The 57671-nt window shown below is 40.5% G+C and carries 50 protein-coding genes and 2 pseudogenes (1 of these 52 only partly in view); 3 read left to right on the top strand and 49 right to left on the bottom strand.

Features of this window, described 5'->3' with window-relative positions; all coding sequences use genetic code 11:
* Nucleotides 1-299: 299 nt before the first annotated feature.
* The 6 genes from tnpA to spoVS all read right to left on the bottom strand — a co-directional run bounded on the left by tnpA (nt 300) and on the right by spoVS (nt 6592).
* Nucleotides 300-785, bottom strand: a complete 486-nt coding sequence (tnpA, locus tag MLE14_RS01530) for an IS200/IS605 family transposase (protein ID WP_243296496.1) — start codon at nt 783-785, stop codon at nt 300-302.
* Nucleotides 786-961: 176 nt separating this feature from the next.
* The gene (locus MLE14_RS01525) at nt 962-1375 is read right to left on the bottom strand and encodes a RicAFT regulatory complex protein RicA family protein (RefSeq protein ID WP_243296495.1); all 414 of its coding nucleotides are present in this window, start codon (nt 1373-1375) and stop codon (nt 962-964) included.
* A 1-nt stretch (nt 1376) separates the two neighbouring features.
* On the bottom strand, nt 1377-2921 hold the full coding sequence (miaB, locus tag MLE14_RS01520; RefSeq protein WP_243296494.1) for a tRNA (N6-isopentenyl adenosine(37)-C2)-methylthiotransferase MiaB: 1545 nt from the start codon (nt 2919-2921) through the stop codon (nt 1377-1379).
* 541 nt (nt 2922-3462) lie between these two features.
* On the bottom strand, nt 3463-4329 hold the full coding sequence (locus MLE14_RS01515; RefSeq protein WP_243296493.1) for a 2-oxoacid:ferredoxin oxidoreductase subunit beta: 867 nt from the start codon (nt 4327-4329) through the stop codon (nt 3463-3465).
* Nucleotides 4329-6065, bottom strand: coding sequence for a 2-oxoacid:acceptor oxidoreductase subunit alpha (locus MLE14_RS01510; RefSeq protein WP_243296492.1), 1737 nt, complete (start codon nt 6063-6065; stop codon nt 4329-4331). The genes MLE14_RS01515 and MLE14_RS01510 overlap by 1 nt, the downstream gene beginning before the upstream one ends.
* Nucleotides 6066-6331: 266 nt before the next feature.
* A complete protein-coding gene (spoVS, locus tag MLE14_RS01505; protein WP_097160453.1) occupies nt 6332-6592 on the bottom strand; it encodes a stage V sporulation protein SpoVS in 261 nt (86 codons plus the stop codon).
* A gap of 228 nt (nt 6593-6820) precedes the next feature.
* On the opposite strand from spoVS, the gene MLE14_RS01500 reads away from it, so the two are divergent.
* Nucleotides 6821-7600: an alpha/beta fold hydrolase gene (locus MLE14_RS01500; protein WP_243296491.1), complete on the top strand. Its 780-nt coding sequence runs from the start codon at nt 6821-6823 to the stop codon at nt 7598-7600.
* 25 nt (nt 7601-7625) lie between these two features.
* Nucleotides 7626-7805: a PspC domain-containing protein gene (locus MLE14_RS01495; RefSeq protein ID WP_243296490.1), complete on the top strand. Its 180-nt coding sequence runs from the start codon at nt 7626-7628 to the stop codon at nt 7803-7805.
* Between the two features lie 101 nt (nt 7806-7906).
* Here MLE14_RS01495 and MLE14_RS01490 read toward each other — a convergent pair whose 3' ends face one another.
* The 26 genes and pseudogenes from MLE14_RS01490 to dpaA form a co-directional block, all read right to left on the bottom strand.
* Nucleotides 7907-8704: a TIGR00282 family metallophosphoesterase gene (locus MLE14_RS01490; protein WP_243296489.1), complete on the bottom strand. Its 798-nt coding sequence runs from the start codon at nt 8702-8704 to the stop codon at nt 7907-7909.
* Nucleotides 8705-8814: 110 nt separating this feature from the next.
* Nucleotides 8815-10374 (bottom strand): ribonuclease Y, encoded by a 1560-nt coding sequence (gene rny, locus MLE14_RS01485; protein ID WP_243296488.1) that lies wholly within the window; start codon nt 10372-10374, stop codon nt 8815-8817.
* Between the two features lie 337 nt (nt 10375-10711).
* Nucleotides 10712-11134, bottom strand: a pseudogene (locus MLE14_RS01480) (recombinase RecA); the annotation flags it as partial.
* 298 nt (nt 11135-11432) lie between these two features.
* Nucleotides 11433-12050, bottom strand: a pseudogene (gene recA, locus MLE14_RS01475) (recombinase RecA); the annotation flags it as partial.
* A gap of 509 nt (nt 12051-12559) precedes the next feature.
* Nucleotides 12560-13810 (bottom strand): competence/damage-inducible protein A, encoded by a 1251-nt coding sequence (locus MLE14_RS01470; protein WP_243296487.1) that lies wholly within the window; start codon nt 13808-13810, stop codon nt 12560-12562.
* Nucleotides 13811-13822: 12 nt separating this feature from the next.
* Nucleotides 13823-14401 (bottom strand): CDP-diacylglycerol--glycerol-3-phosphate 3-phosphatidyltransferase, encoded by a 579-nt coding sequence (gene pgsA, locus MLE14_RS01465; RefSeq protein ID WP_243296486.1) that lies wholly within the window; start codon nt 14399-14401, stop codon nt 13823-13825.
* Between the two features lie 120 nt (nt 14402-14521).
* Nucleotides 14522-15418 carry a helix-turn-helix domain-containing protein gene (locus tag MLE14_RS22845; protein WP_243296485.1) on the bottom strand — a complete coding sequence of 299 codons (897 nt, stop codon included), beginning with the start codon at nt 15416-15418 and terminating at the stop codon, nt 14522-14524.
* Nucleotides 15419-15438: 20 nt separating this feature from the next.
* Nucleotides 15439-16230, bottom strand: a complete 792-nt coding sequence (locus tag MLE14_RS01455; protein WP_243296484.1) for a DUF3388 domain-containing protein — start codon at nt 16228-16230, stop codon at nt 15439-15441.
* Nucleotides 16231-16404: 174 nt separating this feature from the next.
* Nucleotides 16405-16665: a DUF3243 domain-containing protein gene (locus MLE14_RS01450; RefSeq protein ID WP_243296483.1), complete on the bottom strand. Its 261-nt coding sequence runs from the start codon at nt 16663-16665 to the stop codon at nt 16405-16407.
* Between the two features lie 79 nt (nt 16666-16744).
* On the bottom strand, nt 16745-17467 hold the full coding sequence (gene ymfI, locus MLE14_RS01445; protein WP_243296482.1) for an elongation factor P 5-aminopentanone reductase: 723 nt from the start codon (nt 17465-17467) through the stop codon (nt 16745-16747).
* A gap of 343 nt (nt 17468-17810) precedes the next feature.
* Nucleotides 17811-19106, bottom strand: a complete 1296-nt coding sequence (gene yfmH / locus MLE14_RS01440) for an EF-P 5-aminopentanol modification-associated protein YfmH (RefSeq protein WP_243296481.1) — start codon at nt 19104-19106, stop codon at nt 17811-17813.
* Nucleotides 19107-20384 (bottom strand): EF-P 5-aminopentanol modification-associated protein YfmF, encoded by a 1278-nt coding sequence (gene yfmF, locus MLE14_RS01435; protein ID WP_243296480.1) that lies wholly within the window; start codon nt 20382-20384, stop codon nt 19107-19109.
* Between the two features lie 726 nt (nt 20385-21110).
* Nucleotides 21111-22061 carry an ABC transporter permease gene (locus tag MLE14_RS01430; protein WP_279326164.1) on the bottom strand — a complete coding sequence of 317 codons (951 nt, stop codon included), beginning with the start codon at nt 22059-22061 and terminating at the stop codon, nt 21111-21113.
* Nucleotides 22062-22070: 9 nt separating this feature from the next.
* Nucleotides 22071-23138 carry an ABC transporter permease gene (locus tag MLE14_RS01425; RefSeq protein ID WP_243296478.1) on the bottom strand — a complete coding sequence of 356 codons (1068 nt, stop codon included), beginning with the start codon at nt 23136-23138 and terminating at the stop codon, nt 22071-22073.
* Nucleotide 23139: 1 nt separating this feature from the next.
* Complete coding sequence (locus MLE14_RS01420; RefSeq protein ID WP_243296474.1) at nt 23140-24666, bottom strand: ABC transporter ATP-binding protein; 1527 nt, start codon at nt 24664-24666, stop codon at nt 23140-23142.
* Nucleotides 24667-24827: 161 nt separating this feature from the next.
* On the bottom strand, nt 24828-25946 hold the full coding sequence (locus tag MLE14_RS01415; protein ID WP_243296472.1) for a BMP family lipoprotein: 1119 nt from the start codon (nt 25944-25946) through the stop codon (nt 24828-24830).
* A 47-nt stretch (nt 25947-25993) separates the two neighbouring features.
* A complete protein-coding gene (locus MLE14_RS01410; protein ID WP_243296471.1) occupies nt 25994-26752 on the bottom strand; it encodes a GntR family transcriptional regulator in 759 nt (252 codons plus the stop codon).
* 258 nt (nt 26753-27010) lie between these two features.
* Nucleotides 27011-29335: a DNA translocase FtsK gene (locus tag MLE14_RS01405; RefSeq protein ID WP_243296469.1), complete on the bottom strand. Its 2325-nt coding sequence runs from the start codon at nt 29333-29335 to the stop codon at nt 27011-27013.
* A gap of 81 nt (nt 29336-29416) precedes the next feature.
* Nucleotides 29417-29653 carry a YlzJ-like family protein gene (locus MLE14_RS01400; protein WP_243296463.1) on the bottom strand — a complete coding sequence of 79 codons (237 nt, stop codon included), beginning with the start codon at nt 29651-29653 and terminating at the stop codon, nt 29417-29419.
* Nucleotides 29650-30387, bottom strand: coding sequence for a ClpP family protease (locus MLE14_RS01395; protein WP_243296462.1), 738 nt, complete (start codon nt 30385-30387; stop codon nt 29650-29652). The genes MLE14_RS01400 and MLE14_RS01395 overlap by 4 nt, the downstream gene beginning before the upstream one ends.
* A gap of 109 nt (nt 30388-30496) precedes the next feature.
* Entirely contained in the window at nt 30497-32164 is a 1668-nt protein-coding gene (locus tag MLE14_RS01390) for a ribonuclease J (protein ID WP_243296456.1), read from the bottom strand.
* Between the two features lie 122 nt (nt 32165-32286).
* On the bottom strand, nt 32287-33159 hold the full coding sequence (dapA, locus tag MLE14_RS01385) for a 4-hydroxy-tetrahydrodipicolinate synthase (protein ID WP_243296454.1): 873 nt from the start codon (nt 33157-33159) through the stop codon (nt 32287-32289).
* 15 nt (nt 33160-33174) lie between these two features.
* Complete coding sequence (gene dapG / locus MLE14_RS01380; RefSeq protein WP_243296453.1) at nt 33175-34431, bottom strand: aspartate kinase; 1257 nt, start codon at nt 34429-34431, stop codon at nt 33175-33177.
* Nucleotides 34432-34503: 72 nt separating this feature from the next.
* Nucleotides 34504-35562, bottom strand: a complete 1059-nt coding sequence (gene asd / locus MLE14_RS01375; RefSeq protein WP_243296452.1) for an aspartate-semialdehyde dehydrogenase — start codon at nt 35560-35562, stop codon at nt 34504-34506.
* A gap of 115 nt (nt 35563-35677) precedes the next feature.
* Nucleotides 35678-36280, bottom strand: coding sequence for a dipicolinate synthase subunit B (locus tag MLE14_RS01370; protein ID WP_243296451.1), 603 nt, complete (start codon nt 36278-36280; stop codon nt 35678-35680).
* An 8-nt stretch (nt 36281-36288) separates the two neighbouring features.
* Nucleotides 36289-37182 (bottom strand): dipicolinic acid synthetase subunit A, encoded by an 894-nt coding sequence (gene dpaA / locus MLE14_RS01365; RefSeq protein WP_243296570.1) that lies wholly within the window; start codon nt 37180-37182, stop codon nt 36289-36291.
* Between the two features lie 119 nt (nt 37183-37301).
* On the opposite strand from dpaA, the gene MLE14_RS01360 reads away from it, so the two are divergent.
* Entirely contained in the window at nt 37302-37688 is a 387-nt protein-coding gene (locus tag MLE14_RS01360) for a hypothetical protein (protein ID WP_243296450.1), read from the top strand.
* Here MLE14_RS01360 and MLE14_RS01355 read toward each other — a convergent pair.
* From MLE14_RS01355 to rseP, 17 genes are all read right to left on the bottom strand, one after another.
* The gene (locus MLE14_RS01355; RefSeq protein WP_243296449.1) at nt 37639-37902 is read right to left on the bottom strand and encodes a YlmC/YmxH family sporulation protein; all 264 of its coding nucleotides are present in this window, start codon (nt 37900-37902) and stop codon (nt 37639-37641) included. The genes MLE14_RS01360 and MLE14_RS01355 overlap by 50 nt on opposite strands.
* Nucleotides 37903-38172: 270 nt before the next feature.
* On the bottom strand, nt 38173-39432 hold the full coding sequence (locus MLE14_RS01350; RefSeq protein WP_243296448.1) for a M16 family metallopeptidase: 1260 nt from the start codon (nt 39430-39432) through the stop codon (nt 38173-38175).
* A 32-nt stretch (nt 39433-39464) separates the two neighbouring features.
* Complete coding sequence (locus tag MLE14_RS01345; protein ID WP_243296447.1) at nt 39465-40442, bottom strand: polysaccharide deacetylase family protein; 978 nt, start codon at nt 40440-40442, stop codon at nt 39465-39467.
* A gap of 147 nt (nt 40443-40589) precedes the next feature.
* Complete coding sequence (pnp, locus tag MLE14_RS01340; RefSeq protein ID WP_243296446.1) at nt 40590-42707, bottom strand: polyribonucleotide nucleotidyltransferase; 2118 nt, start codon at nt 42705-42707, stop codon at nt 40590-40592.
* A 345-nt stretch (nt 42708-43052) separates the two neighbouring features.
* Nucleotides 43053-43322 carry a 30S ribosomal protein S15 gene (rpsO, locus tag MLE14_RS01335; protein ID WP_243296445.1) on the bottom strand — a complete coding sequence of 90 codons (270 nt, stop codon included), beginning with the start codon at nt 43320-43322 and terminating at the stop codon, nt 43053-43055.
* 170 nt (nt 43323-43492) lie between these two features.
* Entirely contained in the window at nt 43493-44428 is a 936-nt protein-coding gene (locus tag MLE14_RS01330) for a bifunctional riboflavin kinase/FAD synthetase (RefSeq protein WP_243296443.1), read from the bottom strand.
* A 23-nt stretch (nt 44429-44451) separates the two neighbouring features.
* Nucleotides 44452-45363: a tRNA pseudouridine(55) synthase TruB gene (gene truB, locus MLE14_RS01325; protein ID WP_243296442.1), complete on the bottom strand. Its 912-nt coding sequence runs from the start codon at nt 45361-45363 to the stop codon at nt 44452-44454.
* A 318-nt stretch (nt 45364-45681) separates the two neighbouring features.
* Nucleotides 45682-46047 carry a 30S ribosome-binding factor RbfA gene (rbfA, locus tag MLE14_RS01320; protein WP_243296441.1) on the bottom strand — a complete coding sequence of 122 codons (366 nt, stop codon included), beginning with the start codon at nt 46045-46047 and terminating at the stop codon, nt 45682-45684.
* Between the two features lie 16 nt (nt 46048-46063).
* Nucleotides 46064-46342: a DUF503 domain-containing protein gene (locus MLE14_RS01315; protein ID WP_243296440.1), complete on the bottom strand. Its 279-nt coding sequence runs from the start codon at nt 46340-46342 to the stop codon at nt 46064-46066.
* Nucleotides 46339-48594, bottom strand: coding sequence for a translation initiation factor IF-2 (infB, locus tag MLE14_RS01310; RefSeq protein WP_243296439.1), 2256 nt, complete (start codon nt 48592-48594; stop codon nt 46339-46341). Before infB ends, MLE14_RS01315 begins: the two co-directional genes overlap by 4 nt.
* A 15-nt stretch (nt 48595-48609) precedes the next feature.
* A complete protein-coding gene (locus tag MLE14_RS01305) occupies nt 48610-48918 on the bottom strand; it encodes a YlxQ family RNA-binding protein (protein ID WP_243296438.1) in 309 nt (102 codons plus the stop codon).
* Between the two features lie 7 nt (nt 48919-48925).
* Complete coding sequence (gene rnpM / locus MLE14_RS01300) at nt 48926-49198, bottom strand: RNase P modulator RnpM (RefSeq protein ID WP_243296436.1); 273 nt, start codon at nt 49196-49198, stop codon at nt 48926-48928.
* A gap of 22 nt (nt 49199-49220) precedes the next feature.
* A complete protein-coding gene (nusA, locus tag MLE14_RS01295) occupies nt 49221-50360 on the bottom strand; it encodes a transcription termination factor NusA (protein WP_243296435.1) in 1140 nt (379 codons plus the stop codon).
* Nucleotides 50361-50428: 68 nt separating this feature from the next.
* On the bottom strand, nt 50429-50899 hold the full coding sequence (rimP, locus tag MLE14_RS01290) for a ribosome maturation factor RimP (protein WP_243296434.1): 471 nt from the start codon (nt 50897-50899) through the stop codon (nt 50429-50431).
* A 202-nt stretch (nt 50900-51101) separates the two neighbouring features.
* On the bottom strand, nt 51102-55421 hold the full coding sequence (locus MLE14_RS01285; protein ID WP_243296433.1) for a PolC-type DNA polymerase III: 4320 nt from the start codon (nt 55419-55421) through the stop codon (nt 51102-51104).
* Between the two features lie 197 nt (nt 55422-55618).
* Nucleotides 55619-57319, bottom strand: coding sequence for a proline--tRNA ligase (locus tag MLE14_RS01280; RefSeq protein WP_243296432.1), 1701 nt, complete (start codon nt 57317-57319; stop codon nt 55619-55621).
* Between the two features lie 232 nt (nt 57320-57551).
* On the bottom strand, nt 57552-57671 hold the 3' end of the coding sequence (rseP, locus tag MLE14_RS01275) for an RIP metalloprotease RseP (RefSeq protein WP_243296431.1). Its footprint extends 1143 nt past the window's final position; the window shows 120 of its 1263 coding nt (coding positions 1144-1263); the start codon falls outside the window, past its right edge; its stop codon occupies nt 57552-57554.

Below are 57671 nucleotides of genomic sequence, written 5' to 3'. Positions count from 1 at the left end.
CGAATATTTCTTCGTTGAATAAAAGGAAACTTTAGATTAAACGAATAGGCTAAGAACCACTATTACATACTATGCAGGTATGATCTGAGAATGTGCCTAGAAAAAATTGTGACGATAAAAAATCAGAAGATCTGCGACTTTAGAAGGTTTTTGTTTTGGTCAAAATGAAATCATAACCACCCGTGAAACGGGTGGTTTGTTCTGCGGCTGAAAGCCTTTGTTACTGGCCAGCCCCTCAAGGGGCTCTGAATAGTTCGCCAACCGCACTACTTTTTCGGCCAACCCTAAAAGGGTTTCTCCTATCTCTTTTTGTTTTTTCTTTTTGTTTCTTCCCCTGTAAACGGATCTATAAATTCTTCCATACTCAATTGGTCTGCGACTATATCATCTTGTATTTGATTTCGAATGTACTCTTCAATTACTTTCTTATTTCTCCCTACTGTATCTACATAGAAACCTCTACACCAAAATTTTCTGTTGCCATACCGATATTTTAAATGTGCATGTCTATCAAATATCATTAAGCTACTTTTACCTTTTAAATACCCCACGAATGATGAAACACTTATTTTTGGCGGGATACTCACCAGCATATGGATATGATCTTTACATGCTGTTGCTTCAATAATTTCTACACCTTTTCTTTCACATAACTGTCTTAGAATCTGTCCAATATCTTGTTTTATCTTTCCGTATATGATTTGTCTTCTATATTTTGGTGCAAAGACTATGTGATACTTACAATTCCATTTAGTATGTGCTAAACTGTTTATGTCAGATGACATAAGGGTCCCTCCTTGTTACATAAATTTGGTTGGCGAACCGAAATTTATTGTAACACCAGGAGTGGGCTTTTTTTAATACATCGCTATAAGCTTTCCGGAACCATACGCCTAGCGTATGGTTTTCATTTATACAAAACAAGAGAACCGTCCCTCTGTTTCGGGACGGTTCGGTTTGATTATGAATGTTTGACGGCGGATCCGGTTTCACCTCTGAGGAGGTCGCCGCCTGTGGATTCAATGATTTTATTGGTGACTCTGTTAGAAATGGTATGAGCTACGACCTGAAGCAGCTCATTTACTTCTACTTGTGAATTCTTAAATTCCTGAACAATTGGAATTTCGTCTATTTCTTTTTCGAGCTTTTCGATTTTTTCTTCTACCATTTGTAAGGCCTTTTCTTTGCCAAAGTGCTGAAAATTAACAGCTTGCTTTTGCAGGCTTTTAATACTAGCAATCATTTCACGCACCTTTTGGTTTTCGTTAATTTGAGCTTCAGCACGCTTGAAGAAATCCACTTCTTCAGTTTCGGAAATCATATCGGCCAATTCTCTGGCACGAGCTATAATATCATCTTTTGTATATTTCGCCACTTTACTTCACCTCAACTGCTTCCATACTTTCGACCATTTCACCATCAAGTGTCCATGTTTTCGCTTCTTTGATGCGAACTTTAACCAGTTGACCAATCGCTGACTTCGGTCCTTTGAAATTAACCAACTTATTTTTGCGTGTATATCCGGCTAGGACATCAGGGTTATTTTTGCTTTCCCCTTCAACTAACACTTCAACGATTTGCCCTTCATACTTTTTCATAGCCTCAGCAGAAAGTTCATTAACTAATGCATTTAAGCGCTGCAGACGTTCTTTTTTCACTTCCATCGGAACATTGTCCTTCATTTTCGCAGCTGGTGTACCTTCACGTGGTGAGTAGATAAAAGTATAAGCAGATTCGAAGCCTACCTCTTTATATAGGGAAAGTGTTTCTTCAAACTGTTCATCCGTTTCATTTGGGAAACCGACAATAATATCAGTTGTGAGTGCAACATCTGGAATGGCTTTTTTAATTTTAGCGACTAATTCCAGGTATTGCTCACGTGTATATTTTCTTGCCATAATTTTAAGGACATCACTGGATCCAGATTGAACTGGAAGATGAATATGCTCAACCAGATTTCCTTTTTTCGCTAATACTTCGATTAAATGATCATCAAAATCACGCGGGTGGCTGGTTGTAAAACGAATACGCGGAATATCAATGGAACGCAGCTCATCCATTAGATCGCCAAGACCGTATTTCATATCCTCAAAATCTTTGCCGTACGCATTGACGTTTTGACCAAGAAGCGTGATTTCTTTATAGCCTTGAGCTGCTAAATGGCGAACCTCTTGGATAATATCCTCTGGACGGCGGCTTCTTTCTTTACCGCGCGTATACGGTACAATACAATACGTGCAGAACTTATCGCAGCCGTACATAATATTAACCCAGCCTTTAATTTGGCCTTTTCTGACTTTAGGAAGATTTTCAATGACATCTCCCTCTTTTGACCAAACCTCAACCACCATTGCTTTTTGCATATACGCTTCCTTTAAAATATGAGGAAGACGGTGAATATTATGGGTACCAAAAATCATATCCACATGCTGATAGGATTGTAAAATTTTATTAACCACAGACTCTTCTTGTGACATGCAGCCGCAAACCCCAATTAACAGGTCTGGCTTTTCTGTCTTAAGCGCCTTTAAATGCCCGAGTTCTCCAAACACCTTGTTTTCCGCGTTTTCGCGAATGGCACAGGTATTTAAAAGAATCACATCAGAATCTTCTACAGTATCGGTTGCTTCATAGCCCAGTGCCATAAAGATTCCTGCCATGACTTCTGTATCATGCTCGTTCATTTGGCAGCCATACGTTCTAATATAAAATTTCTTGCCATTTCCCATACCGCGGAATTCTTCTGGAATCTTGAAGTCTTTGTGATACTTGACTTCTTCCTTCCCTCTTCGTTTGGCATCCTTTAAACTTGGCGGAATATATACAGATTGAAAATACTTACTGTAATCCTTCTCGGATTTTTTGTCCTGAGGCTTTACAGTAGCTACTTGTTGTCCTTCAACTCTTTGCTTCTCATTCATGATGATGACTCCTTTCTTCATGAGTAATCAAAAACCTATTTCTACACATTACTTTAGTATAAAGGTTTTTGGGGGCTTAAACAATAGGGGAGACTACGGGATAAATGGCAAGTTGGTGAATCAAAAAGATTGATATAGTCGATAGGATTGGGTTGTCGTCCGATTGCATAAGGTTTTGACCAATCAAGGCGGGGTATTGACTCGCAGAATACGATGTTAACCGATAGTACCGTATTTTGACCGATAGAATTCAATTTTGACCGATAAAAGCTGATTTTGACTGATAGAACAGACGATTTGACCGATAACATTGCATTTTTGACTGATAGATATCCCGATTTGACTGATAGAACCAGGATTTTGACCCATAGAAACAAATTTTGACTGATAGAACGTGTGTTTGACTGATAGAACGCGATTTTGACCAATAGACAACGGCTGAGCTGCTACTGTGGGAACTGATTGTCTTTATCAGCTTAGTAAATTGCACATAACAATCAAAAAGCTTTAGAAGGCTTATGGCCATCTAAAGCTTTTTGGTTTACATAAATTCTTTTACAAGTTCCTGGAACATTTCTTCTGACAGATGCAAATCCTCTTTTACCAATGGTGTTTCTTTATAGCCTGGGACTAAGTCCTGATAGGATTTTTGCTCTTTGTTTTGATAGATTAGTCCGGTTACTAATCCATTATATTTCATTAAAATTTGCATCGCTTGCTCGCGGTTAGAAGGATCATAGTCTTCAATGCTCTCGAGTTTTGTGAGATTTTCTTTATACCAGTCATAGGTGTTGATTTTGTTATAGGTGACACATGGGCTAAATACATTAATCAGCGAGAAGCCTTTGTGCTGAATCCCCGCTTCAATTAAAGCGGTTAACTCTTTCAGATCTGTGGAAAAACCTTGCGCGACAAAGGTGGCTCCTGCTGTCAGCGCCATTTCCATTGGCGATAGTGCCGGTTCAATCGCTCCCTCCGGTGTCGATTTTGTTTTAAACCCAGAAGCAGAGCGCGGAGACGTTTGTCCTTTGGTCAGTCCATAGACCTGGTTATCCATGACGATATAGGTAATATCGATGTTTCTTCTGATGGCGTGAATGGTATGCCCCATTCCGATAGCAAAACCATCTCCATCACCGCCTGATGCAATGACGGTAAGATCTCGATTGGCCATTTTTAAGCCTTGGGCAATTGGGAGACAGCGGCCATGAATCCCGTGAAACCCATACGTGTACACATAACCTGAGATCCGGCCGGAACAGCCGATTCCAGATACTAACGCCATATCCTCAGGCTCAAGTCCTAGATTGGCCGCTGCCCGCTGAATCGCCGCTTGTACAGAGAAATCACCGCAGCCGGGACACCAGTTTGGTTTGACATTATTGCGAAAATCTTTGAAGGTAGCCATTATAACAACTCCTTACATGCTTCATATACTTCATGCGGCAGAAATGGATTTCCGTCGTATTTGTTAATCTGGCGGATTTTTTCGGCTCCGCCCACATTCATTTTGATAATATTAGCGAGTTGTCCTGTGATGTTATGTTCAACGACTGCCACTTTTTTCGCTTTGCTTACTACTTCCGCTACTTCCTCCGCCGGAAATGGATGAAGCAGGCGAATATGGGCATGATTGACTTTGATTCCATCTGCCTCTAAGCGTATCTTGGCCTCTTCAATAACCCCTCTTGTTGAGTTAATGCCAATCATTAATAGATCCGCTTCTTCATGTGGAGTGTCCTTATACACTGGTACTTTGAAACGGACGTTCTTTAATTTTTTCATCCGTTTATCCATTTGTTTCTTCCGATTTGCAGCAACTTCAGATGGTTTACCCGTCTCGTCGTGCTCGACTCCTGTTACGTGGAAAATTCCATTTTTCGTTCCAGGCAGTACACGTGGAGAAATTCCATCATCCGTCAATTCGTATCTTTTAAAATATCCTTTATTTTGAAGCTCTGGCAGCTCTTCATTCACAAGCTTGCCGCGGCGAATCTCTATTTTTTCTAAAGAAAGCGGCTCAACGGTTTGCTTTCCTAAGGAGAGCTGCAAGTCTGATAGAAAAATAACCGGGCACTGATATTCTTCTGCTAGATTAAAAGCTTCTGCGATATCGTAGAAAGCCTCTTCCACTGTACTCGGTGCCATCACGATCTTCGGAATTTCACCATGGCTTCCGTAAATCATCGCGAGGAGATCGGATTGTTCCTGTTTGGTTGGGAGTCCGGTCGATGGTCCGCCCCGCTGTGTATCAACAATGACCAATGGAGTTTCCGTAATTCCCGATAAACCGATTGATTCCATCATTAGAGACAGCCCGGGTCCTGCTGAAGCAGTAAAAGCTCGGACCCCGCCATAATTTGAACCAATCGCCATTGTACAGGCAGCCATTTCATCTTCAGTTTGGATAACGGTTCCTCCTACTTTTGGCAGCTTTTTAATCAAGTATTCCATAATCTCCGACGCCGGTGTTATCGGATATGCCGCCATAAAACGGGCACCGCCAGTCATGGCCCCTAATGCAATCGCATCATTTCCGATCATGAATAACCGCTGCTTGCCATCAGCTGGATCCAATTTTAAAGTGCCGTTAGAGCTCCCTAGCTGTTCATGCATGACGTCATAACCCTTTTGAATCGCTTCCATATTTTTGGCTACCACTTGCTCGCCTTTTCTGCCAAAAATCTCATTCACTACATTTAGAAAAACTTGCGTATCTAAATTTAACACGGCACAGGTTGCTCCAATTGCAACCATGTTTTTCATAAGAGCTGTCCCAAGCTCAGTAGCAATCTCAGTAAAAGCGACTGGATATAGCGTGGCCTTGCAATCTGGTGGTGCAACTGGATTAAACTTCACGTCTGCAATAATAACCCCTTGGTCATGCAATTCATGATAGTTTAAATCAATCGTTTCCTGATCAAAAGCAACTAAGACGTCTAAATCATCTGCAATCGTACGAACCGGGGTTGTGCTTACCCGAATTTTATTGTTCGTATGGCCACCTTTAATACGGGATGAAAAGTGTCTGTACCCATATAAGTAATAGCCTTGGCGGTTCAGGGCAATCGAGAATATTTCACCTGTACTTTCAATCCCTTCCCCCTGCTGACCGCCCACTTTCCATGATAATTGTTGTACCATGATTAGACACTCCTTTAAACGAAACGGTTAAGTTGATTTTTTCATTCGTTCCTAAAGCGAAAGTAAGTGCAGTGGTGTGAAAATGCTTCCTATCCCATTATACTGAAATTCGTCAATATTATAAATATTTTGATATTTTATAAGACAAATTTTTCATGTTTTACCTAACCAGAATATCACTCACTTCTTTAAGAACATCGTAAATGCATAAAAAACCTGCTTGCTTATTATATGCAAACAGGTCCCCCAGAGCCCCCTAAAACTATTTAACGAGGTTCTACAATTAGTTTAATGGCTGTTCGTTCTTCGCCATCAATTTGAATATCTGTAAAAGCGGGAACACAAATTAAGTCTACTCCGCTTGGAGCTACGAAACCTCTTGCAATGGCTACCGCTTTAACTGCCTGATTTAAGGCCCCAGCACCAATTGCTTGAATTTCCGCTGCTCCTCTTTCTCTCAAAACACCTGCAAGTGCACCAGCTACAGAATTTGGGTTTGATTTAGCTGAAACTTTTAATATTTCCATTACCTTATGCCTCCTTGTATTTTCCGTGAACATTGCCCGAGTTTTTCTATATGGATGCCTATAAATCATTTCATTGCTACTATATTCACCCAATAACCCGCATATGCCAGCTTGGACAACATTTTTAATAAGACCTGTAAATTTTTGTCCCGCCTGGGATCTTACACATCTATGTTTAGCAAAATGAATATCTTAAGTTGAAACCAATTTCGATACGGAGGAATCAGCATGGGATACTATGTTACCGTTGAGCCAGATGTTAACTTATATGTTGAGGATTTGAACCCAGGCGGCAGCAAGACTATTGTGTTTGTTCATGGTTGGCCGCTGAACCATAAACAGTTTGAATATCAGTTTACTATTCTTCCATCAATGGGTTATCGCTGTATTGGTATTGACTGGAGAGGTTTTGGCCATTCAGATAAACCGATGAATGGCTATAATTTTAACAGACTGGCCGATGATATCTTCACAGTTGTCCGAACCCTTCAATTAGACGATTTTTCGCTCGTTGGCCATTCTACGGGCGGTGCGATCGCCATTCGCTATATGTCCCGGCATAACGGTTATGGAGTATCGAAGCTTGTCCTGATTGACGCTGCAGCTCCGATTGGCTTTACAGCCGAAACGGCAAATAGACTTCTTAACGAGACCTTAAATGACCGCCCTAAGATGATGCAAGGAGTAACAGATACCTTTTTCTTTCAGTATATAACGAGACCATTCTCCGACTGGTTTATTCAAATGGGATTGGAGGCAGCAAGTTGGTCTACTGCCGCAGTCATTGTATTACTGAGAGATGAGACGCTGCATGAAGATCTTCCAAAAATAGTAACTCCTACTCTAATTGTTCACGGTATTCATGACAAAGTGATTCCATTTTCGCAAGCTCAAGAACTAAATCAAAAAATTAGAAACTCCCAGCTAGTTCCCTTTCAATTTAGCGGACATGGGCCATTCTGGGAAGAACGTGACAAATTTAACCAGCTGTTGATACAATTTATATAGTTGAAATTTTTGGGAGGGATTAGAAGTGAGAAAACTGATGAAATCATCCAAAGATAAGTCCTTATTTGGGGTGTGCGGAGGAATAGCAGAGTTTTTTGGCATTTCATCTCTTGTCGTCCGGCTCATATTTATCATTACTTGTCCTGCTTCTTTTTGGGTGTATATCATTCTTGCAGCATCATTAACAGAGAAACCTTCACTATAATCATTTAAAACTTTTTCTTTAAATAACAGGTTATTTATATTCTTGCAATAAAAAAGAGACCACAATTGGTCCCTTATTTTGTTGCAATTGGCACATGAATTCTAATTAAAATATGGGTGATCATCATTAATCAGAATCCGCTCCATTTTCTTGCCTAATCCGGTTTGATCATCAAGATCAATCACAACAGCACTGAGCTGAGTCCGCCCTGATTTCGGAACCTCAAAACGAACCGGCATCGCTGTTAAAAACCTGCGGAGTACAGCTTCTTTTTCAACTCCAATGATTTCGTCATAGGGTCCTGTCATTCCGACGTCTGTCAAATAAGCCGTCCCTTTCGGTAAAATCCTTTCGTCTGCTGTTTGAATATGAGTGTGAGTCCCAACAACTGCAGAAACCTTTCCATCGAGATACCAGCCCATTGCGAGCTTCTCACTGGATGCCTCTGCATGGAAATCTACAAAAATATATGGTGTGGCTTCACGCGCCTTTTCCACTAACTTCTCTGCGGTTCGAAATGGATCGTCAATAGCCGGCATAAAAGTACGACCTTGAATGCTGATGACTGCTACCTTTTTGCCTTGATGCTCAATAATTCGCAAACCCTCTCCAGGAGAACCTTCTGGGAAATTAGCGGGCCTTACCATTCTTTTAGCATCATCAATAAAATCAAAAATTTCCTTGTTATCCCATGTATGGTTTCCGAGCGTAACCGCTTGTGCGCCCCACTCGAGAAATTGATTATAAATTTTTGAAGTAATTCCTTTACCTCCAGCCGAATTCTCACCATTAATAATCGTAAAATTTGGCTGGTATTGATTCTTTAATTTGGGGAGAAATTCTTTGACCATGTCCCGGCCGAGAGAGCTTACCACATCCCCGATGAATAAAATCCGCATAGGTATTTCCTTTCTAGCGTGAATATTGTCTATTCCATTCTACCACAAATCAATGGAATTTTATGCAAGCTTTTCATGCAATAAAAAAGAGCTGAAACAAGTCAGCTCTTTTATTTTGCGTATTCAACGGCTCTGGTTTCACGTATAACGGTAACTTTGATATGACCTGGATAATCCAGTTCATCCTCAATCCGTTTCCGAATATCACGTGCTAAGCGGTGAGCACTGAGATCATCGATTTGATCTGGTTTGACCATGATTCTAATTTCACGGCCGGCTTGGATGGCGAACGCTTTTTCAACCCCATCAAACGATTCAGGAATTTCTTCCAGTTTTTCAAGTCGCTTAATGTAATTTTCAAGCGTTTCACTTCTAGCTCCTGGTCTGGCAGCACTTAATGCATCGGCTGCGGCCACCAATACGGCAATGATAGATGTAGGTTCAGTATCTCCGTGGTGAGAAGCAACACTGTTAATGACAACCGGGTGTTCTTTATACTTCGTTGTAAGTTCTACCCCAATTTCAACGTGGCTTCCTTCCACCTCGTGGTCAACTGCTTTCCCTATATCATGCAGTAATCCGGCTCTCTTCGCTAGAGTGACATCCTCGCCTAGTTCGGCTGCTAATAAACCTGCCAGATTCGCAACTTCGATCGAATGCTTAAGGACGTTTTGTCCGTAAGACGTACGGAACTTAAGTCGTCCCAAGATCTTCATAAGATCTGGATGGAGCCCGTGGACACCAACCTCGAACGTTGTCTGTTCACCAATTTCACGAATGTGCTCATCAACTTCCCGTCTCGCCTTGTCTACCATTTCTTCAATCCGTGCTGGATGTATACGTCCATCTTGAACAAGCTTTTCTAGTGCAATTCGCGCTGTTTCACGCCGAATTGGGTCAAATCCGGATAAAATAACCGCCTCTGGTGTATCATCGATGATAAGATCAATTCCTGTAAGTGTTTCCAAAGTTCGGATATTTCGACCCTCACGACCAATGATCCGACCTTTCATTTCATCATTCGGCAGATTTACGACTGATACGGTCGTTTCAGCAACGTGGTCAGCTGCGCAACGCTGTAAAGCCAGTGAAAGAATTTCTTTCGCCTTTTTATCGGACTCTTCTTTCGCTCTTGTTTCGCTTTCTTTAACCATGAAAGCAATATCGTGAGCAAGTTCGGCTTCAATGCGTTCTAGAATGATAGCTCTCGCTTCCTCTTTCGAAATGTTAGAGATTCGCTCGAGCTCTGCTTGTCCTTTACGCACCATCTCATCCACTTTGCTCTCCATCTCTTCAATATGCTGTTGTCTTTGATTAAGAGAATCCTCCTTCTTTTCTAATAATGCTTCACGTTTATCCAACGTCTCATCTTTTCGATCTAGATTCTCTTCCTTATGGAGCAAACGATTCTCTTGTTTCTGTAGCTCACTTCTACGCTCACGAATTTCTCGTTCTGCATCCGTTCTAAGCTTATGAATTTCATCTTTTGCCTCTAGCAAAGATTCCTTTTTAATAGCTTCAGCTTCACGTTTGGCATCTTCAAGAATTTGGACCGCCGCATTCTTTGCTCCAGTAACTCTCGCTTCATAAATGTTTTTGCGTAAAAAGTAGCCAACAACACTACCAACGAAAAGGCCAAGCAAAATGGAGATGATTGTTATGGCATCCATCACTTCACCTCCCCTTGCTATGAACTTGTTTCAAATTTCATACATGTCGGCATGTACACTTTCAAAGTTTCTTACATTTTTCAGAGTTAGGCTTATATTTATGGAAATAGTAAGCCCCTAATAATTTTATTCGTATGATCCCAATCGGTGACCTAACGAAAAAAGTTGAAAAATATACATATTTATTGTAAATCTGCGGTAGATTGATGTCAAGCTATCCCTTAAGACCTATATATAAATCGACCGATTTTTCAGACTATTCTACTATTGACACCCTTTGTTTTATATAACATTGCAAAAAAACACAAGGACGAATCCTTGCGTTTTAAACTCCGAATTAAAATTCGAATTGTTCTTGTCCTTCTTCATCAGGAGCCTGATTTGAATCCAATCCATAATGTTCACGGATCTTTTGCTGGATTTCATGACGAAGCTCAGGATTTTCCTTCAAAAATTGTTTTGCATTTTCACGGCCTTGTCCAAGACGATCATCATTATAGGAATACCATGAACCGCTCTTTTGAACAATATCGAGTTCGGAAGCGATATCAATGATTTCGCCCTCTTTAGAGATTCCTTCTCCATACATAATATCGACGTCAGCTGAACGGAAAGGCGGAGCCACTTTATTTTTAACCACTTTAATTTTGGTTTTGTTACCGACAATATCATTGCCTTGCTTTAATTGTTCGGCACGGCGCACTTCTAAACGGACAGAAGAGTAGAATTTAAGGGCTCTTCCGCCTGGGGTTGTTTCTGGCTCAATCTATAGATTTACTATCTCTATAGCGTGGACTATATCTTCATCTCCATAACTGGAGAGCCTTGCACTTCCAGCAGCAGCCTATCCTCTGCTGTACCCTACTCGATGATACAAAACTATCTCTTTCGGTAGTCTCTAGACCTTCCATACAATTCGTATGGCTTGGCACGGTATTACCCTATAAAACTTAGAGGGCTTCACCGTTAGCACAAAGTGTAAGATTCACTTTGCACACCCCTAGGCAATCGGGTTCACAAGGTTTTTTAACATGCTATCACTAGCAAGGGAAACCCAGAGTGAATTGATTTCCAAACATAACCCCAACCTTCTCACGAATTTGGTTAATAAAGATTGCAATGGTTTTAGACTTGTTAATCGCACCGGACAATTTACGAAGGGCTTGAGACATGAGTCGGGCTTGTAACCCAACGTGTGCATCACCCATCTCGCCTTCGATCTCAGCTTTAGGAACCAATGCAGCAACTGAGTCAATAACGATAATATCAACGGCACCGCTTCGGACTAACGCTTCAGCAATCTCAAGAGCTTGTTCACCTGTATCAGGCTGAGAAAGAAGCAACTCGTCGATATTAACTCCGAGCTTTTGAGCATAAACCGGGTCTAGGGCATGCTCGGCATCAATAAATGCAGCTTGACCGCCGGTTGCTTGGACTTCTGCAATTGCATGCAACGCTACGGTTGTTTTACCTGAGCTTTCAGGTCCGTAAATTTCTATAATCCGGCCGCGGGGATATCCACCTACCCCTAATGCTACATCTAATGCTAGCGATCCACTTGGAACGGTTGAGATTTTTCTGTCCGTTTGCTCTCCTAATTTCATAATAGAGCCTTTTCCAAATTGCTTTTCTATTTGTTTTAAAGCCATTTCTAAGGCTGCTTGACGATCGTTCACTCTACTTCCTCCAATCATTCAATCTAATTACTACTATACCTGTTTTCATATAATTTGCCAAGCAAAAAATCGAACATTTATTCGTACTTTTTTGAAGGATTTTTTCTTGTAAAAACAACTTTTCACCTGTTGAAGATAGAAAAATCTATCAGAAAAATGATCTAAAAAATTGTTTCAATTAAAAATCTGAAAATATTTTTATAAAAACTTCGTGCAACTAATCATTTAGTTAACCATAATTTTACAGTTGCGCGATTGGACCTTGTTTTCGCGCGTATTTCTTAAAAGTTGCGCGCATTTTTGAATTGTTGCACGTATTTTCGTGATTTTGCGCGATTCCTCTGTGAAAACACTAATATACCGTTTCTTTACCTTACATAGATAAAGAAAATATGATAAAAACCATTAAAATTTAATAAAAAACCAGCAGTAATAATTGCCCAGTCCATAAAATTTTAAAAAACAGCTTAAAAAACCTTTTAATAAAAAAAAAAACGGTATGATTGTCATCATACCAATTCTTGATTTAACCATGTCCGAAGCTGGTGAGCCCCGTGTTTACAGGCTCTGATGCGAATAATATTCCGGTGTCCAGTCAAACTTAATTTTACACAATCTGTGCTTCCGTCCTTGCTTGCCATTCCGATAAAGACGGTGCCAGGTACTTTTCCTTCTTGCAGATCTGGGCCTGCTACACCGGTGAAGCTTAATCCGACATCACTGCCTGTCGCCTTCAATACGCCAGCTGCCATTTCAATTGCACACTGCTCGCTGACAGCTCCATGAACCCGTAGTGTTTCAGGACTGACTCCCAAAAGCTTTTCTTTCACTTCATTTGTATAGGAAACTATGCCGCCAACAAAGGTTTTGCTTGCACCAGGCATTTGACAATACTCTCCTTGAAAAAGTCCGCCTGTCAGGCTTTCCGCACAAGCGAGAGTGAGTCCTTTTGCCTCTAAAGTTTTCTTTAACTCTAAAAATAAATTCGTATCATCATATCCATAAAAATAGGAACCTACCCGACTTTGAATTTCTTTTTCAACTTCATCGAGCATCGGGATTGCTATTTCCCTCGTATCTGCAAAGGCTGTCAGTCTTAAAGTTACTTCACCGTCAGAAGCTAAAGGTGCGATGGTTGGATTCGTTTGCCTGTCGATTAAATCTTCCAATACTGTTTCAAGCTGGGCTTCTCCAATTCCAAAAAAACGCAGCACCCTCGAGTGGATCATCATTGCCTTGCCTGCGATTTGCAGCAAGGCTGATTGAACATAGTTTGTGAACATTGGTTCCATTTCTTTTGGAGGGCCGGGAAGCAATATCACATGGACACCGTTTTCGCTTACCAGCATCCCTGGCGCCATTCCGGTATCATTGGGAAATACGTGGCTGCCTTCCAACACAAGTGCCTGCTTTTTGTTATTCTCTGTCATGGTTCGGCCGTTTCTTGAAAAATAATTTTCAATATATCGAAGTGCCTGTTCATCCATTACAAGGGAACGCCCCAATACAGAAGCAACCGTTTCTTTTGTTAAATCGTCCTTTGTGGGACCTAAGCCTCCCGTTAAAATAATCAGGTTAGAGCGTTCCATCGCTACTTTTAGAGCCTGTTCCAGGCGGTTTGGATTGTCACCGACCACACTATGATAATAAACGGATATCCCCATTTCCGCACATTTTTTTGAGATAAATTGAGCATTTGTATTGACGATTTGCCCTAACAATAGCTCGGTGCCGACCGCTAAGATTTCTCCTTTAAGCACATTCATCAGTCCCTATTTTGAATTTAACAGCACATACCGATTTTTATAAAAATAATCCCAGCCAGACCAAATCGTAAAAAATAACGCTACCCAAAGTGCAATCGTTGCAAATGGAATGTGAATCCATTCAAATGGGAGGTTATGCAATAACAGCGCAGAAATTGCAATGATTTGGGTCCAAGTTTTAATTTTCCCCAGCATATTGGCTGCGACGACTTCTCCTTCACCCGCTAAAACTAATCTTAAACCAGTTACTGCAAACTCGCGGCTAATAATGACAATCACAATCCAAGAAGGAGCATAGCCTAATTCAACTAAAATTATAAGGGCAGCTGAAACCAATAATTTATCCGCGAGAGGGTCCAAAAATTTTCCCAGATTTGTTACTAAATTTAATTTTCTCGCATAATATCCATCCACCCAATCTGTTGTAGAAGCCAGAATAAAAATAAGAGCTCCCACAAAATGAGAAACCGGAAGTTCGACTTCTCCCAGATGATAGGTTCCCCACGAATTACCCATGTACATGACAATCATAAAGATGGGGATTAAAAATATTCTCGATACTGTAATCTTGTTAGGTAAGTTCACCTGAGTATCCTCCTATATTTGAAGAATCATTGTCCATATTTTCTCTCATTATTATAATGATAAATCCCTCAACTACCAAAGAATTTTATAATAAGAGAAAAAATAGCCATCCTTCGATGACTATTCACTCGTTCCTTCAAATTGAATGATAATGTTTTGAGTCATAGTTTGATCTGCAGGGATTTGGTATGATAGCGGCATTCCATTCACAGAAATTTTAGTGTCTGGAGCATAGCCAACACGAATTTTAACCGGACTATTTTGCGTTACATCATAAGAAATCGTATTTCCCTCTGTCAGATTATCAGCATAATAGACCGTATTATCTGCACCAGTTATTTGGATCCATGTTCTCCCTGTAGAACTGACTTCTAATGTAAATGTCTCAGCATTTTTTAATGCATAAGAAGCGGTATCACCGCTCACTCCAACATTTTCAATTACGGGATCTGGCTCAACCGGCTCTTCAGGTTCTGCTGGCTGCTGGTTTTCTTCGTCCTCAGCAGGCTGCTCCTCGTTGCCCGTATCTTCAGGCTCTTCCTCAATAACATCGTCATTAACCCCTGCATTTTCTTCTGGAAGATTTTCATTTTGTGAAACCGTATCCCCCGGGTCTTCACTAGCAACCGATTGGACAATATACCAAATCGCAAATACCGCGCCAATTACAAATAACCCTACCAGAAGTTTAGGGAATAGCACAAAAACCTTGGAATCCTGGGCAGATACTGTTTTCCTTGTTTGTACCCGTGAAAGCTGTTCCGGTAGGTCCTCATGATGACTGGAAGGAATTTCATTTGCATAGACATTAAAAACCTCTTCCGGTTCAAGTCCAACCGCTTCAGCGTATTGTTTAATAAAGGCACGCACATAAAAATTACCCGGCATTGGGGCGTAGTTACCTTCCTCGATTCCTTTTAAATATCTTTTTTGGATTTTCGTTATTTCTTGTAAGTCCTCAAGAGACAATCCCTTTTCTTCCCTCGCCTCTCTCAGACGCTTGCCAAGCTCTGTCACCAATACCACCTGCCAAATTTTTAAAAATCAAATCCACCGAAATCAGGATCATCAAAAAGGTTAGTTTTTTGAACAAGTTCGTATGTAATTTCTTCGTTCGGATCATTTCTGAGTTCGATAATATAATCAAAATCTTCGAGATTATATTCTGTATTTTGAACGAAAACATCAGGGTGTTCTACTACTTTTACAGCAGGAAGGCGCATTATTTCCCTAATTAATTGCCAGTGCCGTTCATTCGCCCGTTTAGTTGAAACGATTCCATCTAAAATAAAAATATTATTTTCATTGTACTCGTCCTCAATCAGCTGGCTGCGGATGGTTTGTTTTAATAAGGTTGAAGATAAAAACAGCCATCTTTTATTGGCACATACGCTGGCGGCTACAACAGATTCTGTCTTTCCAACACGAGGCATTCCGCGGATTCCTACTAATTTATGTCCTTCTTGCTTGAATATCTCAGCCATAAAATCAACGAGCAAACCAAGCTCGTCACGAACAAACCTAAACGTTTTCTTATCATCTGCATCTCTTTGTATGTATCGGCCATGTCTGACAGCTAATCTGTCTCTTAATTTTGGCTCGCGAATTTTCGTTACTTTGATTGTATCCATCATCATCAGAATGGATTCTAACCGCTCAATCTGCTCCCGGTCTTCTGCTAATAAAAGCAGGCCCCGTCTCCCCTCATCGACACCGTTTATTGTCACAATGTTTATAGAAAGCATCCCGAGTAAAGACGCAATTTCACCAAGTAAGCCTGGCCGGTTTTTTTGGATTTCGTATTCAAAGTACCATTCAGTTTTTTCCATCTATACCCCCCACTTCTCCCAATGTTTATTTGGAAGGTACAACCACTTTATAAGACTATAATATATGATTTTATTTCAATATGAAAGGAAAAATGAAAATTCATTGTCTGATTGTCAAGATTTTTGTCGAATTTAGTGTAAAAAACTGAAGAAGAGAGGGGGAATCCTCTCTTCTTAATGTTGCGTTCCGTTATTTTGCACCAGCTTAACCATCATATTTGCAATTGCATGTCTTTCATCAGGAGAAGCAACAGACCAAAGGTCCGCTAACACTCTTTCCTGTTCATTCTTTGGGTCAACTTGTTTTGCCAAATATTCTCCAATTTCATAGGCAAGATCTGAAATTACATTATTATCCATACCTTCTTGCTTTGCATGATTGAGACGGTCTCCAAGGAAATTTTTCCATTGGTCCCAATTTTCTAAAACAGACATGGTTGATATCCTCCTTTTCATATCTTCAAGGATTATTTTGTATCGCTTCGCAAATAATATACATCCATTTATGGAAATTTTAAGTGTACCAACCACCGTTTACCTTTAAGACCTCACCAGTAATATAAGAGGCTTTGTCTGAAAGCAAAAAGGCAACAGCCTCTCCAACTTCTTCAGGTGTTCCCATCCGTCCAAGCGCAATTTCATTTTCAAGCGCTGCCTTTTCCTCTTCTGATAAAAATTCGTTCATCCGGGTTTGAATCACTCCAGGAGAAACAACATTCACGCGTATCCCGCTTCTGGCAAGCTCTTTACTTAAGCCCTTCGCAAAAGCGATTTGTCCGCCTTTCACAGCAGAATATACGGTTTCTAAAGCAGCCCCGGTTTCGCCCCAGGTTGAAGCAATAAAAACGATACTGCCTTTACTTTGGTTATAAAGCTTTGGAAGGAGCGCCTGTGTTAACTTAATGGGGGAGCTCAGATGCAAATCAACTAAAAAATCTATTTCCACTCTATTTGTATCAATCAGAAGCTTGTTTAATTCCTTCCCTGCACAAAAAACAAGGGCATCCAGCTGGAAGATCGACGAAGCCATAAGGTCAATTCCTTCCTCTTTACTTAAATCAGCCTGAATCGGAATATATTCCTGATTAAACTCTTCTAATTCCTGAAGTAAAGTGTCCATTCCTTGTTGGTTTTGAAAATAATGTAAATATAAATGATATCCCTCTTTAGCAAGCTTTTTTGCAATTGCCCGTCCGATTTCCCCGCTTGCCCCTGTAATTAATGCCCACGTATTCATACTTTCCTCTCCTCAATCTCGAAACATAAATGTCAATCGGAATCTGTGGTCCTGCATTTCGGAACTTAGTGTTCTTTTTCGATCCTCAGAACTTGCTTTTCGAAACTCAGTCTCCGATTTTAATAACTCTGCATCCTTTTTCGGAACTCAGCACGCATTATTACGGACTCCACACTCATCCGAACTCAGCACCTGTTATTCCAGACTCAATCCATTATTCCGGACTCTGCACGCATTTTCAGAACTTATCTTCTACTCTTAATCAGCTTTCAACCTATTCCCTATTATAACCAAAAAAGCACCCTAAAAAGAGAGATTCTCTTGATAGGGTGCTTACCTTCTGTTATGCGTTTTGCATCGGCAGAACATGGCAAGCGGAAATTCTCGATTCTTCAAAAAGTTCAGCTGCGACCTGCTTAATATCGTTTATTTGAATCGACTCCAGAACATTCAGTACAGTAAACAGATCCATGTCATTAAACCGATAACGGGTAAATTGGTTCGCAATAAACTCTGGTGAATTCATCGCCCGTAAAAAACCGCCGATTTTCTTTTTCTTCGATCGGTTTAAGGCTTCCTCTGTTAAGTTAACACCGGATTTGGCTTGCAGCAGAATATCAGTCAGTGCCTTCCGCAATGCTTCGGCATCTTTTGTATCGCTTCCAACCAGCGCGAAGCCATAACCCCGTTCATGTGAATAATCATAAGAAAAAGAATCATCAATCAATCCTTGCTCATACAAGCTCTTGTAATTTTCACTGCTCTTTCCAAACAGCATATCCATTAAAACCTGGACTGTTTGTTCGTGTTTTTGCAGCGCTTCTCCCGTAATCTCAGTCTTCAAATCCTTAATGCCAACCATGCATTTTTCAGATTGGACATTCATATGAAGTACCTTTACTTCCTCTGCCACCGAATCGGGCTCCTCGTCAAACTGTCTTTGAATCGGCGGCAATTCCTTGTATTCTTTTTTTGCCTGGTTGTTTTTAATCAGCTCAAGTGTCTGATTCGGGTCAACTGGGCCAACTACAAATAACAGCATATTAGAAGGATGATAGAAGGTTTCGTAGCATTCATATAAATCATCCTTGGTGATCTTAGCAATAGACTCCACTGTTCCGGCAATATCGAGCTTCACCGGATGATTGTGATACATGCTTTCAATTGCTCCAAAATATAAACGCCAGTCCGGATTATCATCGTACATCGTAATCTCTTGCCCGATTATGCCCTTTTCTTTCTCAACCGTTTCTTCTGAAAAATAGGGTTCCTGGACAAAATCAATTAACGTTTCGAGATTTTGCTCCACATTACTTGTGCTTGAAAACAAATAGGCTGTTCGAGTAAACGTTGTGAACGCGTTGGCAGATGCCCCTTGCTTGCTAAATTGCTGGAAGACATCGCCATCTTCTTTTTCAAACATTTTATGCTCTAAGAAATGGGCAATCCCATCAGGAACCTTTCGGAACTCTTCTTTTCCATGCGGGACAAAATGATTATCAATTGAACCATAGTTCGTTGTAAAGGTCGCATAGGTTTTATTAAACCCTGGTTTTGGGAGAATGTAGACATCAAGCCCATTGTCAAGCTTTTCATAATATAGCTCTTCTTGGAGCTGTTGAAACGGTATTTTCTCCATCTACGCTTGCTCCTTTCCGGTTAAAAAATAGATCGTATCAAGTTCCAGCTTTTTCGCTGTGTTGACAATTTGTTCCTTTGATACTTGATCTGTTTTTTCTAACCAATCATTTAATAAAACGGTTTGTTTTGCGACCACATTGTGATAAAGTACCTCGATCATTCCCCGCGGTGTATCAATCGTCTCAAGCATTTGATTACGGATCACTGCTTTTGTCTGCTCGATTTCCTGATCAGAAAAATCGCCGTCTTGCATGGCTTTAACTTGTTCTTTGACAATCGAAACCGTCTGATCATAGTTTTTCATATCTATACCTGTCATGATTAATAATAAACCCTTATGGCTTTCAAGCCGGCTCGCAGCATAGTAAGCAAGGCTTGCTTTTTCACGGACATTAATGAAAAGCTTAGAATGAGAAAAGCCTCCTAGCAGCCCGTTCATAACCTGAAGTGCGTAGTAATCCTCGTCTCCATAAAATATATGAGTCCGGTAGCCAATATTGAGTTTCCCCTGTTTGACATTTTGAGGCTCCTTGACCTCTTTGACTTCTTTGCGGTCGGTACTATCCCGTCTATTGATTAATTGAGGTGCCCGATTTGAAAACTGAAGCCACTTCCCGGCAAATTCTTGTACCCGTTCAACCTCGACATCTCCGACAACAAATAAATCTAGTTCATCTTCCGTAAACGCCTTCACATAATACTGATATAAAGAACTTGGGGTAATTGCATCAACATCTTCTTTAAACCCGTTTAAAGGAAGCGAATATGGTTCATCCTTACACATTTCTTCGACTAATCGGACTCCGGCATAACGCATTTTATCATCATAGACGGCTTCAATCCGCTGCTTTAAAGTCCGTTTTTCCTGCTCAACGGTTTGCTTGTCAAATGCATCATTTGTAACAAGCGGTTTTAATAAAATTTCTGAAAGCAATTCAAATGCCTTCTCAAGAAGGGGGGTTTGATCCTTTAAAAACTTTTCATTGGCGATATCGATTGAAAAGGTAATCACATGGTACTCGCCCTTTTTGGCTAAATCGACATAAAGACTCGTACCGTATAGCTCATCTAGATAGGATCTTAGTTTAGTGGTCGTCGGGTATTTTTGAGTACTGGCCTGCAAAACATAAGGTAAAAGAGCCCGAATTGTAATATCCTCCCGTCTTAGAGGAGCTTTCATTTTAAAAACTAATGTATTCGTTTTAAATTGGTCCGCTTTCACTACATGTAAGCGAAATCCTTTGCCTTCCAAGATCTCTTCATGTAAGACTGACATTCATTAACCTCCTGTCCTTCCACTCATCGTATCATTCAAAAATAGTGTAAGAAATTTGTAACTATACTATACATCTTTGGCCAAACCTGAAACAAGTATCTGGAATGGGAGGATAAGATTGGATGTTCACCTTTTCAAAGTTTAAACCAGCAATGTCCTTCATAAGGGGGATGACGGACACTTTTTATGAGCAAAAAAGTCAGTCATAAAGACAATGATGGACTTTTTTCGAGTTTTGACCAGCAGAAATGTCCTTTATAAAGGGGATGATGGACTTTTTTAAAGTTAGCTCCAGCAGAAGTGTCCTTCATAAAGGGGATGATAGACTTTTTTCAAGTTTAGACCAGCAGAAATGTCCTTCATAAAAGGGGATGATGGACTTTTTTTGAGTTTTGAACAACAGAAATGTTCTTCATAAAGAGGATGATGGACTTTTTTAAAGTTAGCTCCAGCAGAAGTGTCCTTCATAAAGGGGATGATAGACTTTTTTTGAGTTTTGAACAACAGAAATGTTCTTCATAAAGAGGATGATGGACATTTTTAAAGTTTACTCCAGCAGAAATGTCCTTCATAAAGGGGGATGATGGACATTTTTCAGGTTTGCACCAGAAGAAATGTTCTCTCTTTGGCTCAATCTTTTTATCTGAACTTATACACTTCAACAAACTCAATAAAAAAAGGCCAACTCCCAAAAAATCAAGAGTTAACCTTTTCATTCAGCAAACCTTAACGTTTTCCTTTAATATAAGGCACATTTAAAGCTTTTGGACCTTCGTATCGGCCAATGAATCCGGCCAAGGCGATGATCGTTAGTACATATGGTGCAATCAGCAGGATGACAGATGGAATATTTTCGATATAAGGGAGCGATGGCCCTACTCTGCTTAAAGACTGGGCAAAACCAAAGAAAATTGCCGCCCCAGCTGCACCGATTGGGTGCCATTTTCCGAATATCATGGCGGCAATTGCCATAAAGCCTTGTCCGGTAATCGTTGCGTGACTGAAGTCATGAGAGATTGTTTCCGCAAAAACCGCTCCCCCAAGACCTCCTAAAAGACCGCTTAAAAAGACCGCCAAATATCGCATTCTTGTTACATTAATTCCCATCGTATCAGCTGCCATTGGGTGTTCTCCTACAGCTCTCAGGCGAAGACCAAATGGAGTGTAGTATACGACAATCCAAACCAAGATAGCTAGTCCAATAGCAATGAAGGATGTCCAATATACTTTCGTAAAGAACAAATCTCCAATAATCGGAATATCACTTAAAAATGGTATGTTCGTTGAGTAGAATGGATCACTAATCCGATCCGTTTGCCCTTTTCCAAACACACTTTTAATATAAAAGAGACCAATCCCAAGTGCTAATAGGTTAATTGCGACCCCGCTGATGACTTGGTCTGCACGGAATGTGATGGAAGCAAGGGCATGTAATAGAGAAAATACTCCCCCAACAGCCATCCCGACTAAAAGAGCAATCCATTTTGTTTGATCACCAAACACATCATAAAACGTTAAATTAAATACAATGGCTGCAAAAGCGCCGATAATCATCAGACCTTCCAGCCCGATATTTACAACACCTGCACGTTCTGATAAAACACCGCCAATTGCTGTAAGAATAAGTGGGGCAGCCAAAACCATCATACTTGGAAAGATAATTTCTAGGGCTTGCATGAAACTCACTTATTCCACCTCCTTCTTACGGCGATTAAATAACCATTTAATTAAATAGCTGGATCCTACAAAGAATATAATCAACGCAACGATTATATCAACAAGTTCAGTTGGCACCATTGCATTCATTTGCATCGTTAAGGCACCATTGTTCAAGCCCCCAAACAGGAGAGCGGCAATGACAACACCGATGGCCGTATTACCGCCAAGCAAGGCTACGGCAATCCCGTCAAAACCAATGCCCGTAAACGCTGATTGAACAAAGGCATAGTTAAAGGTACCAAGACCCTCCATAGCTCCTGCGAGACCCGCAAGTCCTCCCGATATCACCATGGATAGGACAATATTGCGATTGACATTCATCCCAGCATATTGGGACGCATGCTGGTTAAAACCAACTGCTTTAAGCTCGTACCCTTTTGCTGTTTTCTCTAAAAGGTACCACACAAAAAACGCTCCGGCTAATGCAATTAAAATTCCCCAGTGCAATCTTGAATAATACGTTAATTCCTGTAAAAACGGAGAACTTAATGAAGCTGATGCTGGGATATATTCGGTTGAATCACTATTATCTGCTAATACAGTCCGGATAAAAGCGTTTGTAGCATGTAATGCAATATAGTTCATCATGATCGTTACGACAACCTCGGATATCCGATATTTTGCCTTTAATATCCCCGGCAAAAACGCCCAGATCGCCCCTGCCAAGGCTGCGACGATAATCGTTAATGGCAAATGAATTAATTTAGGCAGGCCATCAAAGGTTAGACCGCACCAGATAGCTGCCACCCATCCTACTAAAAGCTGACCTTCCACCCCGATATTAAAGAGTCCGGTCCGGAATGCAAATGCAACAGCTAATCCTGAAAATACATAAGGAGTCATTTGACGAATCGTTTCCCCAATGTAATACAGATCGCCAAATGATCCATACCAAAGAGCCAAGTAAGCAGAAATTGGATTATATCCAGTCGCTACCATTATGATCGCCCCGGCAATAAGTCCAATGATAACAGACGTTACCGGAATCGCAATTAGCGTGAAATTCTTTTTATTTGTCTTGCCCTTATTACTCATGCTATTGTTCACCTGCCTTACTTTTGCTTCCTGCCATTAACAATCCTAGTTCTTGTTCGGATGTTTGTTTAGGATCGACAATTGCTATAATACTGCCTTCATAAATTACAGCGATTCGGTCACTAACATTCATAATTTCATCTAATTCAAAAGAAATGAGAAGAACCGCTTTATCTGTATTTCTTTGCTCAATTAAACGCTGATGGATGAACTCAATCGCGCCTACATCCAACCCGCGTGTTGGCTGAGCAGCAATCAACAGATCTGGATTTCGGTCCACTTCACGTCCAATAATCGCCTTTTGCTGATTTCCTCCGGAAAGAGCACGTGCAGGCGTATAAGCAGAAGGAGTTCTTACATCAAACTCTTCAATCAGCTGATTGGCTTTTTCATAAATCGCTTTAAAGTCAAGAATGCCTTTTTTCGAAAAAGGGGGCTGGTAATAGGTTTGCAAAACCATATTTTCTCCAATGGAGTAGTCTAACACTAGTCCATGCTTGTGACGGTCTTGCGGGATATGTCCTACACCAGACTCTGTAATTTTTCTTGGCTTTAAATTATCGATTCGTTTTCCGTTCAAGGTAATGGTACCTGATTCTACCTTGCGTAAACCTGTAATAGCTTCGATTAATTCCGTTTGTCCATTGCCGTCTACACCCGCAATCCCCACAATTTCCCCGGCTCTTACATCAAGGGATAGCTGATTTACTGCATTAAAACCGCGGGAATCCTTTACAACTAACTTTTCAACCGAAAGAACAACATCTTTTGGCTGTGCATCCTTCTTTTCCGTTTTAAAGACAATATCACGGCCAACCATTAAACTCGCCAATTCATTAGGATTGGTTTCGGAAACATTTAAAGTACCAATACCCACTCCTTTTCGGATAACCGTAACCCGATCACATACAGACATAATTTCTTTGAGCTTGTGTGTAATGAGTATAATGGACTTACCTTCTTTAATCAGATTTTTCATGATTTGAATAAGATCCGTAATTTCTTGTGGTGTCAAAACAGCTGTCGGTTCGTCAAAAATGAGAATTTCTGCGCCTCGGTATAACGTTTTTAGAATTTCTACCCTTTGCTGCATCCCAACTGAAATATCTGAAATCTTGGCATCTGGATCAACCTTTAATCCGTACTGCTCCGAAATTTCTTTTACCTTTTTTCTCGCATATTTTTTATTATTAAAAGCTTTGCCGACAGTCGGCTCATTTCCTAAAATAATATTTTCTGTAACCGTAAAATCCTCAACAAGCATAAAGTGCTGATGAACCATTCCGATTCCTAAATCGTTTGCCACATTTGGGCTTGTTATATCCACTTTTTGCCCCCGAACACGGATTTCGCCTTGTTCCGGCTGATATAGTCCGAATAACACATTCATTAATGTGGATTTACCCGCACCATTTTCCCCTAGCAATGCATGGATCTCTCCTGGTTTGACTTGGAGTGTTACATTATCATTTGCAACAATGCCAGGAAACTCTTTCCGAATATTGAGCATTTCAATAATATACTCCACTTAGTTTCACTCCTCCGTATTATTGTTCATTCCTATCTATTGGATTGTGAAATTTTTATTACTCAAATCAAAGGTCTTTATCCTCTAAATAAAAGCCTTTGATCAAAGTAATAAGAGGTCTTTATTCAGAAGAAAAGGCCGGTAATCCGGCCCTTTCCCAATTACAATTCAAAGTTATTGAATTCCTCTTCTGTTGCTGGAACCGTGATTTCTCCATCACGGATTTTTTGTTCCCATTCCTTAACAGCTGCAAGAACATCTTCAGTTAGATTGTCTTGAGTTTCAGAAATTCCAATACCATTTTCCTCAAGTCCGTATTCTACGATTTCTCCGCCAGGGAATTCACCATTCATTGTTCTTTCAGCAACGTCTTTCACAGCTACGTCCACACGTTTAACCATTGAAGTTAATGTTACGTTAACAGTTTCACCATTATCCAGTGTTAATTCACCTTCAGGCGCTTGGTCTTTATCGACTCCAATTACCCAAATTTCACGTTCAGGGTCATTGATTTTAATGTCTTTTGCAGTTGTAAATACGCCGTTTCCAGTTGCCCCAGAAGCATGATAAATAATGTCAATTCCAGAACCGTACATCGCAGAAGCAATGGAAATACCTTGGTCAGGCTTGTCAAATGCACCAGCATAGTTCACTTCAACTGTTGCATCTGGGTTAACCGCTTTTACCCCAGCACGGAAACCATATTCAAATTTTTTAATAAGATCACTCTCAACTCCGCCTACAAAACCGATTTTGTTTGTTTTTGTAGTTAAACCTGCTACAACTCCAACAAGGAATGAACCTTGGTGCTCTTTAAATACGATACTTGCGACATTGTCAGCTTCAACAACACTGTCCACAATCGCAAATTGGCTTTCAGGATTTTGTTCTGCTACTTTTGCAACGTCATTTGCAAGAAGGAAGCCAATACCGTAAATTAAATCAAATTTACCGCGAACTAGTGTATTTAAGTTCGTTGCATAGTCTGCATTGCCTTTAGATTGAAGATAGTGGTAACCATTTGTACCCTGTTCAAGTCCATGTTCTGCACCGAATGCCTGAAGCCCTTCCCAAGCAGATTGGTTAAAAGATTTGTCATCAACACCACCGACATCAGTTACCATAGCTACTGTGAAATCGCCGGCATGATTAGCACCGCCGCCTTCATTATTGCCGCCAGCACCTTCTCCACCTTCTTGTCCAGCGTTACCGCAGGCAGAAAGGAATGTTGCTAAGGCTAAAACAAGTGAAAGGATAAAACCAAACTTAAGTTTTTTCATTGTTTAAAAACCCCCTTTAATTTTTCCATTGTCTTATTTCCAATGATCTACTGCTTCTTTAAGTTGTTTATGCCTCCATATAAATCACGGCGGCGAACAACTTGGAAACGAAAAGCATCGGCTCTAAAGTAATTGACAGAATAAAGGACTGGTCTCTCTTCTTCGTCATAATGAAGCTGCTTTAATAAAAGCAATGCAATTTCAGGCTCACAATTTAAGAGAGGAGAAATCTTTTCATGATAACCCACAGGTTCAATTTCAGACACTGCATAGGCAATCCTGCATTTCGCTTTTTCCTCTATTAAATTAAAAATTGAATCCTGATTAAGAGCAAATGGTTCCTTTAAGATGTATTTTGGGATTTTATCCAGACAATATACAATGGGTTCTCCATTTGCTGTCAGCACTCTTTCAACTAGCAACAGTTCATCCTGATCTGTGATCATAAAACGATTTTTGTCTTCTTCTGTCGAGCCAATTTCACTAGAATTTAAAAAAATAGTTCCAGGACGGAGACCGGCATTTCTAATCATACTAGTAACACTATGCAGCTCTTCAATCCCTGAATTGAGCAAGGGCTTTGGAGCAACGAATGTACCGACTCCATGTCTTCGGATAATGAAGTTTTCTTCCTCTAACACACGAAGAGCCTCCCTGAGTGTTGCACGACTGACTCCTAAATCTTTTGCCAGGTCAAACTCGGAAGGTAAGCGCTCCTTTTCTCGATATGTACCTTCTGCAATACGTTTTTTTAGCCTATCAATCACCTGTAAATGAAGGTGCCGCTGATCGGGCTTTACTGACATAGTGCCCCTCCGCTATAACTATTTTTTAAATTCAAAGTTCTACTAATCGAAAATAATATAACATACTTATTACCTATAAATAAATAGGATATTTAAAAAATTGTCGAATAAAAGAAAATGAGCAAAAGTAAAAAATATTAATAAATTGGGGTTTTGGCATTAAAAGAATCGGCTGTCTGAGTTAGGTATTAAGCCATATTTCTGCCCTTTCCAGAAACAATGGTGCCTAGTGCCAATTATTCCGACAGCCGAACTATTTTACGAAGGCGTTGCCTCATCGTTCGTTTTTGATACCAATACAGCACGCGGTTTACTCCCTTCGTAAGGACCGACAATACCACGAACTTCCATTTCATCAATTAAGCGGGCTGCCCGCGTATAGCCTATCCGAAACCGTCTTTGCAGCATAGATACAGAAGCTGTTTGCATTTCAACCACTAAATCAACCGCGTCTTCATAAAGCTCATCATCAACATCTTCGTGCTCTTCGACAATATCCTCTGGAATCATGTCTTCATTGTATTGCGCTTTTTGTTGAGAAATGACGAAATCAACTACTTCCTCTACTTCCTCATCAGACATAAATGCCCCTTGAATCCGGGTCGGTTTGGCTGCACCAACAGGAAGAAAAAGCATGTCCCCGCGTCCTAATAATTTTTCTGCTCCACCCATATCTAAGATCGTTCTAGAATCTGTTTGTGATGATACAGCAAAAGCAATTCTTGACGGGATATTGGCTTTGATGACTCCTGTGATAACGTCAACAGACGGCCGCTGAGTCGCTATAATCAAATGAATTCCTGCAGCACGGGCCATTTGTGCCAGTCTCGTAATCGAATCCTCTACATCATTGGAGGCAACCATCATTAAGTCCGCCAACTCGTCCACAAGCACGACAATATAAGGAAGCAATGGCTGTTTTTCTTCTCTGTCAGCATTTTGCTTTTTGACGAGCTCATTATACCCTTCGATATTTCTTGTACCGGTGTGTGAGAATAATTCGTAGCGTCTTTCCATTTCACTTATGACCTTTTTCAGGGCTTGCGATGCTTTTTTGGCATCAGTAACAACCGGAGCCAATAGATGCGGGATTCCATTGTAGACATTTAGCTCGACCATTTTTGGGTCAATCATCATTAACTTGACTTCATGCGGTTTCGCCCTCATTAATATACTCGTAATGATCCCGTTAATACAGACACTCTTTCCTGACCCGGTCGCGCCTGCCACTAACAGATGCGGCATTTTATTTAATTCTGCATATACGGCTTCCCCTGTAATATCCCGGCCCAGTGCTATCAATAATTTCGATTCAGGTTTGATATGAATCGTCGCATCTAAGACCTCCCTCAAACTAACCATCGCCACTTCAGAATTAGGAACTTCAATTCCAATCGCAGACTTTCCTGGGATTGGAGCTTCAATTCGGATATCTTTTGCCGCGAGTGCCAGCGCTAAATCATCAGATAAATTAACAATTTTACTTACCTTTACCCCGATATCAGGATGGACTTCATATTTCGTGACAGCCGGACCAATATGTACTTGGGTGACTTTAGCTTTAACGCCAAAGCTTTGAAATGTTCTTTCAAGCTTAGCAGCATTGGCATGAACAAATTCATATTCTCCGCTTTGATCAGACTGTTTTGGCATTTGCAATAAATGCAGGGGCGGAAGCTGATAGTCTTTATTTTCAACTTCTGTAAATTGAATCGCGGGACCTTCTTGTTCATCAGCTAAATCAGCCTCATGATGTTTTGTTTTCTTCTCGTTTCCTGCGGCAGCATTAATTTTTTGATGATGTTTATAGGCTCTTTCCGCAAAATTAGAAATAATCGGCTCTTCTCTCGTTTCTTGTAAATGATCTTCGTGTTCATCCAATGGATCAATTATCTCCATTTGTTCTTGCATACTTTGGCGCTGTTCTTTCTTTTCTCTTCTTTTTTCTTTGTATTGCGCGATGTCACTTCTAAATGTAGACCATTGCTTCTTGAAGAACTGGCTGGTTCTTTCGATACCTTTTCCAAATAAATCACCGAAAGTTTTGCCGGTTAATAAGGCTAGTCCTATCAAAATGACGATATAGGCTACAATTTTAGTCCCTAAGTCCTCTACGAGAAAATAGGAAAAAGCAAAGAGGAAGGCTCCAATCATTCCTCCGCCCAAATCATGGGTAGACGTTTCGCCATTTACATCAAGCCAGAACAGCTCCCATGTATTAGCAATGACACTTGGTTGTTCGAGATTGTTTTCTGAAATAAGTAACTCAAACAAAGTAACATGACTTAATAAAAGCAGAGAACAGGTTATTAAATAGACTCCAAGCAGCCTTCTCCCAAAAAGATAAGGCCATTCTCGTTTCCACATAAAATAAAAGCTTAATGATATGGAGGCTAATAACAATAATATGTACCATTCACCAAAGAAAAAGCGAAAAACAAAAATAATCGCATTTCCGATGACGCCCAATTCTAATGCGGCCACGATCGTTAAAGCCAACAAAATAAGGGCTGCAATTTCAAATTGTATCGTTCGTTTTATATCCTTTCTTTGAGAGCTTCTGCGTTTTTTCTTTTTAGACATTTTCTTCACCTATTCCCTTAAAGCTTACCAACTGTCATGGGTAAAGAAGCAGCCAATTATTGGCTGCTTCTTAGATGTTTATTATATCATAGTTGTACTCGCTTGCGGAAAAAACGATATTTTTGTACCAGGACAGCAATCTTCTCTTAAAAAATGATTAGGGTCACTGCTGACTATTTTAACTATTCGAAATGAATAGTCTTCTTCCTGCTCCACTAACACAGGAATTCCATTATATTGGATTAATTTTTGTTTGCTGTATGCAGCTTCATTGGACGGATAAATATGTTCATGCGGCACAATTGTATATAAAATCATTGAACGAGCCCTTCTTCCTTTTGATTCTTCTTCATCTCAATCAATTCATTTAATTTTTCTAATGCAGAACCTACACCGCCAGCCGCATCAATCAAACCATATTCAACCGCTTCCCTCCCTACTACATTTGTTCCGATATCACGAGTTAAGTTGCCTTTGGCAAACATTAAATCTTTAAATTTTTCTTCTGTTATATTTGAGTGCCGTGTAACGAAACTAACGACTCTCTCTTGCATTTTATCGAGATATTCAAAGGTTTGCGGTACACCGATGACGAGTCCAGTTAAGCGGACCGGATGGATTGTCATCGTAGCCGTTTCAGCGATAAAACTGTAATTACAGGCTACTGCAATCGGAACGCCAATAGAATGCCCGCCTCCCAATACAAGGGAAACGGTTGGTTTGGAAAGGGAAGCCAGCATTTCTGCAATCGCAAGACCCGCTTCAACATCTCCGCCTACTGTATTTAAAATGACCAGCAATCCCTCAATTTTTGGATTTTGTTCAATGGCAACAATTTGCGGAATAATATGTTCGTATTTCGTCGTTTTATTTTGCGGCGGAAGCTGCATATGTCCTTCAATTTGGCCGACAATCGTCAGGCAATGGATATTTGTATCTTGCGCCATGGTTGGAACATTGGTTTGTCCAAGCTGCTGAATTTTATCAATTAATCCTGATGACTTCTGATCGTCCTTTTGATCCTCCCGCTCTTCCTGATCATTAGAGTACATAAAAAATCCCCTTTCATCAAAGGCTTTAACAATAGTATGGACGTACTGGAAAAATTCATTCTTCCAAAGCCAACCTTTCATGAAAAGGGGAAAAATCCGGAATATAAAATTAAATCTCCATAATAATAGGAAGGATCATAGGTCTTCTTTTAGTTTGCTCAAATAAAAAGGAATGGAGCTGGTCACGAATATTCTGTTTTAATAATGTCCAATCGATGGACCCAGCGTCCTGTAAAATATTTTCTACAATTTCCCGAACTTTGGCTGATGAATCTTCCATCAGTTTTTCAGATTCTCTTACATATACAAAGCCGCGGGAAATAATTTCAGGACCTGATACAATGGTTCTTTTTACTTTATTGATCGTTACCACCACAATAAAGATTCCATCCTGCGATAAAAGCTTGCGGTCCCTTAACACAATATTGCCGATATCGCCAACTCCGCTTCCGTCAATTAAAACATTTCCGGCTGTTACTTTTTCTACTTGTTCCATCCCTTTTTCACTAATCTCTATCACATCACCGCGGTCAGGAATCACAATGTTTTCACTTGCAATTCCTAATTCTCTAGCCAAATTTGCATGAGCAAAAAGAGATTTGAACTCTCCATGCACCGGAATAAAATATTGAGGCTGCATCAGATTCAGCATTAGCTTTAAATCTTCCTGACTGCCGTGGCCGTCCCCATGCAAAAGCTTGTGCGAAGAACGAACCGTCGCTCCAGCTCTGCTTAAAACATCCATTGTTTTAAATAAGAAAACCTCACCGCCCATAGGAACATGGGTTGAAAGCAGAACAGTATCACCAGCTTGAATTTGCAGGGTACGATTTTGACCGGAAGCGATTTTTTGTAATGTCTCAAATAGATCTCCATGAGTGCCTGTTACTAAAAACACAAGCTCGTAATCGGCATATTCACTTATTTCGGATGGTTCGATTACACACTCGTCATTTAATTCCAAATACCCTAAACTTATGGCCGGATCTAATTTGGATTTTACATTCTTGCCTAAAATCACAACTTTGCGGTTATTCTCAGCAGCTGCATCCAAAACTTGCTGAATCCGAATTAAATCCGAAATATAACAGCCCACCACGATTCTTCCATCTGCCGTCTGAAAAGTATGTGACATTTCTTTATATAAAAAGGAATCAGGCGTGGTATACCCTGGAGTTTCAGCCTGCATACTGTCCGAAAGCAGACAAAGGACTCCCTTTTCGCCGATTTGCGCCATTTTGCCTAAGTCACTTTGATAAGCTTTCGATGCGGATTGATCAAATTTAAAGTCTCCTGTATACACAACTGTTCCTAACGAAGTATAAATGCAGATTCCAACAGAATCAGGAATCGTATGATTGGTTTTAAAAAAGGAAACCGAAACGCTATCAAATCTTAAGGTTTTTTTAGGATTAATTTCAAAAAATTTATGGGTTCCTTTTATGCCAATCTCTTTTATTAGTGCTTTGACGTAAGCAAGAGTCAGTTTCGTCCCATAGACGGGAGCCTTTACATATCTCAATAAGTATGGAAGCGCCCCAATATGGTCCTCGTGCCCATGTGATAGTAGAATTGCTTTCACCCGATCCTGATTTTCAATTATGTAATTCATATCAGGGATGACGATATCAATCCCGAACATTTCCGTTTCTGGCAGCATGATCCCGGCGTCCAAGATGAAAAGCTGATCCTGGACCTCAACGACCATCATATTTTTCCCGACTTCTCCTACTCCACCAAGTGGAATAATTCGAATATTTTCTGTTTGCGATGTCAAATTTTGCTCCTCCTAAGTCGTAATAACTACCTTATTCCTTTTATTATAAAAGGAGAACAATGATTCCTACAACGATATACCCAAATTATATGTACAAAAAAACCACCAAAAATATGGTGGTTTCAGAGCGCCTGCATAACCTTCATTAAAGAAACTCTCTCGTTCTCTGATAACGGGACTAAAGGTAAACGAACCGAACCTACATCTAATCCCCTAATCTGTAAAGCCGTTTTAATCGGAGCCGGACTCGGAGCTTTAAAAATTTCTTTCATGAAAGGCAATAGCTTTTGATGGAGTTTGGCAGCCCCTTGCGTATTTCCTGATACAAAAAGCTGAATCATCTCTTGCATTTCATTACCTATCACATGAGAGGCAACAGAGACAACACCTGCTCCGCCCACTGCAAGAGCTGGAAGAGTTAACCCATCTTCACCACTATATAAATAGAAATCATCAGGTGTATTCGCAATTACTTCTGTCATGGCATCTAAGCTCCCGCCCGCTTCTTTAAGCGCAACCACATTTGGGATCTCGGCAAGTCTGATGACAGTCTCCGGATCCATATTCGCTACTGTGCGGCTTGGAACATTATAGAGCATGACTGGTAAGGAAGTTCCTTCTGCAATTGTTTTAAAATGCTGATAGATTCCTTGCTGACTGGGTTTGTTGTAGTATGGAACAACTAACAGGCATCCATCTACACCTTCAGCTTCTGCCCTTTTCGTTAGCTCAAGAGATGCATAGGTGTTATTAGAACCTGTTCCCGCAATAACAGGGATACGTTTATTCACTACTTTTACGACATGACGAAAAAGGGCAACCTTTTCTTCCGTCGTTAAAGTAGCAGATTCTCCAGTTGTTCCAGCTACTACTAAAGAATCCGTGCCGCTGGCTATTAAATACTCTATCAATTGGGATGTTTTTCCAAAATCGATGTTTCCTCTTTTATCAAATGGCGTTACCATTGCAGTAGAAACCCTACCAAATAAAGCCATCCAATCACTTCCTCATTATGGTTTTTGCAAAAAATGCAATGCCCGAATATCAGCTGTTTCTTTTTCAAGTTCAAAAGCATCGTGCAGTGCGTTTACAGCTGTCTTTAGATCGCTTTCTTTAACAAGTACCCAAATCGTCGTATGACTGTCAGCTGATTGGAGAATTCGAATCCCTTTATCCGTAAGTGCCGAAACAATTTTAGCCGTAACCCCGGGCACACCTGTCATTCCCGCTCCGACAACTGAGACCTTGGCACATCCAGTTTCATATTGCGGATCAAGACCAATAGATCTTAGGGTATGAAGTGCCTTTTCTGTCACACTATCTAAAACTGTATAGACGACTCCGTTTGGAGAGATATTGATTAAATCTACACTAATCTGTTCCATTGCCATAGCTTTAAAGACTTTAGCCTGAAGATCATATTCTGCCTTTTTGGCTCTAACCTTAATTTGTGTCACTGGAGCCAGATGAGCAATACCGGTAACTGGCTTTTCCTTCACATCACTGCCGCGATTTCCGCGATTGATCGTTGTGACAAGAGTTCCCGGTCCTTTCGAATAAGTGGAACGAATCCGAATTGGAATTTTTGCCTGCATGGCAATTTCTACGGCTCTCGGGTGAATCACTTTGGCACCCTGATAAGCCATATTGCAAATTTCATTATAAGTCACAACAGACAATGGGCGCGCTTTTTCAGCAATTCTTGGATCTGCTGTCATGACGCCTTCCACATCTGTAAAGATATCAATCCATTCTGCATTTAAAGCGGCCCCTAGTGCTGCAGCCGATGTATCGCTGCCGCCACGGCCAATCGTTGTGATTTCACCGCTTTTTGTTGCACCTTGGAACCCGGCCACAATTACAACATCATGTTTCGCTAATTCTGATAATAAGCGATCACATCTCATCTCTATAATTCTTGCAGCTGTGTGCTCTTCGTTGGTTCTAAATCCAGCCTGAGCACCGGTTAAACTGATGGCCTTTAGCCCGCTTTTCTGACATTCGTTTGAAAAAACAATGCTTGAAATCAGCTCTCCGCAGGATAAAAGCAAATCTTGTTCTCTTTTGCTTACATGAGTTTTGGCGCCATTTATTAACGATAATAAAGAATCAGTCGAATACGGATCTCCCTGTCTTCCCATAGCGGAAACAACAGCGACTACTTTGTACCCATCTTTTATCGCATCTTTAATATGAGAGATCGCATACGAACGCCCTTCTTCATTTTTCACCGAAGTACCACCAAATTTTTGTACAACGATTTTCATACTTCCACCCCAATTATGTTGTGAACAGTCTATCTTGGCAGACATATTATTTACTTTATACATTTTACTGTTCTAGTTTTTTCTTGTTAACAAATCTTGTTTCACTAGAGACCATGCAATCTGAACAGAATTCCATGCCGCCCCTTTGAGGAGGTTATCAGACACAACCCATAAGTGGAAACCGCGGTCTTCATCCAAATCTTTTCTAATTCTTCCGACAAACACATCCGGTTTTCCTTCGGCGAATAAAGGCATTGGGTAAATTTGTTCTTCAGGATTGTCCTCTAATGTTACACCATCCGCTTGACTTAGTAAGGTTCTGATTTCGTCTGTTGTGACCCCGTCTTTTTCAACTTCGATATAAACAGATTCAGAGTGTCCGGCAACTACTGGCAATCGAACACATGTAGCAGCTACTTTTAATTCAGGCATATGCATAATCTTTTTCGTTTCATTGATCATTTTCATTTCTTCATAGGTAAAACCATTTTCCTGGAAGACATCAATTTGCGGAATCGCATTAAAGGCGATCGGATAATGCTTTTTATCCCCTTTTACTGGGAGAATTTTTGGTTCAGCCGTTTCTCCCTTTAGCATTGCTTCTGCTTGAGTCTTCAATTCTTCGATTGCCATATGACCAGCACCAGATACAGCTTGGTACGTCGAGACTACGACTTTTTTCAAGCCAAACGCTTTTCTGATAGGCTCAAGCGCTACCACCATTTGAATCGTAGAACAGTTTGGATTAGCGATAATCCCTTGGTGATCGTGCAAGTCTTTTTCATTTACTTCGGGAACAACAAGCGGCACATTCGGATCCATTCTGAATGCGCTTGTGTTATCAACCACTACCGCCCCGCGCTTAACGGCTTCAGGAGCTAATAGTTTTGAGACACTCCCGCCTGCGCTAAACAGGGCAATATCTATACCTTCAAAGCTTTCAGGCTTTGCTTCTTGAACCGTATATTCTTGATCCTTAAAAGTAATCTTCTTGCCGGCAGAACGGGCAGAAGAAAGTAAGGTTAATTGACTTATAGGAAATTCTAATGCTTCTAACGTTTTGAGCATTTGTTCTCCAACTGCACCCGTTGCTCCTACTACTGCAACGTGGTATCCGGTATTTCTCTCCATAGGTGACTCCCTTTCATTTGTGATTATCCTTATTTTATCATATTCTATGACTGATACAATCGATTGAATTAAAATACTATATCACCATTTTTTAAGAAAAGAAAGGGGGTTTTGTTTATATTCCTTGCTTTTTATATCTTTCTCTTAAAACAGGCTGGAATTGCTTGCCTTCAAGGGCTGCTAAGACCGTATCTTTTAATAATGTCATATCTGCCACCATCGACTTCGGCTTATTAAATGGATCATCCTGGCCAAATGGAATAAAATATATATCCTTTGCAGCCATCAGCTTCATTAAATTTACACCATTTAAACCTAACGCATCGTTTGTTGAAATTCCTAGCACAACCGGGCGATAGTTTCGCAGCGTCGCTTTAGCAGCCATCAGCGGCGGTGAATCGGTTAATGCATTGGCCAGCTTACTCATCGAGTTACCCGTTAATGGGGCAATCACCATACAATCAAGCGGTTCTTTCGGTCCAAGCGGCTCTGCCTTGACAATCGAATCAATCACTTCTCTTCCCGTCACCTCTTCAATTTTGCGGATCCATTCAGCCCCTTCGCCAAAACGTGTATTGGTGCTTTTAACGGTGAAGGAGACAACGGGAACGACTTCAGCTCCCTCATTCACCAGACCTTCTATTTCAGGAAAAACCTCCTCATACGTACAATGTGAACCCGTGATTCCGAATCCAATTCTTTTTCCTTTCAAACTCATAAACCGTTCTACCCCTTTCTACTTTTTAAATCCTGTTCTAAAAGCTGAGAAAGGACCCCAGCTAATATTTGACCTGCTGTCTTGGGGGCGACAATTCCTGGTAAACTTGGAGCCAGAAGAGCTTTTATCCCGCGTTTTTCAGCGTATCTGAAGTCAGTTCCTCCTGGTTTGGAAGCTATATCAATAATTAGTGTGTGAGAAGGCATTCTCGAGATAACAGACGCTTTTACGATTAAAGCAGGAATCGTATTAATGCAAATGTCTACATCTCTTACAACTGAATCAAAATCATCTAAGTGAAAAGGCGTCAGACCCATCTCAGAAATTCGGGCAATATGTTCTGACTTACGGGCTCCTACTTTAACCTTGGCGCCCAAACTTGCAAATGCTCGCGCAACACTCATTCCGACTCTTCCCAGACCCAGTACAATCACATTGGATCCATGAATCGTAAAATCAGTGTGCTGGATTGCCATCATAATGGTTCCCTCCACGGTTGGAATCGAATTGTAGATGGCTACATCATCACGCGCAAATAATTTAACCAGTTTTCGTTTTGCACCTGAAGTCATTTTGTCTAAATAAGGATTGCTGATCCCAGAATAAATTGCGCAATGTTCTGGAGTTTGTTTTAATAGTTCCTCTGTAAGTACTACCTTTTCATTTGAAAAAATCGTATCTACCTGGCCTTCATTATTGGTCCCTGCTACAGGCAGTATAATTGCATCCAGATCACTAAAATCCGCTTCAGTAATTTTCTCTTTTGCAGCACCTGTAAATGCATGATCTAATTGTTCAAAGCCTATCAGTGTAATTTTTGCATCTTGTTCAATCAGCATCTTAATGATTTCAAGCTGTCTGGCATCTCCGCCAATGACAGCTACGTGCATTCCTGTCAGCATGTCACTATCACCTTCTTTTGGTTTCAGGGCATTTCTCATTCATCCAAAACCTTACTCCTTCATCAGTTTATGAGCAGATGCCCTGTTCGGTGAGAAAGAAATCTAGAAGAATTATGAAGATGATTGGGTGGAGGCGATGGTTTGGGAGGGAGGAGGAATTTCAAGCTTATGGATGTTCATTCCGGACATATGATCCGTTATTCTTGCCAAAACTCCTTTTTATGACACCCAATCGGACATACGATTCGTTATTTGCCGAAAATTATGGGAAAATCGTATATATTTACGCTATTAACGGAACGTATGTCCGTTTAGACCAGGATTTTCCCTATTTTGTCACAGATAGCGAAACGTATGGCTGTAATAATCATGCAATCATCTATCCTTATGGAGAACCCTATTATATTAATGAGGCGTGTGAAAGTAAAAAAATAAAAAACCGCATGGCTGCGGTTTTTATACAGTTTCTTCGAATGCCTCTTCCGTTTCATCCGGAATATCGATAATAATCATGTCGCTTCCAATTTTTTTAATATGCTTCCAAGGAACACGGATTTCTCCCCCCTGACGCTTAAATCCGAACCATTTACCTGTAGGGATCAGCAACGCTAAAATTTGGCCTTTTTCATTAATTTCTAAATCGGTTTGACCAAGGACTCCTAATCTCTCCGCTTTCTTGACGTCGACGATTTCTTTTCCACTCAGTTCACTTAATCTCATCATTCAAGCTCCCTTCAGAAGTTTGTCCTTATTCATATGTATAGATAAAGGCGAGCTTTTAGAATGAAACTTTTGAATTTTAATAAAGTTTTACGTGGAAATGGTTTTACAGTGCTTTCCCCACATTTTATAAAGTTGCACGATTGCCTTCTATTTTTGCTAAATCTTAGGGCTAGTGCGCAGGCGATTGCCTACTTGCACTAATACTTTCGCAAAAACAAAAAACCCGACCCCTCACACCATGCAAGGGACCGGGCCTTTTCATTCAACTCATATTTCGACCTTTTCCTGTAAAACTGCAGGCAGTTTGCCCTCCGGACTAATCAGAGATACGGATAGCTGACCTTCCTGGAAGATTTCATTAGCGACTCTGGCTACATCTTCTAATGTAACCGAATCAATTTCCTCCGTTATTTCATCTAAAGTCCGATGTCGTTTTAGTAATAATTCATTTTTTCCGTTTCGGCTCATGCGGCTATTGGTGCTTTCTAAACTTAGCATCAAATTTCCTTTGAGTTGCTCCTTGCTGTTGTGCAATTCCTTTTCAGTGACACCATCTTGTTTTAATTGTTTTAATGTCTGATCAATGGTTTCATATAATAAATCCAATTGTTTAGCTCCGGTACCCCCATAAATCGTAACAGAGCCGCTGTCCTTATAAGAGGTGTGATAGGAATAGACTGAATAGGCTAAGCCTCTTTGTTCCCGGACTTCCTGGAACAAACGGCTGCTCATGCTTCCGCCTAAAATATTGTTCAATACAATTAAACTGTATACTTTTTCATGACCTACCGGATAGCCGTTAAATCCTAAGCAAAGATGAGCCTGTTCTACATCCTTTTTCCTTGTAAAAAATTGCTGATGAAAGGAAGGCTGTGTTTCATTATCATTGCTGGAAATGGAAGTTTGGTAATCACCGAAATATTTTTCTACTTCTTTAATAAAGCTATCTGAAATATTTCCGGCGATTGAAATCACTACATTCTCAGGCGTATAGCGTTCTTGCATATAGTTTCTTAATGAATCGCCGTTGAAGGTTTTTAATGTTTCTTCTGTTCCAAGAATTGGGTAACCGAGAGGATGATTGCCGTAAATCGCTTGGCTTAATAGATCATGAACAATATCATCCGGTGTATCCTCATACATTTTAATTTCTTCATATACGACATTTTTCTCTTTTTGAAGCTCTCCCTCTTCAAAGGTTGAGTTAAAAAACATATCGGCTAACACATCCAGTGCAAAGGAGGCATGTGTATCCAGTACTTTAGCATAATAACAAGTATACTCTTTTGAGGTAAAGGCATTTACTTGTCCGCCGATTGAATCGAAGCTTTCAGCAATTTCTCTGGCAGTTCTCGTTTTTGTTCCTTTAAAGAACATGTGCTCTAAAAAGTGAGAAATTCCATTGTTTTCAGCAGACTCATTTCGTGAACCAGTTCCGATCCAAACACCGATCGCTACACTTCGAACCGACGGAATGTTTTCTAGTACAACTCTTACTCCATTTTTACAAGTATATTTCGTTAGCAAATAAAGTCCTCCTCTAGCTGTGAATATGTATCTTATTGGTGATCAGAAAGCCGCTGCTCCTCTTTGGTTGAAAGGATTCGCTCTTCGCTTAATAATTTTGAGACGGTACCGATTTGATATCCTCTTTTTTTGGCTTCTATTATCAATGTTTCAATTGAATCTCTTGTCGATGCTGTAGGGTGCATCAGAATCATAGCCCCGTTATGAAGCTTAGGCAAAACCCGACCTAGCCATACCTCTTTCGTTGGCTTTTGCCAGTCAATCGAATCAACGCTCCACATGATAGTCTCCATGTTAAGCTGGTGCGCAATTTCTACCGTTTCCTTGCGAAATGCACCTGATGGCGGAGCAAACCATACAGGCTTAATCCCCGTTGTCGCCTCAATGATTTCATTCGTCTTTTTTAATTCATCATATGTCTTTGCCGATGAAAGGGTTTTTAAATCTGGATGGCTGTAGGAATGATTCCCAATGTCATGATGACCTTCGGCTATCATTTTAGCAAGGTCCGGATTTTTTTGCACCCATCTGCCCTCTAAAAAAAAGGTAGCTTTTACATTATGCTTTTTTAATGTTGCTAAAATATCTAATAAGTATTCTTCTCCCCACGCTACATTAATAAGAAATGAGATCATGGGCTTCTCAGGATGACCCTTATAGATAGGCTCAGCCGGCAGATCACGAAGATGCACGGATGGCGGGACTTGCTCATATACTAGCTGATTTTCAATGAACTTCCCTTCTTTTTTCATGTTTCGGTAGGAAGCATCAATATCGACTTTAAGCCCGTTTAACCCGGGGGTTTTTTTCCAAACCCGATCAATCTTTGCATCTTTCGGCGGGATATAAACAGATTGGGCATAATCTTGAATTTCATTATATAATTCCATGTTTTTCCCGGCTGGAATAGAATCTTGCTTTAAGCTGCTGACATATTGAGAAGTCCATGGATTTTGGATCAATAAAGCAGCAATCACCAAACATAAAAGCCATTTAACGTATCGTTTCATGCTTACCTTCCCCCTTATCATTAAAGTATGAATTCGAGGGACAAGGTAGAACAATCGATGCAAATCTTCACTCATCAAGTGTTGTAAAACTTTATTATATGATGTAATGAGTATAAAAAAGATCAGGGTTCATGCCCTGACCTTCACTTATGCTTGATTTTCTGCTTGAGCCTTTTGGTCACGAAGCACAGCTTTTCTAGATAGATTCACTCTACCTTGTTTATCGATTTCCGTAACCTTCACTAAGATTTCATCACCAATCTTCACGACATCCTCAACTGATTTCACTCTTTCCTCAGCTAATTCTGAAATGTGAACCAATCCGTCTTTACCATTAAAGATTTCGACAAAGGCACCGAATTTTTCAATTCGTTTTACTTTACCAAGATAAAGCTGTCCAACTTCTACCTCTCTCACAATATCTTCGATGATTTTTTTCGCTTTTTGGTTCATTTCTTCGTTCGCAGACGCAATGAAGATTGTACCATCTTGTTCAATATCAATTTTTACGCCAGTTTCTTCGATAATCTTGTTAATTTGTTTACCGCTTGGTCCAATGACATCACGGATTTTATCAGGATTAATCGACATCTGCAAGATTTTTGGCGCGTACGGAGATAATTCCCCTCTTGGTGCAGATAGGGTTTCAAGCATAGACTTCAAGATATGCATCCGGCCTGCTTTCGCTTGCTGAAGGGCTTCTTCTAGTATTTCACGGGACAGACCTTCGATTTTAATATCCATTTGTAAGGCCGTTATGCCTTTTTCTGTTCCTGCTACTTTAAAGTCCATGTCTCCGAGATGGTCTTCCATTCCCTGAATATCCGTTAATATCGAATAATGTTCTCCTGATTTAACAAGTCCCATAGCAATCCCTGCTACTGGTGCTTTAATTGGCACACCCGCATCCATCATGGCTAATGTACTGGCACAAATAGAAGCTTGAGATGTAGATCCATTTGACTCTAATACTTCAGATACAAGACGGATCGTATATGGGAAGTCTTTTTCTGACGGCACAACAGGCTCTAGCGCTCTCTCGCCAAGTGCACCATGACCGATTTCTCTTCGGCCAGGACCGCGGATTGGACCTGTTTCCCCAACTGAGAAGTGAGGGAAGTTATAGTGATGCATAAATCGTTTCGATTCTTCGATGCCAAGACCGTCTAGGACTTGTACATCGCCCAATGCACCTAATGTACAGATACTTAAAGCTTGAGTTTGACCCCTCGTAAACAATCCAGAGCCATGTGTTCTAGGCAGCAAGCCAACTTCAGAATACAGCGGGCGAATTTCGTCCAGCTTTCTGCCATCAGGACGAACTTTTTCTTCTGTAATGAGGCGTCGTACTTCTGATTTCACGATTTTTTGCAGAATTTCTTTTACCTGCTTGATTATTTCCTCTTCCGCTTCTTCTGCCTCAAATTGTTCTACTACACGATTTTTAACAGCTTGAATCGCATCTTCACGTGCATGTTTTTCAACAACCTGTACGGCTTGTACCATTTCTGTTTCACACATGGCACGCACTTTTTTCTCTAACTCTTCATCCACTTTATAAAGTGTAACTTCCATTTTTTCTTTTCCGACTTTGGCCTGAATCTCTTCTTGGAAGGCAATTAAACGCTTGATTTCCTCATGTCCGAACATAATAGCTTCAAGCATAACGTCTTCCGGAACTTCGTCTGCACCCGCTTCAACCATGTTAATCGCGTCTTTTGTTCCGGCTACAGTCAGGTTAATATCACTTTTTTCCATCTGCTCTACCGTAGGATTGATGATAAATTGATTATCGACCCGACCGACAACGACACCGGCAATCGGACCTTCAAATGGAATATCGGAGATGGTTAGAGCCAGGGAAGAGCCAAACATAGCTGCCATTTCAGATGAACAATCCTGGTCTACACTCATTACGATACTAACAATTTGCACTTCATTTCGGAATCCATCCGCAAATAAAGGACGAATCGGACGGTCGATTAATCGGCTTGCCAGGATCGCTTTCTCGCTTGGCCGGCCTTCCCGTTTAATAAATCCTCCCGGAATTTTTCCGACTGCATATAATCTCTCTTCATAATTCACAGTAAGCGGAAAGAAATCCATATTCTTTGGTTCTTTTGAAGCCGTTGCTGTACTTAAAACTCCTGTATCTCCATATCGGACAAGAACTGCGCCATTGGCTTGCTTCGCCAACTGTCCGATTTCAACAGACAATTTACGACCTGCCCAATCTATGGAAAAGACTTGTTTCTCTTGTTCCATTCGTAAATAAACCCCTCTCTTGCTTTCACTATAGAGGTTTAGCTCTCTCTAAACCTTTAGTTTGCTCTTATTATAAGTATACACTTTCGATTATAACCTTAAAATGAATATGTAAAATAAAACCTGAATTATGTAATCTTGCTGTTTTTATTAATTGATTCTATTAAACAACATTGCACTTTAACCGAATAATTAAACTCGACTTTTGCATGATGAATTTTGTCAGAGATAACGGAACCTATGTCGATTTGCCGCCAATCTGCCATGGTTGGGACGACCTGTCAAAGTTGAGTAATTTCTAAATTATTGTATAAGAAAAAGCGGGAATAATCCCGCTTTCGCTGTTTATCTACGTAAACCAAGCTTATTAATAAGCTCACGGTAACGTTGAACATCCTTGTTGCGAAGATATGTTAATAGATTACGGCGTCTACCAACCATCTTCATAAGACCACGACGTGAATGGTGATCTTTTTTATGCGTACGTAAATGTTCGTTCAAGTTGTTGATCTCTTCCGTTAGGACAGCGATTTGAACTTCTGGAGAACCAGTGTCATTTTCGTGAGTTTTGTACTCTTCAATCAATTGGCGTTTGCGTTCTTGAGTGATTGCCATCCTTTTCACCTCCTAATCTAAAAATCCCCAATTACCGAGCAATCGTTGGTGAGTCGAATTGCCAAGCAAAGGTTCAAAATACTACGTTTCATAGCATACTATTATCTCAGCAAAAAATCAAGTCTATGCTTACTATTATAGCTGCTTTAGGGCTATAAATAATTTATAGATTAGTTTTGAAATACGGCTTTTGCATCTTCCACATCTTGTCTGATTTGCGTAATCAGGTCATCGAGATTGGCGAATTTGAGCTCATTCCGTAGCCGTTTATGCCATTCAACCACGATGGTTTCCCCGTAAATATCCCCTGAAAAATCTATAATATAGACTTCTGCCTGCGGTTCTAACGGACCATCTTCGAATGTGATATTATAGCCAAAATTACAGGCACCCACATACCATTTATTATGAACCAAAACCTTTACTGCGTATACTCCTACAGGAGGCTTTAACGTTTCATCGTCAAGACGGATGTTCGCTGTCGGGAACCCAAGCTGTCTTCCCCGCTTCTTGCCATGAACAACTTTGCCATGCACGGAAAAATATCGGCCTAAAAACTCCCTGACCTTTTCCAACTCACCGTTTAGTAAGAAGCTGCGAATCGCGGATGAGCTTACTTTTATTCCATCCTTTTCTAACTTTTCTACCGTTGTTTGGGTAAATTGTCCCCTTGAGTGCACCGGCAGAGTTGCCATTGTTCCCTTGCCGAGCCGGCCATATGTGTAATCAAACCCGGCTACAACATGCTGAACATTTAATCCAATCAGATATTGATCGACAAATTCTTGAGGTTCTAAATTGGCAAACTCTTTTGTAAAACTTACGACGAATACGTGATCTACGCCTAAAGAGCGGATCAATTCTATTTTCTGTTCTAATGATGTAATCATATCTATATGGCTCGACTTTTTAAGAACAACGATTGGGTGCGGATCAAATGTCATAACCGCACTTTTGATTTGATGTTCTTTTGCATAGTTAACAGCGGTTTGAATCACCTTTTGATGACCTAGATGAACCCCGTCAAAATATCCAAGAGCTAGAGCTAGCTTTGGAAAATCTTCTTTTTTCATAGTATGGGGATAATGTAAAGCAATGACTTCCAATGTCTCCTACTCCTTTATCTCTCTTAAAAATGAAATACCTTTTCAGGCTTTAGCAGATTTGGCTTAGTCGGATGGACTCGATATATAGCTATGGCATTACCGGATTCATCTACGAACAAAAAGGTTTCTTCTCCTTTATAAAAGGAAAGCTGTTCTTTTTCTAATACCAATCCATTTTGCACTTTACTTGCTAATGTATCATGGATTATAAATTTGGGCAAATCAGATAAGGCTTCAGAAATAGGAACTAAAAGGGATGCGAGTTCATCTCTTTCTTTCGCAGCTTCAATCTCTTCAAAGGTTTTACAATCTTCCAGCGTAAAAATTGCAGATTTTGTCCTTTTTAAGTCAGACATAAACGCTGGAACACCTAATGCCTCACCGATCATTACTGCCAAAGTTCGGACATAGGTCCCCTTACTGCAGTGGACTGTAAAGCGAAAACTCGGATAGGGACCTTCAAATATCTCTTCCTCACTATCAAGCGTCCAGTTATAAACGGTAATTTCCCGCTTTGGCCGCTCCACTTCTTTCCCTTCCCGTGCATATTCATACAGCTTTTTGCCATTCACTTTAACAGCAGAATACATGGGAGGGACTTGAATAAAGGTTCCCGTTAATTGCTTCATTGCATGTTCAATCTCTTGCCTCGTTACGGAGGATATGATGTTTTCTGCAACAACCTCTCCTGATGCATCTTCTGTTGTCGTTGCTTTGCCAAGGGTAACTTCACCTTCATACCCTTTCGGACTATTTAACAGGTATTCACTTATTCTAGTGGCACCGCCTATACATATCGGCAACACACCTGTTACATCCGGATCTAATGTACCAGTATGTCCAACTTTTTTGGTCTGAAAAATTTTACGCAGCCGATTCACACAATCGTGTGAAGTCATTCCTTTTGGTTTATAAAGAGGCAACACTCCGTCCAAGTTTTACTCAGCTCCTTTAAACCCATATCCTCATATACATTACATATTTACATCAAGGCTGTTTTCAATAGTTTATCGCTGAAAGCACTGCAGTTAAAATACTCTTCGCTTTCCGCGGGCGACAGCTTAGCCTCCTCGAACTCCACTGACGTTTCGTTGCTCGTACCTCGCAGTGGGGTTTCGCCTGGCCCGCTTTTCCTGCAGAAGTCTTCGTGTACTTCAACTGCTATTATGCTTATCTCATCAAAAATGTATCAGTAATAAACAACAATCTTTTAGAAAATAGCCACAAACAAAAAGGATTGGGCCTAACCAATCCTAATTGTCTTCCTTCTCGTTTTCATCTTCTTTTTTCAATTCATGAAGCAGACTTTCAATCCGGTTCCCATATTCCATTGCTTCATCCACTTCAAATAGCAGCTCGGGCGTTTTACGAAGACGAATTCTTTGTCCGATTTCAGTTCGGATAAAGCCTTTGGCTTTCGCCAGAGCTTTTAAAGAATCCTGTTTCTTTTCTTCATCACCCAGAATCGAAATATATACTTTTGCCTGCTGAAGGTCACCGGTTACACGTACATCAGTTACCGTCACAAATCCGATACGCGGGTCCTTTATTTTTCGTCCAATAATATCCCCCAGCTCTTTCTTCATTTGTTCTGCGACTCTATTGGCTCTAAAACTCATCCTAATCACCTCGAGGTTATAACCGTTCTATATGAGTGACAGTCCGTTCAATTTCGGGAAAAGAGTCAATAAATTGTAAGGCTCGCTGGATTTCTTTTTCAGCTGTTACATTTGATGAGTTCACTGTAACAATAGCAATGGTAGTCCGCTGCCAGACATCTTGATGGTCCACTTCTGCCACTGCAATGTTAAACGTTTGCTTCAGCCTTGTCATGATTCTTTGCAAAACCGCCCGCTTCTCTTTCAGGGAGCGGGCGTCATAAATCAAACATTCGACAGAAGCACTTACAATCAAGCTCTTTCCACTTCTTCCATCACAAATGCTTCAATAACATCTCCTTCTTTAATATCGTTAAAGTTTCGGATTGTTATTCCGCATTCATAACCTTGAGACACTTCTTTTACATCATCTTTGAATCGTTTTAATGCATCGATTTCACCTTCAAAGATGACGACTCCGTTACGAATTAAACGGACTCCAGAATCTCTTGTAATTTTACCGTCTGTCACATAGCTTCCTGCAATTGTTCCAATTTTGGAGACTTTGAACGTAGTCCGTACTTCAGCCTGACCGATTACTTTTTCCTCGTATTCAGGGTCAAGCATTCCCTTCATAGCGGCTTCAATTTCTTCAATCACTTTATAGATAATGCGGTGAAGACGAATTTCCACATTTTCTGCCTCTGCAGCTCGTTTTGCGTTTGCATCTGGGCGAACATTGAAGCCCACCACAATTGCGTTAGATGCGGAAGCTAAAATAATATCAGATTCATTAATCGCACCTACACCAGAGTGAACGATTCTGACATTTACTCCTTCTACATCAATTTTTTGCAGTGAGGCGGCTAAGGCTTCAGCGGATCCTTGAACATCCGCCTTAATTACAACATTTAGATCTTTTACTTCCCCTTGTTTCATTTGTTCAAAAAGATTTTCAAGGGTAATCTTTGACTTTTCACTGCGCTGTGCCTGTATCGCTTGTTGTGCTCTTGCTTCTCCTACCTGACGGGCCGTTTTTTCATCATCAAATACAACAAAACGGTCACCAGCTTGAGGTACATCATTTAACCCTGTAATTTCGACTGGAGTTGATGGACCTGCTTCTTTTACTCTGCGGCCGAGATCATTGACCATGGCTCTCACACGTCCATACGTGTTTCCTACTACGATTGGATCTCCCACGCGCAGGGTACCGTTTTGTACAAGTAAGGTCGCAACTGACCCTCTTCCTTTATCTAGCTGTGCTTCAATCACCGTTCCATATGCATTGCGGTCTGGATTCGCTTTGAGTTCTTCCATTTCGCTGACCAGAACAATCATTTCAAGCAGGTTATCAATCCCCTCACCAGAAAGAGCTGACAATTGAACAAAGATTGTGTCACCGCCCCAATCCTCTGGAATCAGTCCATGCTCGGTTAATTCTTGCATGACTCGGTCAGGATTGGCAGTAGGCTTATCCATTTTGTTTACAGCTACGATAATGGGAACCTTCGCTGCTTTTGCATGGTTGATCGCTTCTACCGTTTGCGGCATCACGCCATCATCTGCAGCTACCACGATAATGGTAATATCAGTTACCTGGGCACCGCGTGCACGCATGGTTGTAAACGCAGCGTGTCCTGGTGTATCTAGGAATGTAATCTTTTTCCCATTTAATTCAATTTGATAGGCACCGATGTGCTGGGTTATTCCTCCAGCTTCTCCTGCCGTTACCTTTGTATGACGGATTGAATCAAGCAAGGTTGTCTTCCCATGGTCTACGTGACCCATAATTGTTACGACTGGAGGACGCTCCTGTAATTCTTCTTGTGAATCTTCCGTCATATAGACTGTTAAATCAGTAATATCGATATCAAACTCTTCTTCCACTTCGACATTGTACTCAGCTGCAACTAATTCAATCGCATCTTTGTCAAGTGATTGGTTAATAGTAGCCATAACTCCTAGCATAAATAGCTTCTTAATAATTTCAGAAGGTTCACGGTGCAGCTTTTTCGCAAGCTCTGCAACCGTTAAAGATTCTTTGAAAGTAATTTTGCTTGGGAGTTCTTTTTCTTTTTTCTTAACCGGCTGCTGGGCTTGCTGTTCACGGAATTGGTTGCCTCCTTTTCCGGAATTCTTGCCGCCTACCTGTTTTTTGTTATTTGGCTTCCCTTTTGACAAAACCTTCGATTCCTTCTTTATGTTTTCGTTTTCGTGTTTCTTTCCTTCTCGAGGTTTTGGAACTGTTTTAACCTTCACTTTGCGTGGAGTTAAATCATCATCTTCGTCTTCAATAATACCTTTTTTTGAAACTGGAGCTGGCTCTATCTTTTGTTGTTTTACTGGTTCTGGATTTTGCTTTGGTTTTGGTGCTCCATGATTTGGCTTTTTCGTTTCCCCACCCGTGTTTGGCTTTAAGGCGGCCTCTAACTTTTGAATGGCTGCTTCATCTATTGTTGACATATGGTTAGATACCTCAATATTTATCTCTTTTAATTTTTCGATTATAACCTTACTTGAAAGTTTATGTTTTTTAGCGTATTCATAAACACGCAATTTCGTCATAATACTTCACCCCCGCTAAATTTCCTCAAGCAGTCCCCTTACACTATTTGCAAACCCCCCATCCGTGACACATACTATAACCCGTGCAGGCTTACCGATGGAGTGGCCTAATTGTTCACGGCTTTCCACAATACAAACAGGGACCTGATAATATTTGCATTTATCGAGCACTTTTTTCATTGTATTGTCGGAAGCATCTTTTGCTAATAGGACTAGCTTTGCCTTACCTCTCCTAACTTCCTGTATCACACTTTCTTCGCCTGAGACTACTTTTCTTGCACGGTTTGCAAGTCCCAATAAAGACATCCAATTGTTCTGAGTCATGAAGAGACTAGCTCTCCTTTTCAACAAATTTCAAGAGTTCATCGTACACTTCATCTGGCACGGTTGCTTCTAGGTGATGGGCAAGAATGTTTTTCTTTTTTGCAGTTTCCACTGCTTCTTTTGTTTTTGAAAGATAAGCACCTCTGCCAGACTTTTTCCCGGTTGGATCGACTTCAACCAATCCTTCCTTAGACCGGACGACACGGATCATCTCTTTCTTTGGTTTCATTTCACCTGTCGCAACACATTTTCTGAGAGGGATCTTTTTTTTGACAGCCATCACCATTCACCTCTTTATGTGATTATTCTTCTTCTATTACATCATCAAAATCATCGTAATCATCGTATTCATCATCTTCAAAAGATGAGTCAAAATTTTCAGCATGTGCCCGCGGATAAATACCTAACTCTCTAGCATCAGTTTCACTTTTAATATCGATCTTCCAGCCTGTCAGCTTTGCAGCTAATCTAGCATTTTGACCGCGTTTTCCGATTGCGAGCGAAAGCTGGTAATCCGGAACGATAACAGTCGTCGCCTTTTCATCTTCATCGACAATAACATCTAATACTTTAGAAGGACTTAACGCATTGGCAACAAACTCAACCGGATCTTCAGACCATTTCACAATATCGATTTTTTCGCCTTTTAATTCATTGACTATGGCCTGAACCCGAGCTCCTTTAGGTCCTACACAAGCCCCTACTGGATCAACTTCAGGATTATCCGCATGAACGGAAATCTTGGAGCGATCTCCTGCTTCACGGGCGACTGACATAATCTCAACTGTCCCGTCAAAAATCTCAGGAACTTCAATTTCAAACAGTCTTTTTAGAAGACCCGGATGTGTTCGAGATACAAAAATTTGCGGACCCTTCGTGGTCTTTTCTACTTTTGTTATGAACACTTTCATACGAGTATGAGGTTCATATGTTTCATTGGGCATTTGTTCGCTGAAAGGAAGTAACGCTTCTATCTTACCTAAAGCAACATATGTGAATTTTCCGTCTTGTCTCTGGACAATCCCAGTCATAATGTCCTCTTCCCGGTCAGCAAATTCAGAGTAAATAATGCCTCTTTCCGCCTCTCGTACTCTTTGTGTCACCACTTGTTTTGCTGTTTGCGCTGCAATTCTTCCAAAATTTCGAGGCGTAACCTCTAATTCAACAACATCCCCAATTTCATAATTGGGACTAAGTTCTTTTGCATCATCTAATGAGATTTCAAGGCGCGGATCCTCTACGGATTCTACAACTTCTTTTCTAGCAAAAACACGCATAGTTCCTTTTTCAAGATTTAAATCCACTCTGACGTTTTGAGCTTGGTTGAAATTTCTTCGATACGCTGATACTAAAGCAGCTTCGATGGCTTCAACAATAACATCTCTTGAAATTCCTTTTTCTTTTTCAAGCAGCGTTAACGCGTCTAACAATTCACTGCTCATCTCATACATCCCCCTTCAATTTGGAAAAGCGTAAGTTCATGATGGTCAGATAAAGAGCATCTGACCTATTACGAAAATGTAACCGCCAGTCTTGCTTTGGCCACTTTTTCAAGAGGAATGGTTACGGTTTTCGCTTTTGTTTTCACCTTGTATTCAACAGTTAACTCATTGCCATCGAAGGACACAAGTTTTCCTTCAAACACTTTTTCATTATCAATTGGTTCATATGTTTTGATATGTACATGTTTACCAATCGCCTTTTGAAAATGTTCAGGCTTCTTCAATGGTCTTTCCGCACCTGGTGAAGAAACTTCCAGAAAATAAGGGTGCGTAATCGGATCAACTTCATCCAGCTTCTCGCTAAGCCTTTCACTAACAATACCACATTCTTCGATGTCGACACCTGTATCTTTATCTACATAAAGACGAAGAAACCAATTGGGACCTTCCTTTACGTATTCAATATCAACAAGCTCTAACTGTAATTGTTCTAAAATGGGTAAGCTTAAGCTTTCAACTATTTCCGTTACCTTGCTCATCATGTTCCCTCCTTACTTTTATGTCAGCTGTTCCATTTATCTTTTGATAAATCAAACACATCTTGTAAGGTTATTTTTCCACAAAAAGTTTTGCAACAATACGAAAGAGTGGGTTGCCCCACTCTTGGTCCGATCGTTTAATCATAGTATTACCAATTGAAATATACCATAAACAGGCATTTAACGCAAGGCAGCTGGCTCCTTAAAACAATGACAGCTGATTTTGCTCTGGAAGAGACTCTAAGCAGCCCTGGCTTTCAAGATATTCCATAATGGTTTTAGATACTTTTCCTCTTTGCTGCAAGTCCTCTTTAGAAAGAAACTCTCCTTCTTCACGGGCCTTTACAATATTTAATGCAGCATTAGTCCCAAGACCTGGGATTGAATTAAACGGAGGAATTAGAGTATTTCCATCAATTACGAATTCACTTGCATGAGACCGGTATAAATCGACTCTTTGGAAGGAAAAACCTCGTTCACACATCTCCAATGCCAGTTCGAGGACTGTTAACAGATTCTTCTCTTTTGCAGAAGCATCAAGTCCCTTCGCTTGAATTTCTTCAATTCTCGCGCGTATTGCGTTCGAACCTCTTGCCATTGCCTCTATATCGAAATCTTCGGCCCTCACAGTAAAGTAAGTCGCGTAATACAAAAGCGGATGATGCACTTTAAAGTATGCAATCCGGACAGCCATTAATACATACGCCGCCGCGTGAGCTTTCGGGAACATGTATTTAATTTTTTTACAAGAATCAATGTACCAATCAGGTACGCCATTCTTTTTCATTTCCTCTTCCATGTCAGGGGTTAATCCTTTCCCTTTACGGACGGATTCCATGATTTTAAATGCTAAGGATGGCTCTAACCCTTGATAAATTAAATACACCATTATATCATCACGACAACCGATTACTTCACTTAATGTACATGTCCCGTTATGGATTAGCTCCTGTGCATTTCCAAGCCATACATCTGTTCCATGGGAAAGACCTGAAATTTGAACGAGTTCGGAAAATGTCGTCGGTTTCGTATCCTCTAACATTTGACGCACGAAACGGGTCCCGAATTCTGGGATTCCGAGTGTCCCGGTTTTACACATAATCTGTTCTTCTGTTACTCCTAATGATTCAGTTCCGCTGAAAATCTTCATCACTTCCGGATCATCGGTCGGAATCGTCTTCGGATCAATTCCGCTTAAGTCCTGAAGCATCCGGATTACTGTCGGATCATCGTGTCCGAGAATATCGAGTTTTAACAGATTATCATGGATGGAATGGAAATCAAAATGAGTCGTTCTCCATTCGGAGTTTCTATCATCCGCCGGATATTGGATTGGCGAAAAATCATAAATGTCCATATAATCCGGAACAACGATAATTCCGCCAGGGTGCTGGCCTGTCGTTCTCTTAACTCCCGTGCAGCCTCTAGCTAACCGGTCTATTTCTGCATTACGTAGCATTAAGTTATTGTCATTCATATAGCCTTTGACATAGCCGTAGGCTGTCTTATCCGCAACGGTACCGATTGTTCCTGCCCGATAGACGTAATCCTTGCCGAATAACTCTTTTGTATAGTTATGGGCCCGGGGCTGATATTCGCCTGAGAAATTCAAATCAATATCGGGAACTTTATCTCCTTTAAAGCCTAAAAATGTTTCAAATGGTATATCATGTCCATCTTTTTTATAGGAGGCTCCGCACTCAGGACAATTTTTATCTGGCAAGTCAAAACCTGATCCGACACTACCGTCATTAAAGAATTCGGAATGCTTGCATTTAGGACAGACATAATGCGGCGGAAGAGGATTAACTTCCGTAATTTCTGTCATAGTTGCTACTAAAGAGGAACCGACAGATCCCCGTGAACCAACAAGGTATCCGTCATTCAGCGACTTTTTAACGAGTTTATGAGAAATCAGATAAATAACGGCAAAGCCGTGACCGATGATACTCTTCAATTCTTTTTCTAAGCGGGCTTCGACAATTTCGGGAAGCTCCTCTCCATAAATACTTCGTGCCATCTCATAGCTCTTTTGCCGAATCTCTTCTTCTGCCCCTTCAATTTTTGGTGTATACAGGTCGTCTTTAATGGGCTTTATTTCTTCAATCAAGTCAGCAATCTGATTCGGATTATGAACCACAATTTCTTTGGCCTTTTCCGCACCTAGAAATGCAAAGGAATCAAGCATTTCCTGGGTTGTTCTAAAATGAACTTTTGGCAGCTTATGACGGTTTAGCGGATTGGCGCCGCCTTGAGAGCGTACTAAAATCTCACGGTAAATATGATCTTCCGGATTTAAATAATGAACATTACCAGTGGCACATACAGGAATTCCCAGCTTATCTCCGAGAGCCACCAATTTTTGAATAATATCCTCTAGTGCATCCCAGTCCCTGACGAGTTCTAGCTCAATTAAGTGTTCATACACTTCTTTTGGATGAACTTCGATATAATCATAAAATTTTGCGATTTCCTCTGCCTCTTCTGGAGATTTTTGCATTAAACTCTCAAAAACCTCACCCTTATCACACCCGGACCCAACTAAAATTCCTTCTCTAAGGTTAACGAGAACAGATCTCGGGATTCTTGGAACCCGGTAGAAATAGTCAATATGTGAGATAGAGATTAGCTTAAATAAATTCTTTAACCCGGTATCATTCTTTGCAAGTAATATACAATGGGATGGCCGTGATCGCTGCCATGCTGTGCCTTCTCCCATAAAATCATTGAGCTGATCATGATATTCTATTCCCTTATTGAGAGCGTCCTTTAACATTTTTGCCAGCAGATATCCGGTCGCTTCTGCGTCATAAATCGCCCGATGGTGCTGTGTCAATTCGACGTCAAACTTTTTTGCCAAGGTATTTAAACGGTGATTTTTGAGGTCAGGATATAGAAAACGGGCCAGCTCTAATGTATCAATAACCGGATTGTTTGCTTTAGGATAGCCGATTTTTTCATAGCCAACATTTAAAAAACCCATGTCAAATGAGGCGTTGTGAGCAACTAATATATCATCTCCTACCCATTCTCTGAATCTCGCAATCACTTCCTCTGGGTCAGGCGCATCATTCACCATGTCATCCGTAATTCCTGTCAGATCAATTGTTGTCGCGGATAATGGATGATGAGGATTTGCAAATGATTCAAACCGATCGATAATTTCCCCATCCTTCATTTTAACAGCGGCTAATTCTATAACCGTATCATAGACCGCTGATAAACCTGTCGTTTCAACGTCGAAAACAACATACGTGTCATCTTGCAGCAAGCGATGACTCGGATTATAGGCAATCGGAACTCCATCGTCGATTAAGTTCGCCTCAATCCCATAAAGGACCTTAATTCCATGTTTTTTTGATGCACTGAAAGCTTCTGGAAACGATTGGGCAACACCATGGTCTGTAATGGCAATCGCTTTATGACCCCATTTTTTTGCCTGGGCAATGAGAGATGATATGCTTGAAACAGCATCCATTTGACTCATAGGCGAATGAGCATGCAGTTCTACACGCTTTTCCCCTTCTGGAGCCGTGTCTTCTCTAGTAGGTGTCGGTATCTCATTAATATCATTCGCAATCATCACTAAATCTCTAACAAACGTATCGTTCTGAATGCTGCCACGAACCCGGACCCACATCCCTTTTTGAACCATTTCTAAGATTCTCGCATCTTCTTTATCGCGGGAGAACATTTTAACCATTAATGAGCTTGTATAATCGGTAATTTTAAAGGTTAACAGCGTCCGTCCGCTTCTAAGCTCTTTTGTTTCTGCATCAAATATGTAGCCTTCGATTGCAACTCTTCTTTCCTCATCTACAATATCAATCATCTTCTTAAATTCTTCATCATTTTTAATCGTGTAGCCGATTATAATCGGACCTTGAGGCTTTTCATCACTTGCCTGGTCAGCTTGTTTTTGTTGTTCCTGCACTGCAAGTAATGCCCGCTGTTCATCTTCCTTTTGCTTTTCAAGCAGAAACTTTTCATATTCTTCCATCGAATTCGCTTCTTCTTTAAGCTGGAACTCTAGGACAAAGCTTGGGAACCCGAAGCTCTCGTAAACCGTCTTAATCATGTCACCATATTTTCGCTTTAACGCTAACATTTCTGTTTCATTTGCAACTGAAACGAGAACCTTATTTCCTTTTAATTCAGGGACCTGTTCTGTTAAACGATGCAGGATTGGCGGGGCAATTCCATCCAATTCTTGTAAGACTGGTTTCCAGTAATCAATAATTTGCTCTCGGGTAATGGACTTTTCATCAGTGGAAATGATAAATGATATTTTTGCTATATGGGAAAAAGTATCTCTTAGCTTTGAAATAAATAGCTGGAAGAGTGTACTGGGTATAATGTTCGTAAAATGAAACGAAAAATGCCATGTTTTTTTGGATCGTTCGATTTCCAGTTTTAAGATTCTCGCATCCTTGAATGCTAATACAGTAGCATCATCAACCATTTTGAGCTGATCTAATAGAATTTGAAAACGCTGCTTTTGTTCTGGAAGGTGATCACTCATTTCTTTCCACCTCTTATTTCTTTGTTTCTTTCGACATTATATCACACGATTCGTGTCTGTTCTTCTATCAATCTTACTGAAAATCGGTTTAATGAACGGGCATCACGCGATGCAAAAGGGTTCACCTTTTACATAAATTTTTTACTTATAAAGTAAAAAGATAAAGCCAGCAACAGGGGTGCTGACTTTATCTTTGCTTATTTTTTAAATCGGCTCTCAAGTTCTTGTGGAAGTTCGTTAACCTTTACTTCTTTCATTTCTCCGTTTTTGCGTTCTTTCCATTCGATAATTCCTTCGCTTGCTTGTTTACCGACTGTTAAACGAACCGGTATTCCGAATAAATCGGATTCGGCAAATTTGACTCCTGGTCTCTCCTGTCTGTCATCATACAAAACCTCATATCCCAAGGATTGCAATTGACTGTATAGCTCCTCTGCTAAACGGCTTTGTGCTTCATCCTTTGGATTAACGGCAATTAAATGAATTTGATACGGTGCTACAGTATCAGGCCACATAAGTCCTTTTTCATCAGAAAATTGTTCCGCAATCGCTGCTACCAATCTTGATACGCCAATTCCATAGCATCCCATAATCATTGGATTCGCTTTGCCGTTTTCGTCTAAGAAGGATGCATTTAATTTTTCACTGTAAATCGTACCAAGCTTAAAGACATGTCCTACTTCAATCCCTTTGGCAAACTTAATGGTTCCCTTTCCATCAGGGGAAGGATCACCCTCTTGAATCAGGCGAATATCTTCATATTGAGTTCCGGAAAAATCACGTTCAGGATTCACATTGATAAAGTGGTAGCCATCCTCATTAGCACCGCAAACACCATTGACGATATATTTCACAGCATGGTCAGCGATGATTTTTACCTGGTTGATTCCAATCGGACCTAATGAACCAATTGAAGTTCCTAACAGTTCCTTCACTTCTTCTGGTGTTGCCAATTCAGCCTCTTTGCCGTTGAATATATGTTTTAGTTTTACTTCATTGACTTCATGGTCTCCGCGAACCAGGACTAATATATACTCTTCCTCCGCTTTAAATAACAAGGATTTAATACATTTCGAGGCATTGACCTGTAAGAACTGACTGACTTCTTCTATCGTTTTTTGATTAGGAGTTTCCTTTTTCTCAAGTACAAGAGGTGCCTCTGCGCTTTTTTCATATTGGTCTAAGACAGGTGCCATTTCAATATTAGCTGCAAAGTCACTAGCATCAGAATAGGCAATTGTATCCTCTCCAATTTCGGAAAGAACCATAAATTCATGGTTGTCTTTTCCTCCAATCGCACCGCTATCTGCCAAAACAGCACGGAAATTTAATCCGCAGCGGCTAAAAATCGCTGAATAGGCGTCCTTCATTCTTTCATACGTTTCATCTAAGCTAGACGCTTCCGCATGGAAGGAGTAGGCATCCTTCATTATAAACTCTCTTCCGCGCAGCAATCCAAAGCGAGGGCGTTTTTCATCACGAAATTTCGTTTGAATTTGATAAACGGTTAGCGGCAAACGCTTATACGATTTAATTTCATCGCGAACAAGCGTCGTAATCATTTCCTCATGAGTAGCACCTAAGGCAAAATCACGATCATGACGATCCTTGAGCCGCATTAGCTCTGGACCGTAGGAATACCATCTTCCGGATTCTTGCCAAAGTTCAGCAGGCTGTAAGGCAGGCATTAAGACTTCGGCAGCACCTGCACGATCCATTTCTTCACGAACAATATTTTCAATTTTCGCCAGAACTCTTTTTCCAAGCGGAAGAAAGCTATAAACTCCGCTGGCATTTTGTCTCATGAAGCCTGCTCTTAACAGATAAATATGACTTTTTATTTCGGCATCTGCTGGTGTTTCTTTTAGTGTAGGCAAAAGCGACATACTTTGCTTCATTTCATTGCACCTCTCCAACTTCCCATTTATCATGCATTTTTAGATTTCTTATTAAACTTTCGCGTAGTAAATACGGCAGGAATGACCTGCGGGATCAATGAGATTTGTCTTAATGATCTTCATTGCGGGCATACGATCCGTAAATTTTGAAATTCTGCAATTTTGTCACAGATAAGAGAATCTATGACCTTTAACAATTCCCTGTTTCATACGAACGCGAAAGTTCACCTTCTTACAAGAAGAATCGCTGTATATCATTCCATGTTACGACTAGCATTAGAAGCATCAATAAGGCAAACCCAATAAAGTGAACAATTCCCTCTTTTTGCCGGTCGATCGGCTTGCCTCGAAC

It is taken from the genome of Bacillus litorisediminis (assembly GCF_022808645.1).
Classification (GTDB): Bacteria; Bacillota; Bacilli; order Bacillales; family JC228; genus Bacillus_BF; species Bacillus_BF litorisediminis.
This window is presented reverse-complemented; position numbering and strand designations above follow the sequence as displayed.

Coding starts and splice junctions, on each gene's coding strand:
- tnpA (WP_243296496.1), bottom strand. CDS start 785: ATGTCATCTGACATAAACAGTTTAGCACATACTAAATGGAATTGTAAG.
- miaB (WP_243296494.1), bottom strand. CDS start 2,921: ATGAATGAGAAGCAAAGAGTTGAAGGACAACAAGTAGCTACTGTAAAG.
- MLE14_RS01515 (WP_243296493.1), bottom strand. CDS start 4,329: ATGGCTACCTTCAAAGATTTTCGCAATAATGTCAAACCAAACTGGTGT.
- MLE14_RS01510 (WP_243296492.1), bottom strand. CDS start 6,065: ATGGTACAACAATTATCATGGAAAGTGGGCGGTCAGCAGGGGGAAGGG.
- spoVS (WP_097160453.1), bottom strand. CDS start 6,592: ATGGAAATATTAAAAGTTTCAGCTAAATCAAACCCAAATTCTGTAGCT.
- MLE14_RS01500 (WP_243296491.1), top strand. CDS start 6,821: ATGGGATACTATGTTACCGTTGAGCCAGATGTTAACTTATATGTTGAG.
- MLE14_RS01490 (WP_243296489.1), bottom strand. CDS start 8,704: ATGCGGATTTTATTCATCGGGGATGTGGTAAGCTCTCTCGGCCGGGAC.
- rny (WP_243296488.1), bottom strand. CDS start 10,374: ATGGATGCCATAACAATCATCTCCATTTTGCTTGGCCTTTTCGTTGGT.
- MLE14_RS01455 (WP_243296484.1), bottom strand. CDS start 16,230: ATGGAAAAAACTGAATGGTACTTTGAATACGAAATCCAAAAAAACCGG.
- MLE14_RS01450 (WP_243296483.1), bottom strand. CDS start 16,665: ATGTCTGTTTTAGAAAATTGGGACCAATGGAAAAATTTCCTTGGAGAC.
- ymfI (WP_243296482.1), bottom strand. CDS start 17,467: ATGAATACGTGGGCATTAATTACAGGGGCAAGCGGGGAAATCGGACGG.
- yfmH (WP_243296481.1), bottom strand. CDS start 19,106: ATGGAGAAAATACCGTTTCAACAGCTCCAAGAAGAGCTATATTATGAA.
- yfmF (WP_243296480.1), bottom strand. CDS start 20,384: ATGTCAGTCTTACATGAAGAGATCTTGGAAGGCAAAGGATTTCGCTTA.
- MLE14_RS01430 (WP_279326164.1), bottom strand. CDS start 22,061: ATGCAAGCCCTAGAAATTATCTTTCCAAGTATGATGGTTTTGGCTGCC.
- MLE14_RS01425 (WP_243296478.1), bottom strand. CDS start 23,138: ATGAGTAATAAGGGCAAGACAAATAAAAAGAATTTCACGCTAATTGCG.
- MLE14_RS01415 (WP_243296472.1), bottom strand. CDS start 25,946: ATGAAAAAACTTAAGTTTGGTTTTATCCTTTCACTTGTTTTAGCCTTA.
- MLE14_RS01410 (WP_243296471.1), bottom strand. CDS start 26,752: ATGTCAGTAAAGCCCGATCAGCGGCACCTTCATTTACAGGTGATTGAT.
- MLE14_RS01405 (WP_243296469.1), bottom strand. CDS start 29,335: ATGTCTAAAAAGAAAAAACGCAGAAGCTCTCAAAGAAAGGATATAAAA.
- MLE14_RS01400 (WP_243296463.1), bottom strand. CDS start 29,653: ATGATTTTATATACAATTGTGCCGCATGAACATATTTATCCGTCCAAT.
- MLE14_RS01395 (WP_243296462.1), bottom strand. CDS start 30,387: ATGTACTCTAATGATCAGGAAGAGCGGGAGGATCAAAAGGACGATCAG.
- dapA (WP_243296454.1), bottom strand. CDS start 33,159: ATGGCTTTATTTGGTAGGGTTTCTACTGCAATGGTAACGCCATTTGAT.
- dapG (WP_243296453.1), bottom strand. CDS start 34,431: ATGAAAATCGTTGTACAAAAATTTGGTGGTACTTCGGTGAAAAATGAA.
- asd (WP_243296452.1), bottom strand. CDS start 35,562: ATGGAGAGAAATACCGGATACCACGTTGCAGTAGTAGGAGCAACGGGT.
- MLE14_RS01370 (WP_243296451.1), bottom strand. CDS start 36,280: ATGAGTTTGAAAGGAAAAAGAATTGGATTCGGAATCACGGGTTCACAT.
- dpaA (WP_243296570.1), bottom strand. CDS start 37,182: ATGCTGACAGGAATGCACGTAGCTGTCATTGGCGGAGATGCCAGACAG.
- MLE14_RS01360 (WP_243296450.1), top strand. CDS start 37,302: ATGATTGGGTGGAGGCGATGGTTTGGGAGGGAGGAGGAATTTCAAGCT.
- MLE14_RS01355 (WP_243296449.1), bottom strand. CDS start 37,902: ATGAGATTAAGTGAACTGAGTGGAAAAGAAATCGTCGACGTCAAGAAA.
- MLE14_RS01345 (WP_243296447.1), bottom strand. CDS start 40,442: ATGAAACGATACGTTAAATGGCTTTTATGTTTGGTGATTGCTGCTTTA.
- pnp (WP_243296446.1), bottom strand. CDS start 42,707: ATGGAACAAGAGAAACAAGTCTTTTCCATAGATTGGGCAGGTCGTAAA.
- rpsO (WP_243296445.1), bottom strand. CDS start 43,322: ATGGCAATCACTCAAGAACGCAAACGCCAATTGATTGAAGAGTACAAA.
- rbfA (WP_243296441.1), bottom strand. CDS start 46,047: ATGAGTTTTAGAGCCAATAGAGTCGCAGAACAAATGAAGAAAGAGCTG.
- infB (WP_243296439.1), bottom strand. CDS start 48,594: ATGACGAAATTGCGTGTTTATGAATACGCTAAAAAACATAAACTTTCA.
- MLE14_RS01305 (WP_243296438.1), bottom strand. CDS start 48,918: ATGACTCAGAACAATTGGATGTCTTTATTGGGACTTGCAAACCGTGCA.
- rnpM (WP_243296436.1), bottom strand. CDS start 49,198: ATGGCTGTCAAAAAAAAGATCCCTCTCAGAAAATGTGTTGCGACAGGT.
- nusA (WP_243296435.1), bottom strand. CDS start 50,360: ATGAGCAGTGAATTGTTAGACGCGTTAACGCTGCTTGAAAAAGAAAAA.
- rimP (WP_243296434.1), bottom strand. CDS start 50,899: ATGAGCAAGGTAACGGAAATAGTTGAAAGCTTAAGCTTACCCATTTTA.
- MLE14_RS01285 (WP_243296433.1), bottom strand. CDS start 55,421: ATGAGTGATCACCTTCCAGAACAAAAGCAGCGTTTTCAAATTCTATTA.
- MLE14_RS01280 (WP_243296432.1), bottom strand. CDS start 57,319: ATGAAGCAAAGTATGTCGCTTTTGCCTACACTAAAAGAAACACCAGCA.